Raw genomic sequence first — 57332 nt, forward strand, 5'->3', positions numbered from 1 at the left:
CTCGACGGCGAGCAGCCCGGCGGCGGGCAGCGGCGACGACGGGTCGAGCCGCGCCCGGCCGGCCGCCGACGCCTCGGGCAGCCCGCACAGCCGCAGCGCCAGGCCCGCGGTCGCGCGGCGGCGCGTCACGTCGTCGTTGAGGTAGCCGTAGAACTGCTCGAACCGGCTGTCCACGTCCGGCGCGAGCGCCACCAGCAGCAGCTCCACGTCGAGGCCGGTGAGCCCGGCGGTGTCGGCGAGCCGCCCCAGCCGGCCGGACGCCGCCGTCGCCTGGAACGGCACGAACGGCTCGCGGCGGGTCGCCAGCAGCGCGTCGATCGCCTCGTCGGACAGGTACAGCCCGCGGAACGGGTCGTCGGGGTTGGGGTCGGTGTCGCGGCGCGCGGCGACGGCGTCCCGGATGCGCCGCTCCAGCACGGCGAGCCGGGCGAACAGGTGGGGCAGGCTGTCGGTGTTCACGCGCGCCTGCGCAGCATCGACGGCCGGTGGGCGACGGTGTCGCCGCCCACGGCGAGCCGGACGCCCGCCTCGACGGCCGGGCCGGCGGCGACGACGCGGCCCGCGTCCACGGGTGCGGCGACCACGACGTCCAGCGACGGTTTCAGCTCGCCGCCCAGCGCGGTCCACACGTCGGCGAACGCCCGGTCCTCCGGCGGCGGCAGGGCCACGGTCAGCGGCACGGGCAGCCCGAGGTCCCGCAGCGACCCGGTGAGCAGCCCGGCGGGCACCGCCTCGTGCCCGAGGAAGGAGAACAGCAGCTCCGACAGCAGCCGGTGCTCGTCCTCGGACCGCTGCGTCCACGCCGTCACCAGGTAGGACAGCTTGATGTGCCGGGGCGGCGCGCGGCGGGACACGACCTGACCGGCCTCGTACTCGTTGAGCAGGCCGCGCTGGCGCCGGCGCAGGTCCTCGCGGATGTCGTAGAGGTAGACGTTGACGGTGGGCGCGTTGCGGCGCGCGGCCCAGTCCTTGGTGGGCGCCTCGAACGCCACCTCGACGTCCGTGCCGCGCAACGCCTCGTCGCGCACCATGCGCCGCAGCGCCTCGTCGACCTCGTGGATCACGCTCCCACGATGACCGGGAGGCCCCCGGTCGCGGCACCGGCGGGCCGGCGATCCTGCGGGCAGCGCCGACTGCCCGGAAGGGCAGAACGCGCGCCGCAATAATGCGGTAATTGCGAAATGCCGAATTCGCGGCGATCCGTGCCGATCTTGAATGGTGCGGTGCTATGGTGCCGCGACGCGCACCTGGACCACGTCGCACTGGCGCGAACACCATTCACGTATTTCGCCTGAAAGGGATTGTTCCCGTGGACGGTCAGGACTCACGGACAGCACGCCCGCGCAGGACCGGCACGGTGGTGGGGCTGGCCGCCGCCGGGGTGGCGGTCCTGGTGGTGGGGGTGGTGATCGGCCGGTGGGACCTCTTCCCGCCGTCCCCGCAGGCAGCACTCCCGCCGCCCCCGGTCGTGGAGCCGGTGACCGCGTCGTCCGAGCCGGTCCCGGACCCCGTCGCCGGGCCGGGCACCACCTGGTTGGCCGACCTGACGCCCGTCGGCAGCACGTCCATCGACGAGGCGTACGCGGAAAGCCCGTGGAAGGTCGCGACGGCGCGGGTGAGCGGGGTGGAGCACCGAAAGTCCATTTCCGCGACCGGCGCGTGGTGCTCCTCGGCGCAATTGGAGTTCGCGATCGGCGGTGAATACGAACGACTGACCGCGCGGGTCGCCATCTCGGACGACTCACCGGTCACCAAGGCGCTCGACTTCTACGTGCTGGCCGACGGCCGGCGGGTGGGCGAGGTCCCGGACGTCGGCATGACCCCGCAGCGGGTGGACGTCGTCGTCACCGGGGCGAGCCGGCTGACCATCGGCGTGGAACCGACCGCGGCCGACGGCGGCGGCTGCCCGGGACCGGAGCGCATCGGCGTGTGGGCGGACCCGTCGCTGACGCGCGCCGGCCCGGCGTCGGGGTGACGCCGGGCCGGTCGGGCGACGCGGGGACTACTGGTAGCAGGGCTTGTCGAAGGTGAAGCCCTCCGCGGTGGGGCCGGTGAAGAAGTCCTCGACCAGGCCGACGCCGGTGGCCGCCTGCTCGTCCGGCTTGTAGATCAGCGTCTGCCGGAACGTCGACTCGTCCGGCGTGCCGGTGAACTTGCCCGCGCCCTGCGGCAGCATGCCCTCGTAGTCGACGGAGTCGAGCTGCCGCACGGCGTTCAGCACGCCCGCGCGGGTCAGGTCCTTGTTCTCGGCGGCCTTCTGCAGCGCCGCCTTCAGCGGGTAGGCCCAGACCCAGCCCGCGGTGTAGCCGTCGTTCGGGGTGACCGACGGCAGCGCCTCGCGCAGCGCCCGGTGGCCCGGGGTGTCGGTGGCCCAGGACTTCCACGGCGCGGACTGGAGGTACAGGGCCTTGATGGCGGGCGCGGCGGGGCTCTGCATCAGGCCCATGTTCCAGGTGGGCGAGGTGCCGATGAACTTCCCCTTGAAGCCGCGGGCCGCGGTCTGGCCGATGATCACGGCCGCGTCGGTCGGCCCGGTGGTCAGGACGACCACGTCCGGCTGGTTGGCCAGCACGGCGTCGATCGCGCCGCCCTGGTTGTCCTGGCCGGTCTGGGTGACCGCGTCGGCGAACTGCACGCCTCGCTTCTCAGCGGCGATCTCCACACCCGCCGCGGCGTCGTCGCCGTAGTCGCCGGGCAGGTGCACGGCCATGACCTTCTTCGCGCCCAGCTCGTCGACGGCGTAGTCGACGGCGTTCATCGACTCCACGCAGTAGTTCGCGCCGGACTCCAGCACGACCTCCTCGTGGCCCCACAGCGACGTCCACGACGCGGGCACGCTCACCATCTGCGCGTTCTCCAGGTCGGGCAGGATCGCGGCGGTCGTCGGCGAGCCGAGGGTCTGGGTGATGGCCAGGATCTTGCCCTTCATCTCCTGGTACACCTGGTTCTGGATCTGCGGGTTGTACTTGTTGTCCGCCACGTGGGTGGTGACGTCCACGTCGTAGCCGCCGATGCCGCCCTGGTCGTTGACGCGCTTCCAGAACGCCTTCTGCGACTCGGTGATCGGCACGGCCAGGGTCTTGAACGGCCCTTCGGTGAGGTCGGAGATCGTGCCGAGGTAGATGCAGCCGCGGTCGGGGTGGCCCGTGTCCTCGCAGGGTTCGGACGTCACCCCGAAGTCGACCTTGATGCCGCCCTTGCCCTCGACGGCCTCTCCCCCGTCGCCGCCGCGGCAGGCCACGGCGGCCAGCGCCACCACCGACACCAGCGAGAGCACCGCTCTGTGCCTTGCCATCCCATCTCCACCCTTCAACACGAGGTCAGTACGAGAAAGGCCAGGTGCGCCAGTAGTTGCGGACGCGCACCCAGATGCCGAACAGGCCCCGCGGCTCGACGATCAGGAACACCACGATCAGCAGCCCGTAGAGGACCGCCTCGACCTGGAACACGGTGACCGCGCCGGTCGCGTCGGAGCTGATGAACGGCAGCACCGCGGGCAGCTCCCGGGTGACGCGCGGCAGCAGCGTGATGAACAGGGCGCCCATGATCGCGCCCGAGATGGTGCCCGCGCCGCCGATCAGCACCATGGCGATGTACTGCACGGACAGCAGCAGGCCGAACGAGCCGGGGTCGAAGAACCCGTTGACCACGAACAGCAGCGAGCCCGCCACGCCGGCGTAGAAGGAGGACACGGCGAACGCCAGCGCCTTGTAGCGGGACAGGTCGACGCCGATGACGGCCGCCGCGAGGTCCCGGTCGCGCACCGCGGCGAACGCCCGCCCGATCCGCGACCGCACCAGGTTGCGGGCGAGCACGGCGAAGACCACCAGGAGGACGAACATCAGCAGGTACAGCTGCTGCGGCCCGGTGAAGAACTCCGAGGGCCGGTCCAGCCGCACCCCGAACAGCTCGGGCACCGCCGCCGGCCGCCCCACGCCCGGCCCGCCGGTCAGCGACGTCCACTCGCGGAACACGTGCTCGCCGAGGAACACCAGCCCGAGCGTGACGATCGCCAGGTACAGCCCGCGCAGCCGCACCGCCAGCGGCGCCACGACCAGCCCGGCGAGCCCCGCCACCAACCCGGACGCCAGCAGCCACACGGGCAGCGACGTGACGCCGAACCCGAGGACCCGCCCGTCGGGGTCGCCGGACAGCGCCGCGCCGGTGTAGGCGCCGATGGCGAGGAAGAACGCGTGCCCCAGCGACACCTGCCCGGCGTAGCCGGTGACGATGTTGAGCCCGATCGCCCCGATGGCCGCGACGAACCCGGTGGCGAGCAGCATCAGCAGGTCGTCGGTGATCAGGAACGGCACGAGCAGCGCGAACGCCACCAGCGCCCCCGTCCACGCCCGCTTGGGCCGGGTGTTGAGGAACGCGGTGTCCTGCGCGTAGGACGTGTAGAGCTCCGGACGACCCTTCACAGGCGCTCCACCTCCCGGCTGCCGAACAGCCCGTAGGGCTTCACCAGCAGCACGACCAGCATCAGCACGTACGGCGCGACCAGCGCGAAGTTCGGTCCCAGCCACGGCGCGGCGCCGTCCTGGTAGGTGCCGACGAGCGATTCGACGACGCCGACGGCCAGCCCGCCGACCACCGCGCCGCCCAGCGAGTCGAGGCCGCCGAGGATGATCGCGGGCAGGGCCTTGAGCGCCACGATCCACAGCTGCTGGTCGACGCCCGCGCCGGTGGCGACGAACACCCCGGCCAGCGCCGCCAGGCCGCCCGCGATGGCCCAGGACAGGGCGAACACGGACCCGACCGAGATGCCCTGCGCCAGCGCGACCTCCTGGTCGTGGGCGACGGCGCGCATGGCCAGCCCGACCCGGGAGAAGCGGAAGAACGCGAACAGCACGCCCACCACGAGGACGGTGGTCCCGAACATCACCAGGTACCGCTGCTGGACGTCCACGCCGAGCAGCGTCACCGTGTCCAGGCCCCACGGGTCGCCGACCTGGCGCACGTCGAGCCCGATGAACGCGTTGGTGACCACGCGCACCACCACGTCCACGCCGATGGTGATGATGGCGACCACGAACACCGGCTTGCCGATCATGGGCCGCAGCACGGTCCGCTCCACGCCCAGCGCCAGCACGGCGATGAGCAGCGCGGCGAGCGGCACGGCCACGAAGAACCCGAGGTCCGCCGACAGGTAGCTGACCAGCACGGCGCCCGCGAGCATGAACGCGGGCTGGGCGAAGCTGATCACCCGCGTCGACTTGTAGATGATCACGAACCCGACGGCCAGCAGGGCGTAGATCGACCCCGTGCCCAGGCCCCGGACCAGGGACTGGAGGAACTCGCTCACGAGCGCCCCCCTGCGTCGGCGCGCCCCGCCGCGTCGGTGCGGCCCGCGTCGGTGCGGCCCGCGCCCGTCCCGCCGAGGTACATGTCCTCCACGAGGTCGCCGTAGACCTTGGCCAGCGCCGACCGCTTCACCTTCTGCGTCGCGGTCAGCTCGCCGTCCTCGTGGTCGAGCTCCTTGGGCAGCACCCGGAACTTCTTGACCTGCTCGACGGACGCGAACCGCTCGTTGACCTCCAGCACGATCCCCCGCACCAACTCCCGCACCTCGTCCTTCTCCGCGAGGTCGCGGTAGGTGGTGTAGGCGAGCTTGCGCTGCCTGGCCCAGTGGCCGACGGTGTCGTGCTCGATGCCGATGAGCGCCACGAGGTACGGGCGCTGGTCGCCGAGCACGATCGCCTCCTTGACGTACGGCGAGGTCTTGAGCGCGTTCTCGACCTCGGAGGGGGCGACGTTCTTGCCGCCGGCGGTGATGATGATGTCCTTCATGCGGTCGGTGATGCGCACGTGCGTGCCGTCGACCCACTCGCCGACGTCGCCGGTGCGCAGCCAGCCGTCGTCGGTCGTGGCGCGGCGGGTGGCGTCCTCGTCGCGCCAGTAGCCCGCGAACACGCCGGGGTGCCGGGTCTGGATCTCGCCGTCGTCGGCGATGCGCAGCTCCACGCCGGGCTGCGGTTCGCCGACCGTGCCGACCTTGACCCGGCCGGGCCGGTTGCCGGTGGCGATCGCGCTGTTCTCGGTCATCCCGTACACCTCGTGCACCGGCACGCCGATGCCCATGAAGAACCGCAGCACCTCCGGCGAGATGGGGGCGGCGCCGGACGCGGCGTAGCGGACGTGCCGCATCCCGATGCGCGTCTTGAGCGCCCGGTAGCAGAAGACCCAGCCGACGGCGTACCACGCGCGCGTCGCCGCCGTGTGCCGGCCGCCGTTGCGGACCAGCGCGTCACCGAGCCGGCCGGCCACGCCCAGCCAGAACCGGGTCGTGACCCGCTTGAGCCGGGTGGCGCTCGCCGCGCTGATCGTGATCGACGCCAGCACCTTCTCCCAGATGCGGGGCACCGCGAACAGGATCGTCGGCTGCACCTCGCGCAGGTTCGCCTGCACCGTCTCGATGGACTCGGCGAAGTGCACCTGGATGCCGGCCGAGGCGCTGAACCAGGTGGTGAAGATGCGCTCGGCGACGTGGCACAGCGGCAGGTAGGACAGCGTGAGGTCGCGCGGCGACGGCGGCGGCGAGGTGAACCCGCCGCCCTCGACCAGGGTCTTCACCGCGAACTCGACGTTGGCGACGGTCAGCATCGCGCCCTTGGGCGGCCCGGTGGTGCCGGAGGTGTAGATCAACGTCGTGACGTCGTCCTGCTCCACCTGGCGCATCCGCCGGTCCACCGCGTCCGGGTGCTCCTCGCGGTGCGCCGCGCCGAGGGCCAGGAAGTCGTCCCAGGGCAGCAGCAGCGGGTTGTCGTAGTGCCCCCGGACGCCGCGCGGCTCCAGGTAGACGATGCGCTCCAGGTCGGGCAGCGCGTCGAGCACGGCCAACGCCTTGTCGACCTGCTCCTGGTCCTCGGCGATCAGCACCCGCGCGCCGGAGTGCGACAGCAGGTAGGCGACCTCGCTCGCCGGGTTGGTCGGGTACAGGCCGACGGTCACCGCGCGCACGGCGACCGCGCCGAGGTCGGCGTACAGCCACTCGCGCCGGTTCTCGGCGTGGACCGCGACCCGGTCGCCGGGGTCGACGCCGAGCGCCAGCAGGGCGTGCCCGACCAGCTCCACCCGCTCCCAGTAGGCCGACCAGGTGACCTCCTGCCAGATGCCGAAGTCCTTGGCGCGCAGCGCGACCGCGTCCGGGTGGGTGTGCGCGCGGTCGCGCACGCGGGTGACGACCGTCGTGGGCGCGGTCACGCCGCACCTCCCGCGCTCCGGTGCGCCTCGCCCAGGTAGGCGCGCACCACGTCCGGGTCCCGCTGCACCTCGGCGGGCGTGCCGGTGCGGATGGGCTTGCCGAAGTCGAGCACCATGACCCGGTCGGCGAGGTCCATGACCAGGCCCATGTCGTGCTCGACCATGACCATCGCGATGCCCAGCTCGTCGCGGACGTCGTTGACGAAGCGGGCCATGTCCTCGGTCTCCTCGACGTTCATGCCCGCCACGGGCTCGTCGAGCAGCAGCACCTTCGGCTCCATCGCCAGCGCCCGGCCCAGCTCGACGCGCTTCTGCACGCCGTAGGGCAGCAGGCCGACGGGTAACCGCCGCCACTGCTCCAGTTCGAGGAAGTCGACGACCCGCTCCACCGCGGCCCGGTTCGCCAGCTCCTCGCGCCGGGCCCGGCCGACCCAGGCGAACGCGGCGAGCGCGCCGTAGCGCATGTGGTTGTGCCGGCCGAGCATGAGGTTGTCGACCACGGTCAGGTGGGCGAACAGCTCGATGTTCTGGAACGTCCGGGCGATGCCCAGCGCGGCGATCCGGTGCGGCCGGGTGCCGAGCACCTCGCGGCCCTCGAACCGCACCGAGCCGGACCCCGGCCGGTACACGCCCGACAGCACGTTGAAGATCGACGTCTTGCCCGCGCCGTTCGGGCCGATGATCGCGAACAGCTCGCCCGCGTCGACGTGGAACGACACGCCGTCGACGGCCGTGACGCCGTCGAACGCGAGCGTCACGTCGGTCATCTCCAGGACGGGGTTCACGACAACCACCGCTTCCGCCGCTTGTAGTGCTTCACGTCGCGGAACGACCGCACCGCGCCCTCGGCGCGCAGGCCCAGGTAGAACTCGCGCACGTCCTCGTCGGCCAGCAGCGCGGCGGCGGGCTTGTCCATCACGACCCTGCCGGTCTCCAGCACGTAGCCGTGGTCGGCGATGGACAGCGCCATGGTGGCGTTCTGCTCGACCAGCAGCACGGTCGTGCCGTCGTCGTTGATCTTCACGATGAGGTCGCGGATCTGCTGCACCATGAGCGGGGCGAGGCCCAGGCTGGGCTCGTCCAGCAGCAGGTAGCGCGGCTCGGACATGAGCGCCCGGCCGATCGACAGCATCTGCTGCTCGCCGCCGGACAGGTAGCCCGCGCTCTGCTTGCGCCGCTCCCGCAACCGGGGGAACAGCGCGTACATGCGCTCCAGGTTCCGCTTGACCGCGCGCGGTCTGCTGTGCCCGCCGACGCGGAGGTTCTCCTCCACGGTCAGCTCGGCCAGGATGCGCCTGCCCTCCAGCGCCTGCTTCACGCCCAGGGACGCGATCCGCGCGGGCGGCGCCCGGTGGATCGGCGTGCCGTCCAGCGTGACCTCGCCCCTGGTGACCTTGCCGTCGTGCACGTCGAGCAGGCCGGACAGCGCCCGCAGCAGGGTGGTCTTGCCCGCGCCGTTGGCGCCCAGGAGGGCGACGATCCGCCCTTCCGGGACCCGCAGGCTCACGCCGCGGAGCACCAGCATCACGTCGTCGTAGACCACCTCAAGGTTGTTCGCCTCGAGCACCGGCGCCTCCGTGGCATGCCTCCGTGGGATGACGGGGAGGCGGCCAGTATGGCCCCGATCACAGCGTTAACTACCACCGTTCGCAAACCGTGATGAACCCGACCGCGGCCTGTTCGGCTTTCTCGATTCTGTTGCTCAGTCCTGTGTGGACGGGTGTAGCCCACCTGGTCGCCGGGTATGCCCCCGGCGACGGACCCGGGGGGTCGGGAGGGAGCGCTCGCCATCATGAACGGCTCGGACGTGGAGCTCAGGATGGCGGCGAAGCCGGCCTACCTCTCGACCGTGCGCGCCGTCGCGGGCGCGATGGCCCGGTCGACGCCGTCGCTGGCCATCGACCTGGTGATCGCCGTCGACGAGGCGTGCACGGCGCTCATCGCACGGGCGCAGGCGCACGCGGAGCTGTGGTGCCGGTTCGTCCGCGACGGTGATTCCGTTCGGTTTCACGCAGAGGTCCGGTCATCGGCCGTCACCGTTCCCGATCACCACTCGTTGTACTGGCGGGTCGTCAGCTCCGTGACCGACGCGGTGGCCACCTGGGTGGACGGGGACGGCAGGTTGTTGGTCGAGTTGAGGTGCCGGGCATGAACGCGGTGGACTACCAGCCGATGTTCCAGGAGTTGGCGAAGACCGATGGGAGCAGGCACCAGGAGGTGCGCGACCGGCTCGTCACCGAGCACCTCCCGTTGGCGGAGCACATAGCCGACCGCTTCGCCGAGCGCGGCGAGTCGGTGGAGGACCTCCGCCAGGTCGCGGCCGTCGGGCTGATCAACGCCGTGGATCGGTTCGACGTCACGCGCGGCATCGACTTCCTCGCGTTCGCCGTGCCCACCATCACCGGCGAGGTGCGGCGGTACCTGCGCGACCAGGGGTGGGCGGTGCGCGTGCCGCGGCGGCTCAAGGAGCTGTGCGCCGCCATCGACGGCGCGCGGGTCGAGCTGGCCCGCCGGGTCGGCCGCACCCCCACGCCCAGCGAGGTCGCCCGGCACCTGGGGATCGAGCTGGACGAGGTGTACGAGGGGCTGCACGCGACCTCCGCGTACCACCTGCTGTCGCTCGACGAGCACGACGAGCTGACCACCACCGAGGGCCTGGTGTCCGACGACCCGGCGCTGGAGGTCGTCGAGCTCCAGCACGCGCTCGACCCGATGCTGCGGGGGCTGCCGAAGCGGGAGCGGCGGATCGTCGTGCTGCGGTTCTTCCAGAACATGACGCAGAGCCAGATCGCCGACTCCGTCGGGGTCTCGCAGATGCACGTCTCGCGGTTGTTGAGCCGATCGCTGGCCCGCCTGCGCGATTTGCTCGATGATTAGCGGGCCCCGGCAGCGCTGAGGGGCGTCACCGGAAGGGGTGGTCACCGTGGTGGCTCGCCTGCTGACCCTCGCCTGGCCCCAACGCGCCGCCCTGACCCTGGGCGTGCTCCTCGTCCTGTGGGGCGTGTTCGACCTGCTGACCGGCCGCGTGCCGCTCGGCGTGCTGCACCTGGCGACCGGCGCGCTGGTCGGGGTGGGCGCGCCGAGCACGAGGGCGGTGCGGCCGATCGGGGCGCTGCTGGGCGTGGTGTTCCTGGTGGTGTTCGCGTTCGGGGTGGGGCAGGACGGCGGGGCGGTGGACGCGGGGTTCGCGGGCAACGCCGTGCACCTGCTGGTGGGTTTCGCCGCGGTGGCCGTGGCGGAGAGCTGCGCGTGGTGCGAGCAGCAGGCCCGCCGAGCCGCCCGCGCGCACAAGATCAGCCCTTAGCGTCCCTTCTCCCGCTTCTCCCCTGGCCCCGCCGCCGCGCCCCCGCACCACGACGTCACACATCCGCGGAGGTACCCACCTCCGTGTCCTGAACTGCGACACCTGCGTGTGAGCGATGGTGTCGCAGTGGTTGCCCTGCGCAACTTGGGGGTACCTCCTGGGTGACCACAAGCCAGGAGGGTCAGATGCACACGGAAAGCCTGAACAGCGTCATCGGCGTCGAGGGGCCGTTCGTGTCGGTGTTCCTGGACGTCGGTGAGCACGTGGACCTGCGCTGGCGGGCGATGCGCGACCAGCTCCAGGCACAGGGGGCCGACGCGTACCTGGTCGCCTTGGCGCACAACGCGATCACGTCCGGCGAGACGCCGCGCGGCCTGGCCGGTCGCGGTCTGGTGGTCGGCGGCGGCCGGGTGCTGGTCGACCGGTACGTGCCGGTCCCGCCCACCGGCTACACCGCCCGCTCCGGCCGGCTGCCGTACGTGCTGCCGTTGATCGACCTGTCCGAACCCCTGCTGCCGCACGTGGTGGTGCAGGTGGACGAGCACGGCGCGGACCTGCGCGGCGTCGACGCCACCGGCCGACCGGTGGCGGTGGCCTCGGTCGGCGCCCGCCGCCCGGACCGCTTCCTGGACGCCACCGAGGTGGCCGACGTGACCCAGGAGGCGACCGCCCTGGTCGACCGCCTGGACGCGCAGCTGCTCGTCCTGGCCGGCCCGCTGTCGGGCAGGCGCTCGCTGAGGGTCGCCCTCCCCACCCGCTACCACCACCTGGTGGTCGAGATGGAGGGCCAGGCCGACCAGGCGGTCCTCCACCTGGCGGGCCGCGCCAACCAGGACGCGCGACGGGCGGTGGTCGAGCGCTTCCGCGACGAGTCGAGCCGCCTGACCGGCCGGGCCGTGCACGGCCTGGACGCCGTGGTCGGGGCCCTGGACACGGGCCGCGTCTCGACCCTGCTGGTCACCGACACCCTCGTGGGCTCGCGCGAGGTCGACGGCGGCCGGGCCGACGAGGTCCTCCCGCTGCGGGCCATCGCCGCCGGGGCCGAGATCGTGGTGGTCGGGGGTGCGATCCGCCTGCACGAGGACGTCGGGGCGCTGCTCTCCGAGTAGCCCGGCGCGGCGGTCGGGCTCCTAGCAGCCCGGCCCCGCGAGCACCACCGCTACCTACCCACCGCCACGCGCCACCGCCGCGCACCACGCACCACCGCCACGCACCACGCGCGCACCGCCCGCTCCCACCACCCCGGCACCCGAGCCGGGCGGGGGGCGGGCGGGTCGTCGTCAGCGGGTCGTCGTCAGCGGGTTCGGCGGCTGCGGGGACTGCGGCGGGGCCAGGGGTGCCGGCTCCGGCGGGGTCCGCGGGGCTTGCGCGGGTCGTGTGGTTCGACGGTGGTGTGGTCGGCCGGTTTCCTCATGTTCCAACCGATGACGGTAACGGCGTTTTCGTACATGTTCGGGCCGATGATCACCCGATCGTGTCCCCACACCGCCCGTAACCGCAGCTCACAGCCCCGCAACTCACAGCCCTGAAACTCAGGCCCCGCGCTCACAGCCCTGAAACTCACAGCCCGCCGACCCTACCGCTTCTTCCTCAACAGCCGCAGCACGGCGCGCTCCACCTCCTCGCGCTCCGCCGACCGCGGCCGGATGACCACGCCGTCGTGGAACGCCCGCACGACCCTCGGGTCGATGTACGACTTCCGCGCCACGGCCGGCGTGTTGCCGAGGTGCTCCGACACCTCCCGCGCGACCGCCGCCTCCACCCGCTTGCGCCCGCGCTGCGACTCCGGCCTGCCCTCCCGGGCGAACGCCGCCGCCGCCAGCACGGTCGCGTGCCACGTCCTCATGTCCTTGACGGAGAACTCCGTCCCGACCATCTCCTTGAACCGCTGGTTCACGTCGTCCGACCCGACCTGCCACCCGTTCGCGTCGACCAGCAGCCGCTCCTCGGACCCCTCCCGCCCGCGCAGCAGCGCCCGCACCGCCTTCGCCAGCGCCGCGTCCTCGACGGCGGTGGTGAACTGGATGCCGCCCTTCGCCGGGTAGCAGAAGTCGACGACCCTCCCCCGCACCGACACGTGCGAGCACAGCAGCGTCGCCACGCCGTGCGTGCCGTTGTCCGTGGCGTACGTCTCGCCGCCGACCCGGAACACGCCCTGGTCGAGCACGGCCAGCGCCACCGCCAGCACCCGTTCGCGGGTCCGGCCGCGGCCGTCCAGCGCCTGCCGCACCTCCTGCCGGAACGCGGGCAGCGCGGGCGCCAGCGCCAGCACCCGGTCGTGCTTCTCCTCGTCGCGGTCCTGCCGCCAGCGCTCGTGGTAGAGGTACTGGCGACGCCCCGCCGCGTCGGTGCCGACGGCCTGGATGTGGCCGTTCGGGTGGGGGCACACCCACACGTCGCGCCAGGCGGGCGGGATGACGAGGGCCTCGATCCGCTCGCGGGACTCCGCGTCGACGGGGTTGCCCTCGGCATCGGTGTAGCTGAACCCCCGGCCGCGCGGGCGGCGGCGCCAGCCCGGGGCCGACGGGTCGCTGCGGCGGAGTCTCACCAGGCGCGGTCTCACCCGGCGCGTGTTCCCGGCGGTCACGGCCCGAAACACGAGGGTTGAATTCCCGCCCGATTGGGTATGTGGACCGTCATGACACCGCCGTGGACCGTGGGGGTCGAGCAGGAGTTCCTGCTCGTGGACCCCGAATCGCGCCGACCGGTGCCGCTGGCCGAGTCCGTGGCGCAGCACGCCGGGGCGCGGTTGGACGTGCAGCGGGAGCTGACGCCGTTCCAGATCGAGGTCGCGACGCCGGTGTGCGACACCACCGAGCAGCTCTTCGAGCAGGTGCTGCTGGGCCGCACCCACCTGGCCAAGGCCGCGCACGCCGCGGGGTGCCGGTTGATGGCCTCGTCGGTGCCCCCGATCGGCACGGCCGGGCCCCCGCCGGGCACGGACGACCCGCGCTACCGGTTGATGGAGTACTCGCACCGCAAGATGATCGGCGGCTCCGGGGTGTGCGGGATGCACGTCCACGTGGGCGTGCCGGACGCGGACACGGCGATCCGGGTGGGCAACGCGCTGCGCCCGTGGCTGCCGACGCTGCTGGCGCTGAGCGCCAACTCGCCGATCGAGCAGGCCGAGGACACCGGGTACGCGAGCTGGCGCTCGATCGTGTGGTCGCGCTGGCCGATCAGCGGCCCGCCGCCGCACCTGGGGTCGGCCGCCGAGTACGAGGCGCTGGTCGCCTCGCTGGAGGCGACCGAGGTGCTGCTCGACACGGGGATGGTCTACTGGGACGTCCGGCCGTCCGAGCAGCACCCGACGGTCGAGGTCCGGGTCACCGACGTGCCGATGACGGCCCGCGAGGCGGTGGTGCTCGCCGAGCTGATCAGGGCGTTCGCCCGGACCGCGGCCGAGTCGGCCGACGCGGAGCGGGTGGACGACCTGCTGCTGAAGGCCGCTTACTGGCGCGCGTCGCGCGACGGGGTGGACGGGTTGGCCGTCGACCCGCGCGACGGCAGGCTGCTGCCCGCCCGGGACCTGCTGGCCGAGTTGGTGCGGTGGTGTGACACTGCCCTCGGTGACGCGGGTGCGCGGTCACTGGTCGAGGATCACCTGGAGTGGTTGCGCGCTCACGGGAGCGGTGCCGCGCGGCAACGCCGCGCGTTCGGTGCGTCACCGGACGCCCGTGAACTCGTGGACCTGGTCCTGGCCGCGACGGTCGACGACGGCCGTTGAGTATTACCGTGAAGTACGCGCCGCACCGGCGGCGGGTGAGTGAGAGGAGAACCGGCGTGCCAGATCCCGCGGCGACGCTCGCTTCCGTGCGGGTCGAGAGGCCGGCGGACGGCGTTGTGGTGCTGCACGTGTCCGGCGAGTTGGACACGAGCAGCGCCGACGAGCTGGCCCGACCGCTGAAGGAGCACCTGGTCGAGAACGCCCGAGGAGTGGTGGTGGACCTCGGCGGCGTCCGGTTCCTCGGTTCGGCGGGGTTGGAGTCGCTGGTGGTGGGCAACCAGCGGGCGGACTCGTTGGGAGTCTCGCTGGTGCTCGTCGCCACGACCAGGGCGACCGTGCGGCCGATCCAGGCGACCGGGTTGGACGCGGTGTTCACCGTGGTCGGCTCGGTCGAGGAGGCGTTGGCCCGCTTCTAGGGCGGTTTCCGGGGCGACGTGGACACGGAGGGCGCGGCTCCCGCGAGGGAGCGGCGCCCCTTTGTGGCGCGGTGCTCCGGGTGGTGCCCCGGGACGGTGTCCCGGGGCACCACCCGCGTCCCGTCACAGGGCGCGGCGGACCGTCCTGATGGCGCAGCGCACGGCCCCCTCGGGGGGCAGTGCGCCTTCCGGTGCGACCACCCAGCGGGACTCGACGGCGGGGATGCTGCGCGGGCCGCGCCAGCAGCGCACGTCCGGCGGCAGCACGTGGCCCGGCGCCGGTTCGGGGTCGGGTCTCGCGAGGAAGAGCCAGCGCAGGCGCGGGCCGGGGATCGCGAGGATCGGGCCGAGCGGCCCTGCGGAGCGGAGTTGGTGGCTGACCTCGGCGCCCCAGCTGGCGGGCACCTCCACGGCGACCGCGCCCTCGGTCAGCACCAGCGAGCCTTCGACGTGCCAACGTTCCATGCCCGCTGATGTTTGCGCGGCCCCGTGACGGGATTGTGTCCGCGCGCGGCGCGCTCCGTTAACCCTGCCCGATGTCCTCGAACCACAGCTCGGGACGGGCGGCGATGAAGTCCGCCATCATCCCCGCGCACGCCGGGTCGTCCAGCAGGGTGATGCGCACCCCGTTCGCGGCGAGCCAGTCGTGACCGCCGTGGAACGTTCGGGCCTCGCCGATCACCACGTGGGGGATGCCGAACTGGCGGACGAGCCCGGAGCAGTACCAGCAGGGCGACAGCGTGGTGACCATGACGGTGTCCCGGTAGGACGCCCGGCGGCCGGCGGCGCGGAACGCGGCCGTCTCGGCGTGCGTGGAGGCGTCGCCGTCCTGCACCCGCCGGTTGTGCCCGCGGCCGAGCAGTTCACCCGTCGTGGTGAAGAGCGCCGCGCCGATGGGGATACCGCCCTCGTCCAGCCCGGCGCGGGCTTCCGCCACCGCCACGGCCAGCATCTCGTGCGCGTCCACAGCCACGGCCCCAACCTACGCGGGAAGCCCCCGGCGCGCGCTAGGCGCCGAAGCAGAGGAACCCGGCGCCCGCCGCGTAGGCGGCGTGACCGGTGTCGCGGTGCGCGTCCTGCGCGCCGGCCAGGGCCACCGCCGGCGGGTCGCCCTTGCCGAGCCTGCGGTGCAGGTCGACCATCAGCGGGGTGGTGACCTCGGCCGGCACGGGCACGACCGGGGCCACGAGGGTGCGGGTGCCCAGCCCGAGCAGGGCCGCGGTGAAGCCCATCAGCTCGTCGCCCGGCCGCACGGCCGACAGGCCCGAGTCGCACGCCGACAGCACGACGAGCGCGGGCGGGTGGCGGAGGCGTTCCAGGTCGTGGACGGTGAGCGGCCCGTCGGCCAGCTCCAGGGCGGAGAACAGGGGGTTGTCGGCGCGGAACGAGCCGTGCGCGGCGACGTGCGCCAGGGGCGCGCCGTCCATGGCCGCGGCGACCGCGTCGACCGTCGCGTCCGCGCCCACCAGCACGGTGGCCTCGCCGGCGAGCGGCGCGATGGCGGCGATCTCGGTGGGTGCGGCGGGCAGCCGGGGGCCGGCGGCGAGCACGGCCCGGTCGTGCGGGGCCGCCGACGACAGCGCCGCGCGCAGCCACACGGTCGCCGAGGGCACGACGGTGACGGACCGCCCCCGGCAGCCGGGGAGCGCCGACCAGGGCAGGCCGCCGAGGAGGCCGGTGGGCGCGAGCACGAGGGGCCGGTCGTCGAGGCGGCGGCGCAGCGGCGCGAGCAGGCGGGTGTCGAGCAGCCGGGCGGTGTGGTCGGCGCCGCCGCGCACGGCGGTCTTGTCGAGGTGGTCGGGCAGGGTGACGAGCCGGTGCAGGGCGAACCGCAGCAGCCGCACCTCGCGCAGCGCGCCGTCGAGCGGGCCGAGCCGGTGCAGCGAGGCGCGGCCCCCGGCGACGACGACGGCCAGCAGGTCGCCGTCGTGGTCGACGTACTCGACGAGCGCCCGCTCCCCCAGCGCCTGGGCGAGGTCGCGCACGGCGGGCGGTTTGAACACGGCTCCGCCGCCGCTGGTCTGCCGGGTCAGGTCGCGGACGCGCTGCTCGCCGCGCACCTGGCGCTGGCGCAGCGCGGCGGACGGTTTGCCGGCCAGCAGCGCGGTCTCCAGGTCGGCGGTGATCGCGCGCAGCTCGGCGAGGGCGTCGGCGAGCCCGGAGTCCTCCGGCGGGCGGGCGGGGGTCATCCGCATGGCGCCCGCGCGCCACGCCTCAGCCCACGACAGCACCCGCCCGGCGTGGCCGCCGGCGACGGCCGTGCGCAGCCCCTCGAACGCGAGCGCCTTGCCCTGCGCGCCGCTGGAGGCGCGCAGCTCGACCGCGCCGAGCGACACGCGGTACTCGTCGAGCAGCGCGAGGCCGCGGCGCAGCGCGATCTGCGCGCCCCGGGCGTTGCCGAGCAGGTCGCGGCGCAGCGCCTCGGCGTACCAGCCCTGCACGCGGTGCGCCGCCGTGCCGCCGCGCCGGGCCGCGCCCGCGGTGGTCAGCTCGGCCACGGCCCGGCGGCGGTCGCCGAGGTCGCGGGCGACGAGCGCGGCGTCGACCCGGGCCTCCAGCCCGGCCATCCGCCAGCCGAACGCGTCGAGCCGGGAGGCGACGCGCACGAGCGCGGTCACCAGGCCGCGGGTGCGCTGCCCGCTGAGGTAGGCGGCGCGCAGCTCGACGTGCCGGGCGCCCGCCTCCCACACCTCGCGGCGCTCGCGCCGGAAGCCCCCGCGCGCGGCGGCGGCCATCTCCACGGCGCGCTCCAGGTCGCCCTCCAGCAGGGCGACGCGGGCCCGGTAGAACAGGGCCTCGGAGCGGGCCAGCACGAGGTCGCCGCCGAGTTCGCCGAGCGCCCGGTCGGCCGCCGCGCGGGCCTCCTCCAGCAGCGGCACGGACACCAGCAGCTCCAGCCGGTTGATCAGCAGCGCGGGCCGGGGCACGGCCAGCCGCCGGTACTCGCGCTCGGCCTCGGCGAACATCGTCAGGGCGCGCGGCACGTCACCCGCCCGGGTGGCGGAGATCCCGGCGTTCCACCGCACGTCGGCCACGGCCAGCTCCAGGTCGAGCGACCGGTAGAGCGCGGCGGCGCGGTCGAAGTCCTCGTCGGCCGCCTTGAGGCCGCCGGTGTAGGCGCGCAGCAGGCCGCGGTTGTTGCGGGCGCGGGCCTCGCCGAGCCGGTCGCCGGTGCGGCGGGCGGCGTCGATGGCCGCGTTGTACTCGCGCTGCGCCTCGTCGTAGCGGCACAGGTAGTGCAGCACGAGGCCGCGCTGCATCCGGGCGATGTCGGCGTCGGGGCCGTCGAGGACGTCCAGTGCCTCGTTGACCGCGCGCAGCGCCTGGGCGTGGCGGCCGGTGTTGGACAGCACGAACGCGAGGCTCACCCGGGCCAGCGCGGCGAGCCGGGCGGAACCCGCGCCCTCGGCGACGCGGACCGCGCGGCGCAGGTGCCGCAGCGCCCCCTCGAAGTCGTGCAGTTCGCGCAGGGACAGGCCGATGGCGCGTTCGGCGGTCGACTCCTCCTCGGCGTCGCCGGAAAGGCGCGCGGCCCGCAGCGCCGAACGGCCCATCCCGATCGCCGCGCGCGGGTCCCGCTGCCGGGCCTCCAGTGCCGCTGCGGCGGATTCCCCTCCCACGGAACCCACCTTATTACCAAGTCCCCTGTGGTAGCTTGATCAAGCTCGCACCTCCGTCGACGCTGCTGTGAGGCCGTGGTGTCCCAACCATCGAATCGTGCGGAGCTTTACGGCCAGGCTTTCGACCTGTCGATCAGGGAACACCAGGATTTCCGGCTGCACGCCGAGCGCGGACGCGAGTTCCTGTTCGTCGCCCGTGAGCTGTTGACCATTCCCCAGGACCTCGACCGGGTCGTCCGGAAACTGGCGCAGAACAACATCGTCACCGAACGCGGACGTGATTTCGCCGGTATGAGCCGGTTGGTCCTGCCGCGCAATTCCGACGACATCCCGGCGATCGTGCGCCTGTTGCGCGACCCCCAGCAGTGGCCCGGTGAGCGGACTCCGTTCGTCCAGCCGCACCACGTGCTGGTCGGCCACGGCGGCAACATGCACGGGCACCCCGGCGTGCCGCCCCAGGTGGCCGCGCCGCTGGCGGACCCGGACAAGACCGCGCTGGGCCGCGGCAAGGGCGTCACCGTCGGCGTCGTCGACACGGGCATCTCCGCGAACGCGGGCGTCGACCACCCGCTGTGGCTCAAGGGCGCGTTCACGCCCCGCGCCGACGAGGTGGACGCCGCCTACGCGCACGACGACGTGTTCGCCCCGGAGGGCGGGCACGGCACGTTCGTGGCGGGCGTGGTGCGGCAGGCCGCGCCGGGCGTGCGGATCGACCCGGAGCGGGCGCTGGACCCGTCGGGCCTGGGCACCGAGGAGGACTTCGCCCGGGCGGTGGCGTCGTTCGACGAGCGGGTGCACGTCGTCAACATCTCGATGGGGTGCTTCACGCAGGACGACGTGGCCTCCGAGCCGGTGCGCCGGGCGCTCGCGCAGCTGCCCGCCGACGTCGTGGTGGTGGCGTCGGCCGGCAACCAGGGCACGACCAGGCCGAGCTGGCCCGCCGCGCTGGGCGGGGTCACGGCGGTCGCCGGGGTCGCCCAGGAGCGTGACGGCTCGCGCTCGCCCGCGTGCTACTCCAACCACGGCCACTGGGTGGACGCGTGCGCGGTCGGGAACCGGACCAGCACGTTCCTCAAGGGCCGCTGGGTGCTGTCGGGCCTGCCCGCGGAGGTCTACGACCGGTTCGCCTACTGGCTGGGCACCTCGTTCGCCGCGCCGCACGTGGCGGGCCGCATCGCCGAGACGATGACGACCCGGGGGGTGTCGGCCGCCGCCGCCCGCGACGAGCTGCTCGTCGGGAAGGCCGAGTTCTTCCCCGGATACGGTGTCTTCGTGGACTAGTCGTATCTGGAGACGGCATGGTTGCTCCGTAGTACGTGGCAGCGATGAATCCGATGTCCCGGACCCGGCGCGGGCCCGTCCCGGCGCACGCCGGGGCGCAGGCGCGGCACCCCCTGGACAGGAGGAGGGGACGTGACCCCTGCAGGGCCGATCGGCGCGCTGGTGGGCGCCGCAGCGGACGGGGACCAGCACGCCTGGCACGAGATCATCGACCGGTACACGCCACTGGTGCTGTCGGTGATCTACCGGCACCGGCTGAGACCGGCGGACGCCGCGGACGTCAACCAGACGGTGTGGTTGCGCCTGGTGGAGCAGATCGGCCGGTTGCGGGAGGCCGACGCCCTGCCCGGCTGGATCGCCACGACCACCCGCAACGAGTGCCTGCGCGTGCTGCGGGTGCAGCAGCGCCTCCAGCCGTACGACCCGCTGTCCGAGGACGAGCCGGCGAGCCCGGTGGACGCGGTCGCGGACCTGGACGAGGAGATGGAGGCGTCGCAGCGGCTCCAGGCGCTGCGCGACGGCTTCCGCGCCCTGCCCGAGCAGTGCCGCGTGCTGCTGGCGAAGCTGATGGCGGACCCGCCGCCGAGCTACGCGGCGGTCAGCGAGGAGTTGGCGATGCCGGTGGGCAGCATCGGGCCCACCCGCATCAGGTGCCTGGACAAGCTGCGGAAGACACCCGCGGTGTACCGGCTGTTCAGCCCGAGACCGGGTGGAGGAGGTGTGGTCGGTGTCGATGGTCGATCCGGGGTGGGAAAGCGATGACGCGCTGCTGCGCGACCTGAAGGCGGCGCTCGACGAGCAGGCGGACGTGCCCGAGCACATCCGGGAGGCGGCGCGCGCGGCGTGGAGCTGGCGGACGGTCGACGCCGAGCTGATCGCGCTGACCAGCTACGACTCGGTGCTGGACGGCGAGCTGGCGACCCGGGCGCGGGCGGCGCAGACGGCGCGGCAGCTCGTGTTCGACGCGGTGGGCGTGTCGGTGCAGGTCGAGGTGACCGAGGTGGGTGTCGCCGGCCAGGTGCTGCCCGCGCGGCCGGGTCGGGTGGTGCTGCTGACGGCGACCGGGCCGGTCGAGGAGGCGGAGCTGGACGAGGTGGGCATGTTCCTGCTCGGCCCGCCGCCCGCGGGACCGGTGCGGTTGCGGTGCGAGATCGACGGCACGACCGTGGTCACCGAGTGGGTGACCGTGTAACCCGCGACCACACAGCCGCGACCGCGTGCGGCTAGGGGCGCCGGGCGACGGTGATGATCTCCCGGCTGGTCGCGGTCGGCGGCGTGCGGTCCCACCAGCCGTGGCGCTCGGCCACCTCGAACCCGGCTCCGCCGAGCAGCGCGTCCACCTGCTCGGCGGTGGTGAACCGGAGCGTGGCCCAGTCCACGACGTCCTCGGCCCAGTCCGGGCTGCTGTGCGTCTCGCTGAACCGCACGAGCCCGTCCGCCACGCTCGCCACCCGGTGCTCGACGCGCACCCGCTCGCCGTTCTCGCCGGTGACGTCGACGCCGTTCTCGGGCGTCCACCGCTCCCACGCCCGCGCGCCCGGGTCCCGCGTCTCGAACGCGAACCGCCCGCCCGGCCGCAGCGCCCGGTGGACCGCGGCGAACTGCGCGCGCACCTCGTCGTCGGTGAGGAAGAACTGGAACACGTGCCCCGTCATCACGACGAGGTCGAAGCCACCGTCGAACGCGGTCGTGCGCAGGTCGCCCGCGAGCCACTCCACGCCGTCGTACCGGCGGGCCAGGGCCAGGGAGTCGGGGTCGGGGTCCAGCCCCACGAGGCGGCCGGCGTGCCCGGCGACGCGGGCGGCGTGCAGCAGCGCGCCGGTGCCGCAGCCGACGTCCAGCACGGCGTCGGCTGCGAGCACCAGGTCGAGGTAGAAGTCGTCGGACGCGTCCCACCCGTTGACGGCGTCGTACAGGGCGGCAGTCCTCGCGGGGTCCTCCGTCACCCGGCCGAGTGTGCCCCGACAGCGCGACGGGCCGCGAGCGGTTTTCCGCTCGCGGCCCGTCGGCCGGGTCCGGTCAGGCGAACGTCGGCTGCCGCATGGCGTGCTGCACCAGCGTGATCAGCGTCTGCTTCGTGGACTGCCGGTTGCGCGCGTCGCAGGGGACGATCGGCACCGACTGGTCGATCGTCAGCGCCTCCCGGATGTCCTCGATGCGGTGGTGCAGCAGGCCGTCGAAGCAGTTCACGCCCACCACGTACGGCAGTTCGCGGTCCTCGAAGAAGTCGATCGAGGCGAACGCGTCGGACAGCCTGCGGGTGTCGACCAGCACGACCGCGCCGATGGCGCCCCGCACCAGGTCGTCCCACATGAACCAGAAGCGGTGCTGGCCGGGGGTGCCGAACAGGTAGAGGATCAGGTCGCTGTCGAGCGAGACGCGGCCGAAGTCCATGGCCACCGTGGTGGTCATCTTGTTCGGCGTGCTCGACAGGTCGTCCACGCCGACGCTGGCCTCGGTCATCACCGCCTCGGTGGTCAGCGGCACGATCTCCGACACCGAGCCGACGAAGGTCGTCTTGCCGACACCGAACCCGCCCGCCACCACGATCTTGGTCGACGTGACGGACAGGCTCGCCGCCGGGGGTGACCCCGGCTGCCCGGGAGCGCGACCGCTCATGTTGCTCTGCTTTCCCTAGTAGTAGGACGATCGCCGGGTGGGGCTCAGTTGCGCATCGCGACGTGGAGCTGCGACCGGATCTCCGGGGTCAGCTGGATGCCGACCCGTTCGACCAGTCGCGTCATGGCGTAGCCGATGAGGCCGATGTCGCAGTTGGGGGCGGCCAGCACGGCCAGGCAGGACCCGTCGCTGATGGACATGAGGAACAGGTAGCCCCGTTCCATCTCCACGACGGTCTGCTTGACGTCACCGGCCTCGAAGCAGCGCGCGGCCCCGAGGTTCAGGCTGACCAGCCCCGACGAGACGGCCGCGAGCTGCTCGGCGCGGTCGACCGGGAGGCGGTCCGAGGACGCGAGCAACAGGCCGTCCGCCGAGACGACGATGGCGTGCGCCACGCCCGCGACCCGGCTGACGAAGTCGTCGACCAGCCAACTGAAGTTGTCCAGTTCTTCGGCTGCGGAGGTCACTTCTGCTCCTTGTTGTCTGCGTTGCCGAACGACAAGCCCTCCCAGGGCATCCCGGCTTCGTCGCCGGACTCGCGACCCAGCTGCACACCTCGCTGGTAGGTCGCGAAGCGCTGCCGCAACCGGTCCGCGGACCGGCGCGACAGCGCGGTCGCCACACCGGTGGACGCGGAGCCGTTCGCCGACGGCTGGGCCGCCGGGGACGATGCCCGGGGGGAGGGCGCGGTGAGCGATCCGGGCACCAAACGCGCCTTGGGGACGCGCTTGGGCAGACCCGCGGTGGTGGTGTCGTCCACGGGAGCCTTCAGGGTGTTGGTGGCCGTCGACCACCCGTCGTCCGCCGCGCCCCAGCCCGGGGTGCCCGACGTGGGGATCGCCGACGGCGCGGGCTCGCGCTTGGGCAGACCCGCGGGCGTGGAGCCCTTCGGGGCGGGCGGGACGGGCTTGGCGATGGGCGCGGGGGCGCGGTCGACGTCGGCCGGGTCCACGCGCTGGGCGTAGACGGTCCTCTCCGACGCGCCGCCGTCCCCGTCGCCGACCAGGTCCACCCGGTCGGCGAACATCGTCTTCTCGGCCGCGGTCTCCGGCGGCGCGGCGTGCCCGCCGTCGTGACCGCCGTCGCGGCCACCGCTGTGGCCGCCGTTGAGGTCGCCCTGGACGTGCACGGGCGCGTCGGCGGCCTCGCCGCCCTGGAACCAGCGCGACAGGACGTCCTCGTAGATCGGCAGGCGCTGGGTCGAGGCGTCGTCCTCCTCGATCACCGGCGGCGGGGGCGGGGGCGCGGAGGCGGACCGGGGCGCACCGGGCGGGTAGGAGTAGTCGGGCACGCCCTCGCCGGGCGGCGGGACCGTCTCGGTGACCGTCGCGGTGAACAGGTCGGACGTGGGCGTCCGCTCCACCTCGAAGAAGCCGTTGGGTTCGGCGGTGTGCGTCTGCACCACCGGGAACGGCGCGGGCGTCGCGTCCGGCGGGGCGTACCCGTCGGGTGCGGCGTCCGGCGTCCACTTGGGCACGCCGGCGAGCACGCCGACACCGCTGGTCTCGACGTCCGGGTTGGCCTGGCGCGCGGGCAGTGCCAGCGGCGCGGGCTTCGCGGCGATGGGTTCGGGTCCCCGGTGCAGCAGGCCGACCGGGAGGACGACCTGGGCCGTGACCCCACCCTCTATGTCGTCGTTGTTGCTCAGCGTGACCCGGATCTCGTGGCGCTTGGCCAGCTGGCCGACCACGTACAGGCCCATCTCGCGGGCCACCGACACGTCGACCTCGGGCGGGTCGGCGAGCTTGGTGTTGGCCTCGACGATGTCCTGCTCCTGCATGCCGACGCCGCGGTCGTGGATGCGGATGGACACCTCGCCGCGGCGGGTCTCGATCGCCCGCACCGTGACCTTGGTGGTGGGCTTGGAGAACGCGGTCGCGTTGTCGAGCAGCTCGGCGATGAGGTGCGCGAGGTCGTTGACCACGCGGCCCTGCACGCGCATCTCGGGCGCGGGCGCGATCTGGATGCGGGCGTACTTCTCGACCTCGGACACCGCGGCGCCGAGCACCTCGGAGATCGGCACGGGCCGGGTGACGCGGCGGTTGACCGTGGTGCCGGAGAGCACCAGCAGGTTCTCGCTGTTGCGGCGCATCTGGGTCGCCAGGTGGTCCAGCTCGAAGAGGCTGGCCAGCTGGTCGGGGTCCTGCTCGTCCTGCTCCAGCCGGTCGATCACGGTGATCTGCCGCTCGACGAGCGCCTGCGAGCGCCGCGAGAGGTTGATGAACATGTCGTTGACGTTCGCGCGCAGCGCCACCTGCTCGACGGCGAGGCGGACGGCCTCGCGCTGCACGGCGTCGAACGCGCGGGCCACCTGGCCGACCTCTTCGGTGGTGTGGATCGGCACCGGCACCAGCGCCTCCTCCGCGGCGCGTTCCGGGTCGCGGTGCGTCCGGATGCGCTTGATCGCGTCGGGCAGGCGGTTGCGGGCCACGTCGAGCGCCGTGCGGCGCAGGACGCGCAGCGGCGTCAGCATCGAGCGGGCGACGAAGGCCATGAGGGCGAACGCGATGACCAGGGCGACGGCGACCAGCGCCGCGTCGCGCCAGGCGGCCGCGCGGGCCGTCTCGGTCGCCTCGATCGCGGCCCGGTCGGCCTGGCCCTCGATGTCGCGGGTGACGGTGCGCAGCAGCGCCGCGGTCTCCTCGCCGACGCGCATGACCTCCGCGTCGTTGATCGCGACCTCGTCGGACTCGCTCTGCTGCACCTGCGAGAGCTGCACGAGCCGGTTGCGACCGTCCACCGCGGGGCCGGACACGGTGTCCGACAGCAGCTGGCGGTTGTCCTGGCTCGCGACGCTCGCGAAGTCCGACAGCGCGGCGTCCAACCGGGACTGCGCGGCGCGCAGCGCGTTGAGCTGGCCGGGCGCGAACTCGCCGCGCTGCGCGGCGGACAGCATGATCGAGTTCTGCTGCGACAGCTGCTCCTTCGCGCTGTACAGCGCGAAGTTGGCGCCCGCGAGCGGTGTCAGCGTCCCGTCGCTGAGGCTGCTCGACGTCGCGCGGTGCACCTGCGCCAGCGTGGCCAGCACCTGGTTGTACGCGGTGTGGACCGAGATGTCGGGGTACCTGCTGTTGGACACCGTGTTGCGCAGGGCGAGCAGGCCGTCGAGGGACTGCAGCGCCTTGTCGTACGCCTGGTCCACCGCGGGGTCGACGCCGCTGGTCGTCGCCTGCACCTCGCGGAAGCGACCGACCTCGCTGTCGACCTTGCCGGAACGCGTGACGTACTCCCCGGCGCCTTCGCCGCGCCCGCCCGCCACGAACCACACCGCGGCGTCGCGCTCCAGCTGGAGCGCGTCGGAGACCGCGGCGGCCTGTGCGGACAGCTGGAGCTCCCGCTGGACCTTGCCGAACAGCTCGACGTCGTCGAGCTGTGTGTTCAGCCGCAGCCCCGCGAGGGTCAGCGTGCTCAGCGCGGGTACCAGGAGCACCACGGCGAGCTTGCTGCGCAGGCGCCAGTTCCGCAGGCGCCACCGGGACACACCCCGGTCGGCGGCGGGAACCGCGCCCGTGCTGGGACCCGAGTCGGGTGGCCCGCTCTCCGCGGCACCCGTGTCGAGTTGAATCCGCTCCGGATCTCTCCCGGAGGCGTGGTCGTCGTGACCGCGCACCGTCAGCACACTCCCCAGCCCCCCAGCCAGTGATGAAACAACACTTCTCTGCAAACCCGGGCGATCTTGGTGGAAAAAAGCCCGGAGTCATACCGCCGAACGGACGAGGTGTCCGGTAGTTGGCAAATCAACCATTGTCGCGCGGCCACGGCGGGACGCGCTAAACGATCGCTAACCGGTGTTCACAGCTATTTCACGCCTCGGACCCGAACGGGGAACACCCGAGGGGGAGCCCGACGACCGGGCTCCCCCCGCGGGGGTCAGCCCTCTGAGCTGACCAGCATCGGCTTGACGTCGAAGTCCTTCTCGAGCAGCCCGTAGGTTCGCATCAGGTTCGAGACCCGCTGCAACCGGGTGGCGTCGAGCGTCGTCGGGTACTCACCGAAGTGGACCAGACCAGCGGTTTCCTTGTCCACCTTGGCGTACTCCACCAGCAGCGGCTCGACCGTGGGGCGGTCGGCGGCGTCGCGCTGGCCCTTGGCCATGGCGCGCTGGAACGCCTTCACCGTGTTGGGGTTCTCCTTGGCGAACTTGCCGGTCGTGCCGTAGCCCGCGATCGGGATGCCGTCCGTGGGGCCGGACGCCGCGTCGAGCACGGTGATCTGGCCGCTGACCCGCTGCGCCTTGCTGATGAAGGGCTCCACCATGAAGGCGGCGTCGACGGTGCCGTTCTGCACCGCGGCCTCCATGTCGGGGAACGGGAACTCCTTGAACGTCACCTTGGACACGTCCACGTTGTTGGCTTCCAACGTGGCCTTCGCGGTCAGCTCGGCGATGTTCTTGAAGGTGTTGATCGCGATCGTCTTGCCCTCGAGGTCCTTGGGGGACTTCACGGCCGAGTCCGACTTGGACAGGATCAGGAACATCTCGGGCTTGGCCTGGTAGCCGTCGCTGACCAGCTTGAGGCCGTCGACGCCCTTCGCGGCGCCCTTGGACTCGGCGAGGAAGAACGAGACCCAGTTGCCGAAGGTGATGTCCAGCGAGCCGTCGATCAGGCCCGGGATGGCCGCGGCGCCACCCTGGATGGTCTTGACCTCGACCTCCAGGCCCTCATCCTGGAAGTAGCGCTTCTGGATCGCGACGTGGACGGACGCGACGTCGAGGACGGGGATCAGGCCAAGGGTGATCTTGGCCTTCTCGACCTTGCCCGGAGCTGCGGCCTCGGTGGGCTTGTCCTCGCTGCCGCTGCTGCCGCCGAGCGCGCCACAGGCGGACACGGAGGCGAGCAGGGTGACGGCGGACAGAACACCGAAGATCCTTCGAGCCGAGAGGCCGACTCTTCGAGTCATGGGGGGCATCTCCTGTTGGAGTGACGACTTTGCGGGGGCAGGATGCACGATCGACGGGGACGTCGTTGAACCACTCAAAGTGATCTGAGCGGTTCGGCATGACCCGGTCGACCGACACTCGAAGGCTGATCCACTACCTTCGGTGAGCATCTTTGCACAGGCTGTCCAGAGGTTGGGGAGTGCAGTGAGTGATCTTGACCCGGAATGGGCCGTACAGAGCAACCGGCGTGCCGTGGGCATCGTCGGCGCGGGCCCGGCGGGATTGACCTTGGGGAACCTCCTGCACGAGGCGGGAATTCCCTGCGTTGTGCTGGAAAAAGGCACCCGCGAGTACATCGAGGCCAGGCCCCGCGCCGGGGTCCTGGAGCACCGCGCGGTGCAGATGTTGACCGAGCACGGGCTGGCCGACCGGTTGCTCCGAGAGGCCGATCGGCACGGCGCCTGCGAATTCCGCGTGAACGGGCATGCGCACGAGGTGGACTACTCCACCCTGTACGACGGCCAGACGCACTACATCTACCCGCAGCAGGAAGTCGTGCGGGACCTCGTCCGGCATTACGCGGACGAGCGCGGCGGCGAGGTCCGCTGGTCGGTCCGGGACGTCGAACTGCACGACGTCGAGAGCCCGGAACCGTCCCTGACCTGGACGAACGCCGACGGGACGCGGGAGCGGCTCGACTGCTCGTTCATCGCCGGCGCGGACGGGTTCCACGGCGTGAGCAGGCGGAGCATCCCGGCCGGGGCGGTCCAGGAGTTCAGCCACCAGCACGGCATCGAGTGGCTGAGCGTCCTGGCCGAGGCCCCGCCGTCCACCCACAAGGTGATTTACGCGCTTCACCCGGACGGATTCGCGGGGCACATGCTCCGCAGTTCCACCGTTTCGCGCTACTACCTCCAGGTCCCGGTGGACGACACCGTGGACAACTGGCCGGACGAGCGGGTGTGGGCGGAGCTGCACAAGCGGTTGGCGCTCAAGGACTCCGACTGGAAGCTGACCGAGGGCCCCATCGTCGAGAAGCGCATCCTGGACATGCGCAGCCACGTGGTGGAACCGATGAACCACGGCAACCTCTACCTGCTGGGGGACGCCGCGCACATCATCACGCCGGTGGGCGCCAAGGGGATGAACCTCGCCCTGCACGACGCCGAGGTGCTGGCGGGCGCCATCGCCTCCTACCACCGAACGGGGGACGACAGCGGCCTCCGTTCGTACTCCGAGGTGTGCCTGCGCAGGGTCTGGCGTGCGCAGGAGTTCTCCCAGTGGATGGTCTTCATGATCCACCGCTCGCCGGAGCCGTTCCTGAGCCGTTTGGGGCAGGCCCGGCTGGAGCACCTGATCGGCTCCAGGTCCTCCGCGGGGTACTTCGCGCAAAACTACGTGGGGCCCTGAGAAGAACGACCGTCGATTAGCGGCAGCGTCGCCGCACGATTCCGGAAAACCCGGCGGCGATAGCACCGCCCGTTCTCCGGGAGCACACCGGGAAGAGTCACCGACCGGAGTGCGGGAGGATCGCGAAAACTATTTCGCGACCGTTTCCCCGTCGCCCCGGCTGTTATTTCGCCCGCCCGGCGCCGACCCGCGCCGGATGTATTCGTCGCCTATTTTCGCCGTTCCGGCGGAAGCGACCGCCCCGCGCCCACCCGGCGCGGGCGCGCACCGCGGGTCGTCATGCACGAAACAATGGGTGGAACCCCACGCACAAACCACCCTGCGTGATCGCCGGGCCGTCGGCCGGCCAAACCGAATGATGTCGAATCGTTGTGAACGACCTCCGTCGAAATACCTCCGCCGGCTCGGCCGGAAATGACCGCCGAACCGCGCGGGAAAGCCGCGCACGACAACGGGCGACCCCCGGCGCGGCCTCTGAGAGGCCCTGTGCGCCGCGGATCGCCCGCCGCTGTGTGTCCCTACGCTACGCGAAGACTTTTCACGTCGTAGCGCGCTCCTCGGCCTCGACGCGCGACGCCTCGGCCCGCTCCGCCTCGGCCCACCTGGCGGCCTGCCCGTCGTCGGCGGTGCGGCGCGAGCGGATCACCCGCGAGGTCTTGCCGACGTTCAGCAGGCGCGCCACCTCCGCCCGCAGGGCGACGAACTCGTCGGACTCGCGGGTGGTGATCTGGTCGCGCTGCGCGGGCAGGTCGACCTTGAGGTCCGCCACCACCGACGCGGGCGAGGTCGACAGCACCAGGATGCGGTCGCCCAGGTAGACGCTCTCGTCGATGTCGTGCGTCACCACGAGGACCGTGGTGTCGTGCTCGGTGCGGACCTTGAGCAGCAGGTCCTCCAGCTCGAACCGGGTCTGCGCGTCCACCGAGGCGAACGGCTCGTCCATCAGCAGCAGGGCCGGCCGGTAGGCCAGGGCGCGGGCGATGGCCACGCGCTGCTGCATGCCGCCGGACAGCTGCCACGGGTACTTGCGCTGGGCGCCGGACAGGCCGACCCACTCCAGGGCCTCGGCCGCGCGGGCCTTGCGCTCGGCCCGGCCGAGGGTGCGGCGCAGCGGGAACTCCACGTTCTTCTGCACCGTCAGCCACGGGAACAGCGAGCGGCTGTAGTCCTGGAACACCACGGCGAGGTCGTCGGGCACGCCCTTGACCTGGTTGCCGTGCAGGCTGATGTCGCCCTTGGTGGGGCGGATCAGGCCCGAGATGGTGCGCAGCAGCGTGGACTTGCCGCAGCCGGACGGGCCGACGACGCAGACCAGCTCGCCTGCGCCGACGGTGAACGTGAGGCCGGCGATCGCGGTGTGCGCGCCGTCCTTGGCCTGGTAGGTGTGGCCGAGGTCGGCCACTTCGAGCATCGCGGTCATACTTTTTCCTCCACCGTCGCGGGGGTGCGCTCCTGCTTCGGTTGCCACGCAAGGGCCTTGCGCTCGAACGCGAGGAGCACGGTGTTGAGGGCGTAGCCGAGGACACCCAGGAGGATGATCCCGGCCCACATGTCGGGGAAGTCGAACTCCCGCTGTGCGACGAGGAGTTGCGACCCGATCCCGTTGTCGGTGCCGACCAGTTCGGACACCACCATGAGCACCAAGGACAGCGACAGGGAAACCCGCAGCCCGGCGAAGATCTTCGGCGCCGCGGAGGGCAGGACCACGCCGAGGACCCACTGGGGCTTGGGGATGCGGAACACCGCCGAGGTTTCGAACTTCGTCGCGTCGACGGAGCGGGCGCCGTCGATGCTGTTGAGCAGGATCGGCCACAGCACGCCGAAGACGATCGTGGCGAGCTGCATCTGGGTGCCGACGCTGAACACGAGCAGGAACACCGGCACCAGCGCCGGCGGCGGGATCGAGCGCATGAACGTCAGCAGGGGACCCGCGTACTGCATGCCCCGGTCCGACCGGCCCAGGGCGACGCCGAGCGAGATGCCGATGACGGCGGCCATCGCCCACCCGGCCAGGAGCCGCCCGATGCTCGGCAGCACGTGCTCGAACACCGTGTCGGTGAGGAACAGCGTGTCCGCCGTGCCGGAGAGCCACAGCTCCCACATGGACTCCGCGATGACCGTGGGACGCGGGAAGAACGGGTCGTCCGCGTACCAGGTGGCGAGCTCCCAGACCACGACGAGGCCCACGAACACGCCCCAGCGCTGCACGAACCGGTTCACGACCGACCTCCGACCGCGCTCCAGCCGACCCAGCGGCGCTGCGCCCGCTCCAGCCCCTCGTTGACGAGGTAGCCGATCACACCCGCGACCACGGTCCCGGCGAGGACCAGGTCCATCCGGCCCGCGCCGCTGCGGGCGTTCATGATGAACTCGCCCAGGCCCCCGGACCCGCCCGCGAGCAGCTCCACGCTCACCAGCACCACCAGGCCGGTGGTGGCGGCGAGCCGGATGCCCGTCAGGACGAACGGCAGGGCGCTGGGCAGCGCCACGGAGAACAGCACCCGGACCCGGCCGGAGCCGAACACCCTGGCCGTCTCCACGAGCAGGGGGTCCAGCTCGTCGAGCGCGTAGATCGTGTTGAACAGGATGGGCCAGATCGCCGCGTACACGGCGAGGGAGATCTTGGTCTCCGGCCCGATCCCCAGCAGCACGATCGCCAGCGGGATCAGCGCGACCGACGGGATCGGCCGCAGGAACTCGACCACCGCGCGGGTGGCGTGGCGCACCGAGGGGACGGAGCCCAGCACCAGCCCGAGCGGGACGGCTATGCCGACCGACAGCGCCACGGCGATGAGGAGCGCGAGGACCGTCGCGAGGACGTCCCGCAGGAAGGACTCATCACCCAACAACTCCACGAGTTCCACCGCTACTACCGACGGCGGCGGAAGGTACTCCGGGGGAACCAGCCTCGACCGGCCGAACAGCTCCCAGACGACGAGGAACCCGGCCACACCGAGCAGTCCTCGGGTGAGCGCACGCACGCGCAACGCCTCTTCCCAGTTGATCAACCCCAGCCAACCCGGCTCAATCTAGAGAGTGAATCGGTTCGCCACAATGAGTGGCGGGAAAACTTCACGATGTGATCTTGCGATTCGCGTCAGGGACCGCCGCAGGGCGGTCTGTGGTCGAGGTCCTGGAAGTGCTCGCGCCACCGCGCCTCGGTGATCCGCGGGTGGGCCACGGCGCAGATCCGCCGCTCCACCTCCGCCAGGTCGATCCCCCACGATCGGACGACCCGCCCACCGGCGCTGACGAGCGAGCGCCCGTCCGCGCCGAACACCGCCGCCGTCACCGGCTGCTCGTGCCCGGCGAGCACGGTCACCTGGGTCGGCGAGCCGCCCGCGCCCCACTCGAACAGCCGCACCCCGCCGTCGGTCCCGGTGACCGCGAGGCCCCGCTCCCCCAGCGCGAACCCGGTCGCCCCGCCGCCGACGAGCCGCAGGGGCGCCGCGGAGCGGGCCGGCCGGTCGGCCTCCCACCACGACGCCGTGCCGTCGTCGAGCACCGCGACGAGGTCCTCGGCCGGGGTGAACCCGACGGACACGACCCGCGCCCCGAACACCGGACCCTCGCCGACCTGCTCCGGCTGCCCGCCCGCCACGTCCCACACCTCGGCCGGCCAGTCCTCTTTGGACACCAGGAGCCGGTCGCCGGAGGCGTCGAAGGCGAGCGCGTCCACCGGGTCGTCCCGGCCGGAGCGGCCCGAGAACGACGCCGTGCGGAGCATCGACACGGGGTCCCACAAGTAGGTGCCGCCACCGGCGGAGCCGACCGCGAAGTACCGGCCGCGCGGGTCGTAGGCCACCGCCGACCCGACACCCGCCTCGCCGGCCAGTTCGGGCTCGCCGTCGTCGCGCAGCCGCCACACCCGCACCGGCCCCCCGACCCCCGCGGTGACGAGCACCCGGCCGTCCGGGCTGAGCACCGCCGAGCCCACCGGCTCCGGGTGGGCGGCGAGCACGCGGCCACCGCCGAACCCGCGCCAGTCGTCGACCCCCGCCAGCCGCAGCACGCCCCGCTCGTCCACCGTCGCCGCCGTGCGGCGCCCCCGGTCGAGCGCGATCGACGCGATCGCCGCCGGTGACGCTTGCGGCAGGTCGCGCAACGACACCAGCCGCGCCACCCGGTCCCCGCCGACGACCAGGGTCGCGCCGTCCGCGGTGAACCCCACCTGCCCGACCCCGCCGAGCTGCCCGCCGATCGTGGTCAGCGCCACGGGGCCCGCCGCGTCGGTCACGTCCCACACGCCGACCGCGCGGCCCGCCGTGCCCACGGCGAGCGTGCGCCCGTCCGGGCTGAACGCCACCGACAGCGGCACGTCGCCCGCCTGGATCGTCGAGACCACGCGCGGTCGCGCCCGGTCGGCGAAGTCCCACAGCCGCACGACGCGGTCCGCGCCCGCCGTGGCCACCAGCGCCCGCGAGGGCAGGGCCGCCACCGCCAGGACCGAGTCGCCGTGGGCGGTGTGCACGCGCCGCACGCCAGGGTCCGCCACGTCCCACACCTGGATCTCGCCCCCCGGCCCGCCCGCCGCGACCAGCGTGCCGCCGTCGACGAACACCGCGGCCCCCGTCGTCTGCGCCGATCCGTCCGCCAGCCACGGCCCGCGCCCCGGCTCGTCACCGGCCCGGAACAGCAGCGGGTACCCGTCCTGCCGCCCCACGGCGAACCACTCGCCATCCGGGCTGAACACGAGCCGCGACGGCGTCCCGACCGGGCTCGGCAGCTCCGCCACCTGCTCCGGACCACCGCTCGCGGTGACGTCCCACAGCCGCAGCGTCGCGTCCTCGCCGCCGGTGACGGCGATCCGCCCGTCCGGTCCGAACGCCAGCGACAGCACCCGCCCCCGGTGCCCCTCGAACGTCCCGGCCCGCACCGGGCGCGCGGGGTCGGTCAGGTCCCACAGCACGGGGCCGCCGGGCGCGTCGGGGTCGAGCGTGCCCAGCCGCGCGTCAACCGGGCTGACCGCCACCTCCCCCTCCGACGGCACCGCCGCGGAGAAGGGCTCGGTGAACGCGTTGTGCAGGGCGTCCCGCGTCTCCGCCGACGGCGACGTCCGGTGCGCGGCCAGCACGAGCTGGAGGGCGAGCGCCGGGTCGGCGTCCCGCAGCGCGTCCGCCTCGCCGACGACCTGCCGGGCCAGCACGGCGACGCGGGCGTCCGTCGCCCGCCGCTCCGCCTGGATCGCGTAGCCCAGGGCGCCCAGGGTGATCAGCAGCAGCACCGACACCAGCCCCACCGCCTGCCGCAACCGCTGCGTGCGCCGGTGCTCCACCGCGCGCGACGCGTCCTCCGCGGCGGCGCTCGCGGCGAGGAACCGCACCTCGGCGGCCGTCAGCGACGCCCCGTTGCCCGCCGCCCACTCCCGCGCGAGCGCCAGCCGCGTCCCCCGGTACAGCGCGCCCGGGTCCCGGTCGACCGCCTCCCACTCCCGCACCGCCCCGGCGAGCAGCCGCTGCACCCGCAGCCCCGCCCGGTCCTCCACGATCCAGTCCCGCAGCCGGGGCCAGCGGTGGATCAGCGCCTCGTGCGCCAGCTCCACCGTGCCGCTGTCCAGGACCACCAGCCGGGCGTCGGCCAGCGCGGACAGCACCCCGGGGTGGTCGACCTCGTCGCGCGGCACCCGGCGCTTCGTGTCCTCCGTCCCCTCCCCCACCGCGATGAGCCGCAGGAACACCCGCTTCGCGACCTCCCGGTCCGCCTCCGGCAACGCCTGGTAGACGGCCTCCGCGCTGCGCGCGATGGAGTGCTCCAGCCCGCCGACCTCCTCGTAGGAGGCCAACGTCAACGCCACCCCGCGCCGGCGGTGCCACGTCTCCAGCAGCGCGTGCGACACCAGCGGCAGCACCGCGGGCAACCCGGCCGCGTCCGCGACCAGGCGGGCGACCAGCGCGCTCTCCACCTTCGCCCCCACCGCGACCGCGGGCTGCACGATCGCGTCCCGCAGCTCGTCGGTGGACATCGGCCCCACCAGCACCTGGCCCCCGCGCAACGCCTCCACCAGCGCCGGGTGGCTGCCGCAGTGCCCGAGGAAGTCGGCGCGCACCCCCAGCACCACCCGCGTGCGGCTGGTGGGCGCGGTGGCGGCGACGACCAGGGCGGTGATGAACAGGTCCCGCTTCCGGGCGTCCCGGCACAGCGTGAAGACCTCCTCGAACTGGTCGACCACCAGCAGCAGGTCGTGCTCGGAACCGACGAGGGCCTGCCGGACCCGCAGGTGAGGGTTCTCCGGGAACGCGGCGAACTCGGCGGCCAGCGCGGTCGCGGACTTCCCGGTGAACGCCGCCACCTGCACGGCCAGCTCCTCGATCGGCCGGGGACCGGGCGTGAGCACCACGGCGGGCCGCGTCGAGCGGGCCACCACCCCGGCCCGCAGCACCGACGACTTCCCCGCCCCCGACGCGCCGAACACCCCGGTGAACCGCCGCTCGTCGACCAGCTCCAGCAGCTCGTCGACGAGCCGGTCACGCCCGAAGAAGCGGTCGGCGTCCCCCGTCTGGAACGCCCGCAACCCCGCGTAGGGCGCGGCACCCACCGGCGCCGGCGCCTCGGCCCGGGAAGCCAGCGCCCGCCACCGCTCCTCCCACTCGCCGGCGTCCCCACCGCACGCCCGCACGTAGGCCAACGTCACGGCCAGGCTGGGCAACTTGCGCCCGTTGGCGGCCTCCGACAGGGCCGCCGCCGAGTAGTGCGCCCGGCGCCCCAACTCGCGGTACGTGAGACCGCCACCCGTCACCCGGAGCCTGCGCAGCGCCCCCGCGAACTCCGCCAACTCCCCCGAGTCCTCGCGGAGCGGACTCTCCCGTCGTGCCATCGCCGGTCCCCCTTCGACCGGAGCGATTGTTCAGAAGACGCTGTTCAGCGTCCACGTCCTGACACTGAACAACCCGACTGACGCAGGATGGGCACCGGAGCAGGGGGGCTCCGCCGCGGCACCGGGGGGAACGGGGGGACCGCGGCGTCGGGGAAGGGGCGTCCGGTGGCCGCGGGGGAGGCGACCACCGGACGCCGACCCGACACAGACCCACCACGCACCCACCAGCAGCGTGTCGAGCATCGACACACCGAGTGCCTCGTGGTCTCCCCCTGGGGGCCTGCCCGTCCGGCGAGGACGCCCTTGATCTTCCCGAAGCCCCTACAGCCCGACGGCCTTGTAGAGCGACCCGACTTCCTGCCGGTTCAGCACCCGCATGGACCCGGGCCGCTGGTTCCCCAACCGGACCTCGCCCACAGCGGTGCGCACCAGGTGCTCCACCGGGTGCCCGACGTGCTCCAGCAACCGGCGCACGATGTGCTTGCGCCCCTCGTGCAGGACCACCTCCACCAGCGCCTTCCCCGGCATGGCGGAGATCAGCTTGAACGAGTCGACCTTGATCGGCCCGTCCTCCAGCTCGATCCCGGCGCGCAGGGTGCGCCCGAGGTCCCTGGGGATGGGTCCGGGCACCTCGGCCAGGTAGGTCTTCGACACCCCGTACGAGGGGTGCATGAGCCGGTGCGCGAGGTCGCCGTCGTTGGTCAGCAGCAGCAGACCCTCGGTGTCGGCGTCCAGCCGGCCGACGTGGAACAGGCGCTCCTTGCGGTTGGCCAGGTAGTCGCCGACGCACGGCCGGTGCGCGTCGTCGTGCATGGTCGACAGGACACCGCGCGGCTTGTTCAGCACGAGCGTGATCACGTCTTCCTTGAGCACGACGCGCACGCCGTCGACGTGGACGACGGCCGTCTCCGGGTCGATCCGGCGGCCCTGCTCGCGCACGACCTCGCCGTCGACCTGGACGCGGCCGAGCTCGATCAGCTCCTCGGCGACCCGCCGCGAGGCGATGCCCGCCTTGGCGAGCACCTTCTGGAGCCGAATCCCCTCGGGGTGAGCCGAGGAACCGGGCGCTTGGTCAGACATCGTCGATCGCATCCACTTCGGGCAGCAGGGGAGCGATCGGCGGCAGGTCGCCCAACGACGACAGGCCCAACCGCTCCAGGAACAGTTCGGTCGTGCGGTAAAGGATGCCACCCGTGTCGGAGTCCGTGCCCGTCTCGGCGATCAGGCCGCGCGCGACGAGCGTGCGGATGACGCCGTCGACGTTGACCCCGCGCACCGCCGCGATCCGGGCCCTGGTCACGGGCTGCCGGTAGGCGATGACCGCGAGCGTCTCCAGGGCGGCCCGGGTGAGCTTGGCGCGCTGCCCGTCGAGCAGCAGCTTCTCCACGAATGGCGCGAAGCGGTCCCGCGTGTAGAACCGCCAGCCGTCGCCGATTCTACGCAGGTCGATACCGCTGCCCTGTTCGGTGTAGCGGGCGGCCATCCGGTGCAGCGCCGCGGTGACCCGCTTCACGGGCTGCTCGAACACGCCGGCGAGCTGCTCTTCGGCGATCGGGCTGTCCACGACGAGCAGCACGGACTCCAGGGCACCCTCGAACTCGACGTCACCCGTCAGGTCCGGCAGGCCGCCGACCTCCTCGTCAACAACAGGGGCGGCCAGGTCGGTCTCGCTCACCCGTACTCCTCCTCGTCGTCGCCACCGGCCACCTGAGCCTGCTCCTCGGTGCCCACCCACGTGATGCGCAGCTCACCCAGGGGGTCGGGCTGCTCGAACGCCAGTGCCTTCTCCCGGTACAGCTCCAGCAGCGCCAGGAACCGGGCCACGACCTCCATGGTCTCGGTGCACCCGGCGATCAGCTCGGCGAACGTCGTCGTGCCCAGCTCGATGAGCCGCTCGCGCAGCAGGTTCGCGTGCTCGCGGACCGACACCCGGTGCTGGTGCACGTGGGCCGTGGACACGGTGGGCGGCGGCTTGGGGCGGAACGCGACGGCGGCGATCTCGGAGAACCGCCGCGCGTCGACGCCCAGCATCACCTCGGGCAGCAGCCCCTCGTACCGCTGCTCCAGCGCCACCGACCTGGGGTAACGCCGGTGGGCACCCTGCTCCAGCTCCGCGAACAGGGCCGCCACCTGCTTGTACGCCCGGTACTGGAGCAGTCGGGCGAACAGCAGGTCACGGGCCTCCAGCAGGGCCAGGTCCTCCTCGTCCTCCACGTCGCCGGCGGGCAGCAGGCGGGCCGCCTTGAGGTCGAGCAGGGTCGCCGCGATGACCAGGAACTCGGTCGTCTCGTCGAGGTCCCACTGGTCGCCCAGCGCCCGGATGTGGACGATGAAGTCGTCGGTGACCTGGTGCAGCGCCACCTCGGTCACGTCCAGCGTGTGCTGCGAGATGAGCTGGAGCAGCAGGTCGAACGGACCCTCGAAGTTCGTCAGCTTGACCTTGAAGCGACCGTCGTCAGGTGGCGTGACCTGCTCGGCGGGAGGCGCGTCCCCGCTCACCGCTCGCGCAACCTGCGCACCAGCAGCGAGTCCTCGCCGTGCCCTTCGAGGTCGTCCAGGACGATCGCGATGGCCTCGCGCACCACCCGACCCCGGTCGACCGCCAACCCGTGCTCGCCGCGCAGCTCCAACCGGGCGTGCTCCAGCGCCAGCAGCTCCTCGTCGGACACGTACACCGTGATCTTCGTGGAGTGCTTCTCGCGCCCGGTCCCGCGCCGACCGCCGCCACCGCCGCTGTTGTTGGCCCCACCGGTCTCCTGGGAGGGCAGGTCGGGCGTGGAACCGGTGAGGCGGAACAGCTCGGACGCGCCCGGCAGCGATGGGCGTCGGGTCACCGGGCGATCACCTCGCGCGCCAACGCGCGGTACGCCTTGGCCCCCGCCGAGCGCGGTGCCCAGCGGGTGATGGGCTCACCGGCGACGGTCGTCTCCGGGAACCGGACGGTGCGGTTGATCACCGTGTCGAACACGACGTCGCCGAACGCCTCGACCACGCGCGCCATCACCTCGCGGGAGTGCAGGGTGCGCGGGTCGTACATGGTGGCGAGGATGCCGGTGATCTCCAGCTTCGGGTTCAACCGCTCCCTGACCTTCTCGATGGTGTCTATCAGCAGCGCGACCCCGCGCAGGCTGAAGAACTCGCACTCCAGCGGGATGAGGACGCCGTCGGCCGCCGCGAGGGCGTTGACCGTGAGCAGGCCCAGCGACGGCTGGCAGTCGACCAGCACGTAGTCGTAGTGCTCGATCACCGGCCGCAGGGTGCGCACGAGCGTGTGCTCCCGGCCCACCTCGGACACCAACTGGATCTCCGCGGCGGACAGGTCGATGTTGCTGGGCAGCAGGTCCATGCCCTCGACCGGGGTGCGCATGATCACGTCGCCCACGCCGACGTCGCGTTCCATTATCACGTTGTAGATCGTCTGGTCGAGCTGGTGCGGGTGCACCCCGAGCCCGACCGACAGCGCGCCCTGGGGGTCGAAGTCGACCAGCAGCACGCGGCGGCCGTACTCGGCGAGCGACGCGCCGAGGTTGATGGTGGACGTGGTCTTGCCGACCCCGCCCTTCTGGTTGCAGACCGCGAGGATGCGCGCCGGGCCGTGCCGGGCCACCAGCGGCGGGTCGGGCACGAAGCGCAGCGGGCGGCCCGTCGGGCCCATCTCGCCGGCGACCTGCTCGGTGGCGTCCTCGTCGGGCGGCGCGGCGTGCGGGGCGAGGCTCAGTTCGACCGATGCTCGCGGCACACCGGACGATGGCGGCGGTGGCGGGGCCGGTGCCCCCCACGGTCCGCCGGCGTGCTCCGGTGTCGACATCGCCTTCCCGATCCTTAGTCCTCTGCCTGGGCGCAGCCTAGGCGCGTGCAGGCCCACCAGCAACGCGCCTCGCCGTAGCGCGGAGGGGTCACCTCAACGCGCCGGTCCGGTCGGCAGGGGTGTGATCGGTTGAAGCGCGATCGGTCGGAGTGCGCTCGGTCGAGCCCCGATCGGCCGAGCCCCGGTCGGCAGCCCTCAGCACCACGTCGAGCAGGCCGGGGAACAGCTGGTCCAGGTCGTCCCGACGCAGCGACACCCACCGCTGGTTGCCGCAGGCCCTGGTCCGGGTGATGCCGGCCTCCCGGAGCACCCGCAGGTGCTGCGACAGGGTGGACTTGGCGACCTCCACCATGAGGGCGCCGCAGAGGCGTTCCCCGTCGGCTTCGATCTGCCGCACCACGGCCAGCCGCGTGGGGTCGCTCAAGGCGTGCAGCACCGCGCTCAGCTCGATGTCGGTGGGTTCTGGCTCGTCCAAGTTCGGCACCTGGTCGGCACCTCCGGCTCGTTCGGCTTCTGTCGGCTTCGTGGGCTTCTGTCGGCTCTTCGGTCAGCGTGTCCGGGCGTACGCGAAGTGCGCCCACGACGGTACCCGCGACGCGTTCACGTTCCCCCCACAGCGCGAGGATGGGCCGTCGCGTAGACCTCGCGCAAGGTCGTGACCGTGACCAGCGTGTACACCTGGGTCGTCGTGACGGACGCGTGGCCCAGCAGCTCCTGCACGACGCGCACGTCCGCGCCGCCCTCCAGCAGGTGCGTGGCGAACGAGTGCCTCAACGTGTGCGGCGACACCTCGGCCTGGACACCGGCGCGCTCGGCGGCCTTCTTGAGCACGGCCCACGCGGTCTGCCGCGACAGCCGCCCACCGCGGGCGTTGAGGAACACCGCCGGGTTGGCGCGCTTGGCCAGCACCGGCCGGGCCCGGACCAGGTACGCCTCCAGCGCGGCCAGCGCGGGCCGCCCCACGGGCACGATCCGCTGCTTGCCGCCCTTGCCGTCCAGCAGCACGGTCCGCTCCTCGGCGTCCACGTCGTCCACGTCCAGGCCGACGACCTCGGAGATCCGCGCGCCGGTCGAGTACAGCAGCTCCAGCAGCGCCCGGTCGCGCAGGTCGGCGGGCCGGTCGCCGGGGGTGTCGAGCAGCCGGAGCACGTCGTCCACGGGCAGCGCCTTCGGCAGCCGCTTGGGCGGTTGCGGCGGGCGGACCTCGCGCGCCGGGTCGTGCGCGGTGATCCCCTCCAGGTGGGCGAACCGGTGCAGGCCGCGCACGGCGACCAGGGTGCGGGCGGCGGAGGACGCGGCCAGCCCGGACTCGCGCAGCGAGGCCAGGAACTCCCCGACCGCCGTCCCGGTGACGGCGTCGAGGTCGTCGATGCCGTGCTCGGCCAGGTGCGCGGTGTAGCGGCGCAGGTCGCGGCGGTAGGAGTCGAGCGTGTTGCGGGCCGTGCCGCGTTCGACGGCCAGGTGGTCGAGGAACGCGCCGACGACGGCTCCCGGCCCACCCGCTCTCGGCTTGCCCGCTTTCGGCTCGTCCGCTTTCGGCTCTTCCGCTGCTTCCGACACCACGTCCCGCAGTCTGGCCTGTGCGACCAGCGAGGTCTAACCGAGGAGCGGACCGAGGAGCCGTCGAAGCGGCGGACCAGCGGGTTCCGGCTCCCGGGGCGGACATGGGCTGTTAGCGTTTGCCGCGTGTCGGAACCCCACTCGGTGCGCATCGGCGACCAGCAGCGCGAGGAAGCGATCAGCGCGCTGAACGACCACTTCGCGGCCGGTCGCCTGGAGATCGGCGAGTACGAGCAGCGCGTCGGGTACGCCTCGGGCGCGCAGACGGCCCAGGAGCTGGCCGCGCTGTTCCAGGACCTGCCGCACCCGCACCCGGTGTTCCTGCCGCCGCCGCCCTCGTACCTGCCGCCGACCTCCGGGTACCAGCAGCCCGGTTACCAGCAGCCGGGGTACCAGCAGCCCGGCTACGGGGCACCGTACGGCCAGCCCTACTCCACCGCGGGCCACCCGCCCCCCGGCTACTACCCGCCCGGTTACAGCCCGAACGCCCCGTACGGCGTCGACCCGCTGACCGGGCAGCCGCTGTCGGACAAGTCGCGCGTCGCGGCGGGCGTGCTCCAGCTCCTGCTGCCGTTCGGCATCGGCCGGTTCTACACGGGTGACACGGCGATCGGCGTGGCACAGCTGCTGACCTGCGGCGGCTGCGGCATCTGGTCGCTGGTCGACGGCATCGTCCTGCTGGTCAACGGCGGCACCGACAGCCAGGGCCGCAAGCTGCGCGACTGAAGCGACTGGCGCGACTGGCGCGACTAGAAAGCCAGGTTGCGCCCCACCGCCCACAAAACTGCGACGACCACCACCGGCACCCCGACCTTCCGCGACAGCGGCGGAACGGGCCGCCCGGCGCGGTCGGCGCGGAACCAGCGCAGCCACAGCCACGCCAGCAGCGGCAGCCCGGCGACGAGCATCACCGCGTTGAACTGCCAGGCTGCGACGACGTCGCCGTGCAGCAGCGCGTGCACCATCCGCGTGGACCCGCAGGCGGGGCACTGGATGCCGGTCAACGCGTACAGCGGGCAGGGCGGGAGCAGCGACCCGGGCTGGTTCGGGTCGACGAACAGCAGCACGCCGCACCCGGCCACCGCCGCCGCGACCACCGCCCAGGGACTCCGCACCCGCCCATTATGTGCGGGAGGGGCGCCCCGCAGGACGCCCCTCCCAGCACGGACCTCGCCTCAGCCCTTCCCGCGAGGACCGAGCCTCAGTTCTTGACTCAGCCCTCCCGCAAGGACCGGGCTTCACCCCTCCGAACGACGGGCGAACCGCGTCGGCCGGTCGCGGAACGGCGCGTCGGCCGGACGCCCCGACGCGCCGCCGCTCACCACCGCGTGCGCGGCCAGCAGCCCGGCCACCGCGGGCCCGTTGACGATGTCCCCGGCCAGCGCCATGGCCACCGCCTCGTCGAGCGGGAAGGTCCGCGCCTCCAGGTCGGCCTCCTCCTCGCCCTGCACGTCGCGGTCCACGGTCGACAGGCCGCGGGCCAGGTAGACGCGCACCACCTCGTCGGTGAAGCCCGGCGACACGGCGACGTCCACCAGCGTCACCCACTCGGCCGCCGCCAGCCCGACCTCCTCGGCCAGCTCGCGCGCGGCGGCGTCCAGGGGCGGCTCGCTGCCCGCGTCGAGCAGGCCGGCGGGCAGCTCCCACAGCCGCCGCCCGATCGGGTGCCGGTACTGGTGGATGAGCGTGACGCCGCCGTCCTCGTCCAGCGCGACAACGGCCACGGCACCGAGGTGCTCGACCACCTCGCGCTTGGCCGTGCCGCCGCCGGGCATGGCGACCTCGTCCACGCGCAGCGCGACCACGCGGCCCACGTGCACGTCACGCGACGAGACGGTCGAGAACTCGTGCCGGGTCACTGCGCGACCACCGCCTCGACCGGCTCGGGGGACGAGGAGGTCAGCGGCAGCCGGTCCGCGAGCCGGTAGCCCAGGGCGGCCTTCACGAACGCCGCGAACAGCGGGTGCGGGCGGGTCGGCCGGGACTTCAGCTCGGGGTGCGCCTGGGTGGCCACGAAGAACGGGTGCACGTCGGCGGGCAGCTCGACGAACTCCACCAGCCGCCCGTCGGGCGAGGTGCCGGAGAACACCAGGCCCGCCTCCGCCAGCCGCTCGCGGTAGGCGTTGTTGACCTCGTAGCGGTGGCGGTGCCGCTCGGAGACCTCGGTCGACCCGTACGCGAGGGCCACCTGCGACCCGGGCACGAGCTTCGCCGGGTAGGCGCCCAGGCGCATGGTGCCGCCCATGTCGCGCTCGCCGGCGACCACGTCCTCCTGGTCGGCCATGGTGCTGATGACCGGCGCCCCGGTGTCCTCGAACTCGGACGAGTTGGCGTCCTCGATGCCCGCGAGGTTGCGCGCCGCCTCGATGACCAGGCACTGGAGACCCAGGCACAGGCCGAGCAGCGGGACGCCGCGGGTGCGGGCGTGCGTGATGGCACCGATCTTGCCCTCGATGCCGCGCACCCCGAACCCGCCGGGGATCAGGATCGCGTCGAGCCCGGCCAGCGCGTGCGAGGCGCCCGACGGCGTCCGGCACTCGTCGGACGGCACCCACACCACCTCGACCTTGGCGCGGTGCGCGAACCCGCCCGCGCGCAGCGCCTCGGTCACCGACAGGTAGGCGTCGGGCAGGTCGACGTACTTGCCGACCAGGCCGACGCGGACCGTCTCGGACGGGTTGTGGACGCGGTCGAGCAGGTCGCCCCACACCGTCCAGTCGACGTCGCGGAACGGCAGGTCGAGGCGGCGCACCACGTAGGCGTCGAGGCCCTCGCCGTGCAGCACCTTGGGGATGTCGTAGATCGACGGCGCGTCCACCGCGGCCACGACGGCGTCGGTGTCCACGTCGCACATGAGGGCGATCTTGCGCTTGAGCGCGTCCGGGATCTCCCGGTCGGCCCGGCACACGATGGCGTCGGGCTGGATGCCGATGTTGCGCAGCGCGGCCACCGAGTGCTGCGTCGGCTTGGTCTTCAGCTCGCCGGACGGCGCGAGGTAGGGCACGAGCGAGACGTGCAGGAAGAACACGTTGTCGCGGCCGACGTCGTGGCGCACCTGGCGGGCGGCCTCCAGGAACGGCAGCGACTCGATGTCGCCGACCGTGCCGCCCACCTCGGTGATCACCACGTCGGGCGTGACGCCGTCGGGGCCCGGCTCGGCCATGGCGCGGATGCGCCGCTTGATCTCGTCGGTGATGTGCGGGATGACCTGGACGGTGTCGCCCAGGTACTCGCCGCGCCGCTCCTTGGCGATGACCTCGGAGTACACCTGACCGGTGGTCACGTTCGCGTCGCCGGACAGGTCGCGCGCCAGGAACCGCTCGTAGTGGCCGATGTCCAGGTCGGTCTCGGCCCCGTCGTCGGTGACGAACACCTCACCGTGCTGGAAGGGGTTCATCGTGCCCGGGTCGACGTTGAGGTACGGGTCGAGCTTCTGCATGGTGACCCGCAGACCGCGGGAGGTGAGCAGCTGACCGAGGCTCGACGCGGTGAGACCCTTGCCGAGGGAGGAGGCGACGCCTCCGGTGACGAAAACGTGCTTGGTCGTACGTGCCTGCTGCACCAAGGAGGCTCCCGTGGTCAAGATTTACGCAGGGCTGACAGCCCTGTCCACGGGCCCTAACGCTAACACGCCGCCGGTCACCCAGCGCGCTGGTGGGTGCGGCGGGCCATCACTCGTCTGGCCCAAGAGCGTGGCGGGAAGATCGAGGACTGAGGGATGAAGGGCGTCCTCGCCGGACGGGCAGGCCCCGGGGGAGGGACGTGCGTCGATGCTCGACGGGCCGGTGGTGGGTGCGTGAGTACGTGGGTGCGTGGTAGCGGAGGTGCTGTTCACCGGCCTTCGAGGTGGCGTTCGACCCGCTGCGCGTTCTCGACCAGCCGCAGGCACAGGTGGCGGGTCCGAGCCAGGTCCTCGTCGGTGAAGCCGGCGAACACCGCCGCCATGGCGCGGGCGGTCGGTTCGCGGAACGCGGTCAGCCACTCGCGACCGGCGTCGGTGGCCTGCACGCGGACCGAGCGGCGGTCGTCCGGGTCCGGGACGCGGCGCACGAGCGCGTCGCGCTCCAGGGTGTCCACGAGGCCCGTGACGTTGCGCGAGGTGACGCCGGCGGCCTGCGCCAGCTCGCCGACGCTGAGGCCGTCGTCGGGTGCGGTGGACAGCCGGGCGAGGACGTCGAGCGCGCCCGCGCTGAGCCCCCGCCCGCCCGCGCCGCGCGACCGCAGCTTGTCCACGGCCTGGGCCGCGGAGCGGATCGCCGCCGCGGCCTCCAGGGCGAGGGTGTCGTCGCCGCCGGTGAACGTGGTCATCGAGGCGCGCACGCCCGAGTCGTACAGGAAGTCCTCGTCGTCAACGGCCAGGGTCGATTTATGTACGTCCTTCACAATGAAGTAGTACCACAAATCGGGTTGGAGGTCGGCGTCGTCAGCCGGAGGCGCCCGGCGCGGGGCTCTCGGCGTTGCCCGCCGCCCCGTAGCGGCCGGATTTGCCGTCCAGCTGTTCGCGCAGCGCCAGGACCGTCACCACCCGACCCGCGGCCAGGTCCAGGTTGTCCACCGTCGACAGCACGGACGTCGCCGCCGTGTCCGCGCGCACCACGCCCACCGGACCCGTCCCGTCCGCCGAGCCCCGCCCGCCGGCCAGCACGGCGCCCGCGCCCGAGCGGTCCAGCTGGGTGGCGAACCTGGCGACCACCGCCGCGCGGTCGCCCGCCGAGTCGCCCCCGACCGAACCGCCGGTCAGCACCACGGCCAGCTGCGCGGGGCGCATGCCCTGCCCCGGCTTGACGAACCCGGCGCCCGACAGGCCGCCCAGGGCCGCCGCGACCTCGTCGTCCGTGGCCTGCTGCCGGTTGTCGTCCTTGTTGACCAGCAGCACCGAGCCCAGCAGGCCGCCGGCGCGCGTGCCCGGGTCCGAGCCGGTGGGCAGCTTGGTGCCGGCGGGCTGGAGGCGGGCGACCATGCCCAGCAGCTGGTCGGCCTTGTCCGGGTCGGCGAACGCCTCGGTGAGCTGGAGCTCCCCGGTCACGGTCGCGCCGGCCGCGCGCAGCAGCTCGGCGAGCGCGTCGCGGTCGTTGGGGCGGGCGTCGGCGGTGGTCACCAGCACCACGCTGCGGCCGGCGAGCTGGTCCTTCACCGCCAGCGGGCCGATCGAGCCGGCGAACCGGTCGGCCTCGGTGAGCCGGGCGTCCAGCGCGTTGCGCTGCTCCTGCAACGACGCGACCTCGCGGCCCAGCTGGCTGTTGTCGTCGGTCAGCCCCGACAGCAGCCGCCCGCTGATCGCGGTCGAGCCGAGCACGACGCCCACGGCCAGCGCCAGGAACACCGCGGTGACGGAGACGATGTGGTAGCGCAGCGAGATCACGCGGACAACCCCTTCACCCACTCGACGACGGACCGGAACGCGTCGACCACGACGTCGACGTAGACCTGCCCGACCCCGGACACGAACAGCGCGGCGGCCATCGCGACCACCGCGGCCAGCACCAGCAGGACGATCGCGCCCAGCGACACCCGGCTGCGGTGCAGGGCGGCCACGGCGTGGCCGTCGACGAGCTTGTCGCCGAGCTTGAGCCGGGTGAGGAACGTCGACGGGTTCGACCCGGAGTTGCCGCGGTCGAGGAACTCGCGCAGGCCGGCCCGCAGGCCGACCGTGACGACGAGGCTCGCGCCGTGCGACTCGGCCAGCAGCAGCGCCAGGTCCTCGGCGTTGCCGGACGCGGGGAACGTCACCGCGCCGATGCCCAGGTCCTGGATGCGCTCCAGGCCGGGCGCGTGGCCGTCGGTCTGCGCGGGCACCACCACCTCCGAGGCCGCCCTCAGCGTCTCGGTGCCGATGCCGCCGGGGTCGCCGACGACGACGTCCGGCGTGAACCCGGCGGTGTGCAGCGTGTCCGCGCCCGCCTCGACGCCGAACAGGACGGGCCGGTGCTCGCGGACGTACTTGCGCAGTGCGCGCAGCTCCTCGGCGTGCCGGGGACCGCCGCACACGACCAGCACCTGGCGGTCGCGGATCGGCACGAACAGCTCGGGCACGCCCACCCCGTCGAGGATCAGCGCCCGTTCGCGGCGCAGGAACTCGATGGTGTTCGCGGAGAACGCCTCCAGCTGGGCCGCCATGCCCGCCTTGGCCTCGACCATGGCGTCGGCGACGGACTCGGCGGTCTGCTCGACGCCGCGCGCCACCTCCTTCTCGCCGACGAACACGCCGCCCTCGTGCAGCCGCAGCCGCGTGCCGTCCCCCACGTCCCGCAGCACGGCGGTGCCGACGCCGTCGATCAGCGGCACGCCGGCCTCGACCAGCAGCTCCGGGCCGAGGTTGGGGAACCGGCCGGAGATCGACGGCGAGGCGTTGACCACGCCGGCCACCCCGGCGGCGACGAGGGCCTCGGCGGTGCGGCGGTCGATGTCGACGTGGTCGAGCACCGCGACGTCACCGGGGACCAGCCGGCGCAGCAGGTCGCCCGTGCGTCGGTCGACCCGCGCGACTCCGGTGGCGCCCGGCAGTTCGTGGTGCGTGCGGTGGAGCAACCCGGAGAGCTTCATGCCCCCGATGGTGACCACGTCCCGGGCCGTTCGGCGGGCAACACGCCGAGTGGTCGGGGCTGGTCAACGGCGTTATAGCTCCACAGTGGACGAATTACCCCCGGTCGGGTGACGCCGGTCGTCGACCTCGTCCCGGTTGACCGGGCGCACCTCGATCACGGGCAGCGGGATGCCGAACGGCGGGGTGTCGACGTCGTCGTCCAGCGGGCCGGCGGTCGGGTCGCCGGCCACCGCCGCGTTCGACGGCCAGTCGTGCGCCAGCACGACCCCCGCGAGCACCGCCGCGGCCGCGACGGCGATCAGCCACGTGCCGGAGCCGACGAACTCGGGGTCCACCGGCCCGCTCCCCGACGCGTCGCCCGCCCCGTCGGCCGTGCCGAACAGCTTCGACGTGGTCTCCAGCGCCGCCCACAGCGTGCCGAGGAGCAGCCCGAGGCCGAGCACGGCGACGACCCGGCCGATCGCGGCGGACAGCGGTCGCCGGAGCTGGAGCACCGCGCCGAGCGCGACGAGCGCGGCGGCCACGACGAACGCGTAGCCGTAGACCGGGATGCGGAACCCGCCCTCCCCGGCGCTCACCTCGGACGTGGGGCCGAGGACCGGCTCCCAGGCGGTCCAGGCGTACATGACGGGTTCCTGGTCGGGGCCGAGGCCGCCGGCGGCGGTGAACCGGTTCATCACCCCGTACAGCGGGAACAGCGAGCCGAGGACGGTCAGCAGCGCCCCCGCGCACAGGGCGACGACCGCGGTGCCGCGTCGGGTCATGGTGGGGTCTCCTCGCCGGTCACCCGTCGGTGCAGTCGGTGCGGTCGGTGGCACCGCTCTCACCAGCAAAGCGGCCCGGGGGCGTCCGCGCACCCCTCCGAACGGGTGTGGGCACCACTGCGGATGCGGACACGGATGCGGACACGGGTGCGGACACGGGTGCGGGTGCGGGCACCGCTACCGGGGCAGACCGCGGCCGGAAGGAGGTCGGGGGTGTTCCGCCGGGGGGCGGTAGTCGGACTCCGGGAGGTGCGCCACCACGATCGCCTCCGGCGGGATGTCGTGGGGGCGGGTGTCGTCGTCCGCGTCGTCCGTGGTGGTCATGGCGGCAGTGGTCGTGACGTGGGAGGTGGGGCGGTGAGGTGCGGTGGGGTGCTGCGCGGGGGTGGGGTGCGGGGTGGCGGGGCGGCGGGTGTGCACCAGGGTCGCGCCCGCCGCGGCGACCACCGCGGACAGGACCAGCAGCCAGGTGCCCTCGCGGACCTCCTGGGCGTAGCCCTCGAAGTTGTGCGCGCTCGGCTCCACCGCCGCCGCCACGCCCATGCCCGTCGTCCAGACCGCGCCCGCCAGCAGGGCCGCGCCGGCCACCGCCGCGTACGTCGCCACCGGGGCGCGGCGGCCGGGCAGCAGGGAGCCGCCCGCCGCCACCAGCAGCACCGCCGCGGCCACCGTGATCGGCACGCCGTAGCGGGTGGCGCGGACGCCCAGCATCAGCTCCACGTCCACCTCGGCCGCGCCGGTCGTGGTCCGCCACGCGGTCGTGACGAAGCCCAGGTCCGGGTCCGCGGCGCTGCCCTCCCAGAACAGCGGCAGGAACGTCCCCGCCACCGCCGCGACGGCGGCCACCACGAGCAGCACGGCGCCCCAGGGGCGTCGGCTCACCTGCCGCGTCCCTTGCGGCGCACCACCGGCGCGCTGTCCTTGTCGGCCTTCGCCGCCGCCAGCAGCTCCTCGGCGTGCGCGCGGCCGGTGTCGGTGGAGTCCATGCCCGCCAGCATCCGGGCCAGCTCCACCACCCGCTGCGCCTCGTCGAGCCGCCGCACGCCGGAACGCGTGAGGATGCCGTCCGCGGTCTTGTCGACCACCAGGTGCCGGTCGGCGAACGCCGCCACCTGCGGCAGGTGCGTCACCACGATCACCTGGTGGCTGCGCGCCAGCCTGGCCAGCCTGCGGCCGACCTCGACCGCCGCCCGACCGCCGACACCCGCGTCGACCTCGTCGAACACCAGCGTCGGCACCGGGTCGGAGTGCGACAGCACCACCTCCAGCGCCAGCATCACCCGGGACAGCTCACCGCCCGACGCGCCCTTGTGCACGGGCAGCGCGGGCGCGCCGGGGTGCGCGATCAGCCTCAGCTCCACGTCGTCCACGCCCGAGGCGCCGGCGTGCAGCAGCCTGCCGTCGACCTCCACGGCTTGCGCGTCGCCCTTCTCCGCCACCCGGGGCCGCACCGCGACCTCGACGGTGGCGTGCGGCATCGCCAGGCCGGTCAGCTCGTCGGACACCGCCTTGCCCAGCTCCTCGGCCGCGCCCGTGCGGGCCACCGTCACCTGCCGCGCGTACACCGCCAGCTCACCGGCCAGCTCGTCGCGCCGCGCGGCCAGCGCCGCCAGCGCCTCGTCGGAGGTGTCCAGCCCGGCCAGCCGCGACGACGCGTCCTGCGCCCACGCGATGACGCCGTCGACGTCCGCCGCGTACTTGCGGGTCAGCGACTTCAGCTCGGACTGGCGGGCGAGCACCTGCTCCAGCCGCGCCGGGTCCGCGTCCAGGTGCTCCAGGTACGAGTTGATCTCCGCGCCCACGTCGGCGAGCAGCGTCTCCGCCTCCACCAGCCGGGGCTCCAGGTCGCGCAGCTTCGGGTCGTCCGAGGCGACCAGCCGCCGGCGCGCCTCGCCGATCAGGCCCAGCGCGCCGGGCACGTCCGGGTCGCCGTCCGGGGACCCGGCGACGGCGTACTGCGCGCCCGACGCGGCCTCGCGCAGCTGGTCGGCGTCGGCCAACCGGCGCGCCTCGTCGACCAGCTCCTGGTCCTCGCCCGGCTTCGGGTCGACCGCGTTGATCTCGGCCAGGCCGTGCCTGAGCAGCTCGGACTCGCGGGCCAGCTCCCGCGCCCGCTCGGTGCGCTCGGTCAGCTCGGTCGCCACGCGCAGCCACTCGTCGCGGATCTTCCGGTAGGCGCGCAGCGGTTCGGCGACCTCGTCACCGGCGAACCGGTCGAGCACCGCCCGCTGCTCGGCGGGCCGCAGCAGCCGCAGCTGGTCGTTCTGCCCGTGCACGGCCAGCAGCTGCTCGGCCAGCTCGGACAGCACGCCCACCGGCACGGACCGCCCGCCCAGGTGGGCGCGGGACCGGCCGTCGGCGCCCACCGTGCGCACGGCGATCACGCTGCCGTCGTCGTCGGGCTCGCCGCCGACCTCCTCGGCGACCTTCGCCGCCGGGCTGCCCGCGGGGGCCTGGAAGCGGCCTTCGACCACCGCCTTCTCCGCACCGTTGCGCACGCGCGACGCCTCCGCCCGGCCGCCACCCAGCAGGTGGAGGCCGGTGACGACCATCGTCTTGCCCGCGCCGGTCTCGCCCGTCACCACGGTGAAACCGGGGTCGAGCTCAAGGGTGGCCTCGTCGATCACACCGAGGCCCTGGATGCGCATCTCGGCCAGCACGACTCGAACACTACTGGGCGATACCGACGGACCGCGTGCTCGGGGGCGGGTGTCCCGCTGTTGATCTCCGCCGGTCACCCGCCCGGTGGCGCTACGGGGCGGACGGTCCGCGCCACCCCTGCACCGGCAGTTCGAACTTCTCCACCAGCCGGTCCGTGAACGGCCCCTGCCGCAGCTTGATCAGCCGCAACGGGGTGCTGCCCTCCACCACCTCGACCCGCGCGCCCGGCGGCAGGTCGATCGTGCGGCGGCCGTCCGCGGTCAGCACCGCCGGGTAGCTCTCCGGGTCCACCTCCAGCGCCACCACCGACGACGGCGACACCACGAACGGCCGGGCGAACAGCGCGTGCGCGTTGCTCGGCACCACCAGCAGCGCCTGCACGTCCGGCCACACCACCGGCCCGCCCGCCGAGAACGCGTACGCCGTCGACCCGGTCGGGGTCGCCACCAGCACGCCGTCGCAGCCGAACGCCGACACCGGCCGCCCGTCCACCTCGACCACCACGTCCAGGATGCGCTCCCGCGTGGACTTCTCCACGCTGGCCTCGTTCAGCGCCCACGTCGTGCCCAGCACCTCGTCGCCGGCGAACGCGGTCACGTCGAGCGTCATCCGCTCCTCGACCTCGTAGTCGCGGTCCACGACGTGCCGGATCGCCTCGTACAGCGCGTCCGAGTCGGCCTCCGCGAGGAACCCGACCCGCCCCAGGTTCACGCCCAGCACCGGCACCCCGGCCGCGCGCGCCAGCTCCGCCGCCCGCAGCAGCGTGCCGTCACCGCCCAGCACGAACACCAGCTCGGCGCCCTCGGCGGACTTCTCGTCGGCCACCACGACCTCGGCGTAGCAGGACGGGTCCAGCTCGGGCGCCTCGTCCTCCAGCACCCGCAGCCTCACGCCGCCCGCCGAGAAGCGGGACGCGACCTCCTGGGCGACCAGGACGTTGCTCCGCCGGCCGGTGTGCACGACCAGCAGGATCTCCCGGGCCATGCCGTTCCCCTCCGTTGGGGTCCTCACTGGGGACCTTCCGTCACGGCCGCGCGCACGAGCGCGGCGGCGGTGTCCTCGTCCAGGGGGTCGCCCCGGCGCAGCCAGGCGAAGAACTCGACGTTGCCCGACGGCCCCGGCAGCGGGCTCGCGGTGACCCCGTGCAGGCGCAGCCCGAGACCGGCCGCGGACGCCACGACGTCCAGCACCGCCTCGGCGCGCAACCCCGGGTCCCGCACCACACCGCCCGACCCCAGGCGTTCCTTGCCGACCTCGAACTGCGGTTTCACCATCGGCAGCAGGTCGCCCCCCTCGTCGAGGCACCCGGCGAGCGCCGGGAGCACGAGCCTCAACGAGATGAACGAGAGATCGGCCACCACCAGTTCAACGGGACCGCCGATGTCCTCCGGCGTCAACGCCCGCACGTTCGTCCGGTCCTTGACCACGACCCGGTCGTCCGTCCGGAGCCGCCAGTCCAGCAGGCCCCGCCCGACGTCGGCCGCCACGACCTGCCGGGCTCCCGCGCGCAGCAGCACGTCGGTGAACCCGCCGGTCGACGCGCCCGCGTCCAGGCAGCGCCTGCCCGCGACGGCGACCCCCGGGAACGCCTCCAGCGCGCCGACGAGCTTGTGCGCGCCCCGCGAGGCGTAGTTCGGGTCGTCGTTGTCGCGCACCAGCAGCGCGGTGTCCAGCCCCACGGCGGTCGCCGGTTTCGTGGCCACGGTGCCCTGGACGGTCACCTTGCCCTCGGCGACGAGCTGGCTCGCGTGCTCCCGGGACCTGGCCAGTCCGCGGCGGACCAGTTCGGCGTCGAGCCGAGCCCTGCGCGGCACCGGCTCAGACCTTGTCGATGCTGGACAACGCGACGGTCAGCGCCGTGTGCGCGTCGTCGAAGCGGGCCACGTGCTCGACCACGTCCAACTGCTCCAGCCCGTCGAGGCCCGCCAGGGCGTCGTCGATCCCGGCCACGGGGTCGCGCGGCGGGCCGGGGAGGGGAACCTCGAAGCTCACGGTTTCACGGTAGCCGATGCAGGATCGACAGGTCGGCCGCGACGTGCGTCGGGCGGCGGTCCTCGGGCAGTGCCTTCGCCTCCGCTTCGGTGGACACGCCGGTGAGCACCAGCAGCGAGTCCATGCCCGCGTTCACCGCGCCCGCGATGTCGGTGTCCAGCCGGTCGCCCACCACCAGCGGGCGCTGCGCGCCGGCCGACTTCGCCGCCTGCTCCAGCAGCGGCGTCGCGGGCTTGCCCGCCACCAGCGGTTCGACGCCGGTGGCCGTGCGCAGGGCCGCGACCAGCGCCCCGTTGCCGGGCAGCAGGCCGCGTTCGGTGGGCAGCGTCGCGTCCACGTTGCAGGCCACCCACTTCGCGCCCGCCCGGACCGCCACGCACGCCTCGGCGAGTTCGCGCCACCCCAGGTCCTGCGACAGGCCCTGCACGACCGCCGCCGCGCCCGCCGCGTCCCGGGTGGGCTCGAAGCCGCGCACCCGCACCTGCTCGGCCAGCGCGTCCGTGCCGAGGACCAGCACCCGCTCGCCCTGCGGCACGAGGTCCAGCAGCATCGCCGCGCCCGCCTGGGCGCTCGTGCTCACCTCGTCCACGTTCGTGCGGAAACCCAACTCGTTCAGGTGCTCGGCGACGTCCTCGGGCGACCGGGACGCGTTGTTGGTGACGAACCGGATCGCGGAGCCGTGCTCCCGTGCCGCGGCCACCGCCTCCACCGCGCCGGGCACGACCTCGCGCCCCCGGTACACGGTGCCGTCGAGGTCCAGCAGCAGAGCGTCGTAGCGGGCCAGCAGCACGGGCGCCTCCATCCGTTCGGTCACCACAGGTGCCACAAGTGTGGAGGCCCGGCACCTATCGGTGCCGGGCCTCCGGGTGTGACTTCGCTCCCGCGTCGTCAGTGCTGCGGGATCGCGTTCACCCCTGCGTCCAGTCCTGTTTCCAGTTCTGCGTTGTTCAGTCCTGCGTTCAGTCCTGCGGGCTGAGGTCGAACGCGCGCTCGGCGGCGTCCGTCTCGTTGTCGTCGTCGGCCTGCGCGGCGTTGAGGAACCACTTGACGGCCTCCTCGTTGCGCCCGGCCGCCTCCAGGTTGTCCGCGTAGGCGTAGAACAGGCGCGCGCTCCACGGGAAGCGCTTCTTCTCGTCCAGGTCGTCGCCCTGCAGCGCCACCACGGCCGCGTCCAGCTGCCCCATGTCGCGCCGGGCGCCGGCGGCCACGATCCGCAGCTCCACCGCCTCCTCCGCCGACAGCGGCAGCCCCTGGGCCTCCTGGGCCAGGTCGATCGCCCGCTCGGGACGCCCCAGCGCCCGCTCGCAGTCGGCCATGACCGCGATGTGCCCGGCACCGCGCGACATGCGCCGCGCCGCCCGCAGCTCCGACAGCGCCTCGGCCCACTCGCCGGCGTGGTAGGCGGTCAACCCGGCCGCCTCGCGCACCACCGCCACCCGAGCCGCCTTCGACCGCGCGTACCGGGCGTGCTCCAACGCCTGCTCCGGCTCGCTGTCGATCAGCAGACCGGCGGCGGCGAGGTGCCGTCCCACGATCTCGGCCAGGCCCTTGGGCAGGCCGCGCAGCTCCTGCTTCACCTCGGGGTCGAGCACGGAGATGTCCGCGTCCTGCGGCAGCTCGGGCGTGCGGGAACGGGTGAACACCCGGTCCTGCGACTCCTCGGCACCGTCAGCGTCAACGCCATTCTCAGCGTCAGCGCCATCCTCAGCGTCGGCATCGACGTCGGGGTCGGCGGCGCCGGTGGCCTCCGCATCCTCCGCACCCTCACCACGGGGCTCGTCCTCGACAGCCTCGTCGGTCTCGTCCGCCTCGCCCGTCACCGACTTCTCGGTGACCTCGGCGACCTCGGTGGCCACGGGCTCGACGTTCCCGACCTCGGGAGCCTCGCCCCGGGTGGCCTCGACGTCGGCGGCGGTCGCCTCGGAGCCCTGCTCGTCGGTCTGGGTGAGCCGGTCCTGGAACCGCGCGGCGCGATCACGGCTGCGCTCGTCCCGACGATCGTCACGCCGGTCATCGCGGCGGTCGTCACGCCGATCGTCCCGCCGGTCGTCACGCGGCTTGTCGTACGGACGCCGGTCGTCCCGACGCGGGTAACCGCCCCGGTCGCTCCCCCGGTCAGTGCCGCGGTCGCTGCCGCGGTCGTCACGCTTGAAGCCGCCAGGCCGGTCGTCACGCTTGAACCCGCCACCAGGCCGGTCGTCGCGCGGCCGGAACTCGCGCCGCTCGCCACCGCCGGAGCGGTCATCACGCCTGAAGCCACCGGGCCGGTCGTCCCGACGCTGGTAACCACCACGATCACCGGAGCGGTCACCAGAACGCTCGGTGGACCGGTCGGTGGAGCGGTCGTCCCGGCGCGGGTAACCGCCCCGGTCCCCACTCGGACGGTCATCCCGGCGCTGGTAGCCACCGCGGTCGCTCGACCGGTCGTCACGGCGGAACCCGCCGCGGTCGTCCGACCGGTCGTCCCGACGCTGGTAGCCACCACGGTCACTGCCCCGGTCGTCACGCTTGAAGCCGCCAGGCCGGTCATCGCGCTTGAACCCGCCGCCAGGCCGGTCGTCACGCTTGAACCCACCACCAGGCCGGTCGTCGCGCGGCCGGAACTCGCGCCGCTCGCCACCGCCGGAGCGGTCGTCACGCCTGAAGCCACCGGGCCGGTCGTCCCGACGCTGGTAACCACCGCGATCACCGGAACGCTCGCCACCGCGGTCATCACGCCGCTGGTAACCGCCGCGGTCGTCCCCACGAGACCCGGAACGGTCGTCGCGCGGCCCGGAGCGGTCGTCACGCGGCCGGAACTCGCGGCGCTCGCCACCACCGGAGCGGTCGTCACGCTTGAAGCCACCCGGCCGGTCATCCCGGCGCTGGTAACCGCCACGGTCATCACGGGACTGGTAGCCACCGCGGTTGTCGCGGGACTGGTAGCCACCGCGGTCGTCGCGCGGCTTGTCGTAGCGGGGGCGCTCGCCCCTGTTGTCATCGCGCCGGAACCCGCCCCGGTCACCGGAGCGGTCGTCGCGTCGCTGGTAACCGCCGCGGTCGTCGCTACCGCGATCGGTACGCGGCCGGTCGCTGTGCGGCCGGTCGGTACGCGGCCGATCCGTGTGCGGCCGGTCGGCCGAGTCACGGCGGTAGCCGCCTCGGTCGTCATCCCGGCGCTGGTAACCACCGCGATCGTCGCGCGGCTTGTCCTTGTCGAAGCGGGGGCGCTCGCCCCTGCTGTCATCGCGGCGGAACCCGCCGCGGTCATCCCGTCGTTCGCCACCACGAGGCTTGTCGTAGCGCGGCCGGTCGTCCCGACGCTGGAAACCGCTGGAACGCTCGCCCCCACGAGCGTCACGGTCACCGGTGCTCGGCTTGCCACTTCCCTGGGAACGGCCACCATCGTCGGATCGGCGCGGTCGGTCTCCCTGGCCACGCTGACGGTCGCCGGGTCGATCCCCGAACCTGGACACTAACTCCTCCTACTGTGGACACGCCGAAAGGGCTTGCGGTTAGAAGCACATCTGACTGTGCCCCCACCGCAAGCCCTTTCGGGGAAGAATGTTCGGCGGCGTCCTACTCTCCCACACCCTCACGAGTGCAGTACCATCGGCGCTGGAAGGCTTAACTACCGGGTTCGGAATGGGACCGGGTGTTCCCCAACCGCAATGACCACCGAAACACTATGAAATTACCAACCCGTAGGCACCACACCCACACACATGGGGCGATGGTCCGGTTCGGTTCTTTCAGAACCGCACAGTGGATGCGTAGCATGTTTGTGAGCAAGTCCTCGGCCTATTAGTACCGGTCAACTCCAGCCGTTACCGACCTTCCATCTCCGGCCTATCAACCCAATGGTCTCTTGGGGGCCTTAACCCACGAAGGGTGGGATACCTCATCTAGGAACGAGCTTCCCGCTTAGATGCTTTCAGCGGTTATCCCTTCCGAACGTAGCCAACCAGCAATGCCCTTGGCAGGACAACTGGCACACCAGAGGTCCGTCCGTCCCGGTCCTCTCGTACTAGGGACAGCCTTCCGCAAGTATCCTACGCGCGCGGCGGATAGGGACCGAACTGTCTCACGACGTTCTAAACCCAGCTCGCGTACCGCTTTAATGGGCGAACAGCCCAACCCTTGGGACCTACTCCAGCCCCAGGATGCGACGAGCCGACATCGAGGTGCCAAACCATGCCGTCGATATGGACTCTTGGGCAAGATCAGCCTGTTATCCCCGGGGTACCTTTTATCCGTTGAGCGACCACGCTTCCACAAGCCATGGCCGGATCACTAGTTCCGACTTTCGTCCCTGCTCGACCTGTCGGTCTCACAGTCAAGCCCCCTTGTGCACTTGCACTCGACACCTGATTGCCAACCAGGCTGAGGGAACCTTTGAGCGCCTCCGTTACTCTTTGGGAGGCAACCGCCCCAGTTAAACTACCCACCAGGCACTGTCCCTGATCCGGATCACGGACCGAGGTTAGACATCCAGTACGACCAGAGTGGTATTTCAACGATGACTCCACACTGACTGGCGTCAGCGCTTCACAGTCTCCCACCTATCCTACACAAGCCGAACCGAACACCAATACCAAGCTATAGTAAAGGTCCCGGGGTCTTTCCGTCCTGCCGCGCGTAACGAGCATCTTTACTCGTAGTGCAATTTCGCCGGGCCTGTGGTTGAGACAGTCGAGAAGTCGTTACGCCATTCGTGCAGGTCGGAACTTACCCGACAAGGAATTTCGCTA

Annotated in this window: 55 protein-coding genes and 2 rRNA genes (2 of these 57 running past the window's edge); 13 read left to right on the forward strand and 44 right to left on the reverse strand. The window is 72.8% G+C overall.

What is annotated here, in order from left to right; genetic code table 11:
• Nucleotides 1-459, reverse strand: the 5' portion of a protein-coding gene (locus tag ACRAKJ_RS32880; protein ID WP_438922576.1) for an AAA family ATPase. 1545 nt of this gene lie to the left of the window's left edge; 459 of the gene's 2004 nt are visible here — the first part of the coding sequence; its start codon is at nucleotides 457-459; its stop codon lies off the left edge, out of view.
• A complete protein-coding gene (locus ACRAKJ_RS32885) occupies nucleotides 456-1064 on the reverse strand; it encodes a DUF4255 domain-containing protein (RefSeq protein ID WP_438922575.1) in 609 nt (202 codons plus the stop codon). The genes ACRAKJ_RS32880 and ACRAKJ_RS32885 overlap by 4 nt, the downstream gene beginning before the upstream one ends.
• Before the next feature lie 245 nt (nucleotides 1065-1309).
• On the opposite strand from ACRAKJ_RS32885, the gene ACRAKJ_RS32890 reads away from it, so the two are divergent.
• The gene (locus ACRAKJ_RS32890; RefSeq protein ID WP_438922574.1) at nucleotides 1310-1975 is read left to right on the forward strand and encodes an NPCBM/NEW2 domain-containing protein; all 666 of its coding nucleotides are present in this window, start codon (nucleotides 1310-1312) and stop codon (nucleotides 1973-1975) included.
• Nucleotides 1976-2002: 27 nt separating this feature from the next.
• Here the strand turns inward: ACRAKJ_RS32890 and ACRAKJ_RS32895 are convergent, their stop codons facing one another.
• Genes ACRAKJ_RS32895 through ACRAKJ_RS32920 form a run of 6 tightly spaced genes read right to left on the reverse strand, consistent with a single transcriptional unit; the run spans nucleotide 2003 to nucleotide 8770 of the window.
• Nucleotides 2003-3295, reverse strand: a complete 1293-nt coding sequence (locus ACRAKJ_RS32895; protein WP_438922573.1) for an ABC transporter substrate-binding protein — start codon at nucleotides 3293-3295, stop codon at nucleotides 2003-2005.
• Nucleotides 3296-3320: 25 nt separating this feature from the next.
• A complete protein-coding gene (locus ACRAKJ_RS32900; RefSeq protein ID WP_438922572.1) occupies nucleotides 3321-4421 on the reverse strand; it encodes an ABC transporter permease subunit in 1101 nt (366 codons plus the stop codon).
• Entirely contained in the window at nucleotides 4418-5305 is an 888-nt protein-coding gene (locus ACRAKJ_RS32905; protein WP_438922571.1) for an ABC transporter permease subunit, read from the reverse strand. The genes ACRAKJ_RS32900 and ACRAKJ_RS32905 overlap by 4 nt, the downstream gene beginning before the upstream one ends.
• A complete protein-coding gene (locus ACRAKJ_RS32910) occupies nucleotides 5302-7203 on the reverse strand; it encodes an AMP-binding protein (protein ID WP_438922570.1) in 1902 nt (633 codons plus the stop codon). Before ACRAKJ_RS32910 ends, ACRAKJ_RS32905 begins: the two co-directional genes overlap by 4 nt.
• A complete protein-coding gene (locus ACRAKJ_RS32915; protein ID WP_438922569.1) occupies nucleotides 7200-7988 on the reverse strand; it encodes an ATP-binding cassette domain-containing protein in 789 nt (262 codons plus the stop codon). The genes ACRAKJ_RS32910 and ACRAKJ_RS32915 overlap by 4 nt, the downstream gene beginning before the upstream one ends.
• On the reverse strand, nucleotides 7985-8770 hold the full coding sequence (locus ACRAKJ_RS32920) for an ATP-binding cassette domain-containing protein (RefSeq protein WP_438922568.1): 786 nt from the start codon (nucleotides 8768-8770) through the stop codon (nucleotides 7985-7987). Before ACRAKJ_RS32920 ends, ACRAKJ_RS32915 begins: the two co-directional genes overlap by 4 nt.
• 225 nt (nucleotides 8771-8995) lie before the next feature.
• On the opposite strand from ACRAKJ_RS32920, the gene ACRAKJ_RS32925 reads away from it, so the two are divergent.
• The 4 genes from ACRAKJ_RS32925 to ACRAKJ_RS32940 all read left to right on the forward strand — a co-directional run bounded on the left by ACRAKJ_RS32925 (nucleotide 8996) and on the right by ACRAKJ_RS32940 (nucleotide 11616).
• Nucleotides 8996-9355 (forward strand): ATP-binding protein, encoded by a 360-nt coding sequence (locus tag ACRAKJ_RS32925; RefSeq protein ID WP_438922567.1) that lies wholly within the window; start codon nucleotides 8996-8998, stop codon nucleotides 9353-9355.
• Nucleotides 9352-10080, forward strand: a complete 729-nt coding sequence (locus ACRAKJ_RS32930; protein ID WP_438922566.1) for a SigB/SigF/SigG family RNA polymerase sigma factor — start codon at nucleotides 9352-9354, stop codon at nucleotides 10078-10080. The genes ACRAKJ_RS32925 and ACRAKJ_RS32930 overlap by 4 nt, the downstream gene beginning before the upstream one ends.
• 46 nt (nucleotides 10081-10126) lie before the next feature.
• Entirely contained in the window at nucleotides 10127-10507 is a 381-nt protein-coding gene (locus ACRAKJ_RS32935) for a hypothetical protein (protein ID WP_438922565.1), read from the forward strand.
• A 185-nt stretch (nucleotides 10508-10692) separates the two neighbouring features.
• Entirely contained in the window at nucleotides 10693-11616 is a 924-nt protein-coding gene (locus ACRAKJ_RS32940) for a baeRF2 domain-containing protein (RefSeq protein WP_438922564.1), read from the forward strand.
• Nucleotides 11617-12083: 467 nt separating this feature from the next.
• Here ACRAKJ_RS32940 and ACRAKJ_RS32945 read toward each other — a convergent pair whose 3' ends face one another.
• Nucleotides 12084-13055 carry a DNA topoisomerase IB gene (locus ACRAKJ_RS32945; RefSeq protein WP_438922563.1) on the reverse strand — a complete coding sequence of 324 codons (972 nt, stop codon included), beginning with the start codon at nucleotides 13053-13055 and terminating at the stop codon, nucleotides 12084-12086.
• A gap of 90 nt (nucleotides 13056-13145) precedes the next feature.
• On the opposite strand from ACRAKJ_RS32945, the gene ACRAKJ_RS32950 reads away from it, so the two are divergent.
• Nucleotides 13146-14234, forward strand: a complete 1089-nt coding sequence (locus ACRAKJ_RS32950) for a glutamate--cysteine ligase (RefSeq protein ID WP_438922562.1) — start codon at nucleotides 13146-13148, stop codon at nucleotides 14232-14234.
• Between the two features lie 56 nt (nucleotides 14235-14290).
• The gene (locus tag ACRAKJ_RS32955) at nucleotides 14291-14650 is read left to right on the forward strand and encodes an anti-sigma factor antagonist (RefSeq protein ID WP_438922561.1); all 360 of its coding nucleotides are present in this window, start codon (nucleotides 14291-14293) and stop codon (nucleotides 14648-14650) included.
• Nucleotides 14651-14773: 123 nt separating this feature from the next.
• On the opposite strand, the gene ACRAKJ_RS32960 is transcribed toward ACRAKJ_RS32955, so the two are convergent.
• The 3 genes from ACRAKJ_RS32960 to ACRAKJ_RS32970 are packed head-to-tail and all read right to left on the reverse strand — an operon-like array spanning nucleotide 14774 to nucleotide 18270.
• A complete protein-coding gene (locus tag ACRAKJ_RS32960; RefSeq protein WP_447008777.1) occupies nucleotides 14774-15115 on the reverse strand; it encodes a hypothetical protein in 342 nt (113 codons plus the stop codon).
• 58 nt (nucleotides 15116-15173) lie between these two features.
• Nucleotides 15174-15602, reverse strand: coding sequence for a deaminase (locus tag ACRAKJ_RS32965; protein ID WP_438926850.1), 429 nt, complete (start codon nucleotides 15600-15602; stop codon nucleotides 15174-15176).
• A gap of 55 nt (nucleotides 15603-15657) precedes the next feature.
• The gene (locus ACRAKJ_RS32970; RefSeq protein ID WP_438926846.1) at nucleotides 15658-18270 is read right to left on the reverse strand and encodes a CHAT domain-containing protein; all 2613 of its coding nucleotides are present in this window, start codon (nucleotides 18268-18270) and stop codon (nucleotides 15658-15660) included.
• A 78-nt stretch (nucleotides 18271-18348) separates the two neighbouring features.
• On the opposite strand from ACRAKJ_RS32970, the gene ACRAKJ_RS32975 reads away from it, so the two are divergent.
• The 3 genes from ACRAKJ_RS32975 to ACRAKJ_RS32985 all read left to right on the forward strand — a co-directional run bounded on the left by ACRAKJ_RS32975 (nucleotide 18349) and on the right by ACRAKJ_RS32985 (nucleotide 20743).
• A complete protein-coding gene (locus ACRAKJ_RS32975) occupies nucleotides 18349-19551 on the forward strand; it encodes a S8 family serine peptidase (protein ID WP_438926847.1) in 1203 nt (400 codons plus the stop codon).
• Between the two features lie 132 nt (nucleotides 19552-19683).
• Nucleotides 19684-20313, forward strand: coding sequence for a sigma-70 family RNA polymerase sigma factor (locus ACRAKJ_RS32980; protein ID WP_438926848.1), 630 nt, complete (start codon nucleotides 19684-19686; stop codon nucleotides 20311-20313).
• Nucleotides 20285-20743, forward strand: coding sequence for a hypothetical protein (locus ACRAKJ_RS32985; RefSeq protein ID WP_438926851.1), 459 nt, complete (start codon nucleotides 20285-20287; stop codon nucleotides 20741-20743). Before ACRAKJ_RS32980 ends, ACRAKJ_RS32985 begins: the two co-directional genes overlap by 29 nt.
• A gap of 31 nt (nucleotides 20744-20774) precedes the next feature.
• Here ACRAKJ_RS32985 and ACRAKJ_RS32990 read toward each other — a convergent pair whose 3' ends face one another.
• The 5 genes from ACRAKJ_RS32990 to ACRAKJ_RS33010 all read right to left on the reverse strand — a co-directional run bounded on the left by ACRAKJ_RS32990 (nucleotide 20775) and on the right by ACRAKJ_RS33010 (nucleotide 27069).
• Nucleotides 20775-21497 carry a class I SAM-dependent methyltransferase gene (locus ACRAKJ_RS32990; RefSeq protein WP_447008778.1) on the reverse strand — a complete coding sequence of 241 codons (723 nt, stop codon included), beginning with the start codon at nucleotides 21495-21497 and terminating at the stop codon, nucleotides 20775-20777.
• Nucleotides 21498-21570: 73 nt separating this feature from the next.
• A complete protein-coding gene (locus ACRAKJ_RS32995) occupies nucleotides 21571-22170 on the reverse strand; it encodes a GTP-binding protein (RefSeq protein ID WP_447008779.1) in 600 nt (199 codons plus the stop codon).
• A 44-nt stretch (nucleotides 22171-22214) separates the two neighbouring features.
• Entirely contained in the window at nucleotides 22215-22637 is a 423-nt protein-coding gene (locus tag ACRAKJ_RS33000; protein WP_438924323.1) for a roadblock/LC7 domain-containing protein, read from the reverse strand.
• Entirely contained in the window at nucleotides 22634-25780 is a 3147-nt protein-coding gene (locus ACRAKJ_RS33005; protein WP_438924322.1) for a nitrate- and nitrite sensing domain-containing protein, read from the reverse strand. The genes ACRAKJ_RS33000 and ACRAKJ_RS33005 overlap by 4 nt, the downstream gene beginning before the upstream one ends.
• 260 nt (nucleotides 25781-26040) lie before the next feature.
• Nucleotides 26041-27069 (reverse strand): ABC transporter substrate-binding protein, encoded by a 1029-nt coding sequence (locus tag ACRAKJ_RS33010; protein WP_438924321.1) that lies wholly within the window; start codon nucleotides 27067-27069, stop codon nucleotides 26041-26043.
• A 232-nt stretch (nucleotides 27070-27301) separates the two neighbouring features.
• Here ACRAKJ_RS33010 and ACRAKJ_RS33015 point away from each other — a divergent pair, with 232 nt between their 5' ends.
• Nucleotides 27302-28459, forward strand: coding sequence for a 4-hydroxybenzoate 3-monooxygenase (locus tag ACRAKJ_RS33015; RefSeq protein WP_447009110.1), 1158 nt, complete (start codon nucleotides 27302-27304; stop codon nucleotides 28457-28459).
• Between the two features lie 538 nt (nucleotides 28460-28997).
• Here the strand turns inward: ACRAKJ_RS33015 and ACRAKJ_RS33020 are convergent.
• The 11 genes from ACRAKJ_RS33020 to xerD all read right to left on the reverse strand — a co-directional run bounded on the left by ACRAKJ_RS33020 (nucleotide 28998) and on the right by xerD (nucleotide 40644).
• Nucleotides 28998-29879, reverse strand: a complete 882-nt coding sequence (locus tag ACRAKJ_RS33020; RefSeq protein ID WP_438924319.1) for an ATP-binding cassette domain-containing protein — start codon at nucleotides 29877-29879, stop codon at nucleotides 28998-29000.
• The gene (locus ACRAKJ_RS33025) at nucleotides 29876-30679 is read right to left on the reverse strand and encodes an ABC transporter permease subunit (protein ID WP_438924318.1); all 804 of its coding nucleotides are present in this window, start codon (nucleotides 30677-30679) and stop codon (nucleotides 29876-29878) included. Before ACRAKJ_RS33025 ends, ACRAKJ_RS33020 begins: the two co-directional genes overlap by 4 nt.
• Nucleotides 30676-31440 (reverse strand): ABC transporter permease subunit, encoded by a 765-nt coding sequence (locus ACRAKJ_RS33030; RefSeq protein ID WP_438924326.1) that lies wholly within the window; start codon nucleotides 31438-31440, stop codon nucleotides 30676-30678. The genes ACRAKJ_RS33025 and ACRAKJ_RS33030 overlap by 4 nt, the downstream gene beginning before the upstream one ends.
• A 116-nt stretch (nucleotides 31441-31556) precedes the next feature.
• On the reverse strand, nucleotides 31557-35273 hold the full coding sequence (locus tag ACRAKJ_RS33035; protein ID WP_438924317.1) for an nSTAND1 domain-containing NTPase: 3717 nt from the start codon (nucleotides 35271-35273) through the stop codon (nucleotides 31557-31559).
• Between the two features lie 321 nt (nucleotides 35274-35594).
• Nucleotides 35595-36353 carry a pseudouridine synthase gene (locus tag ACRAKJ_RS33040; RefSeq protein ID WP_438924316.1) on the reverse strand — a complete coding sequence of 253 codons (759 nt, stop codon included), beginning with the start codon at nucleotides 36351-36353 and terminating at the stop codon, nucleotides 35595-35597.
• Nucleotides 36346-37008, reverse strand: coding sequence for an SMC-Scp complex subunit ScpB (scpB, locus tag ACRAKJ_RS33045; RefSeq protein WP_438924315.1), 663 nt, complete (start codon nucleotides 37006-37008; stop codon nucleotides 36346-36348). Before scpB ends, ACRAKJ_RS33040 begins: the two co-directional genes overlap by 8 nt.
• The gene (locus ACRAKJ_RS33050) at nucleotides 36945-37772 is read right to left on the reverse strand and encodes a segregation/condensation protein A (RefSeq protein WP_438924314.1); all 828 of its coding nucleotides are present in this window, start codon (nucleotides 37770-37772) and stop codon (nucleotides 36945-36947) included. The genes scpB and ACRAKJ_RS33050 overlap by 64 nt, the downstream gene beginning before the upstream one ends.
• Nucleotides 37769-38107 carry a hypothetical protein gene (locus tag ACRAKJ_RS33055; protein WP_438924313.1) on the reverse strand — a complete coding sequence of 113 codons (339 nt, stop codon included), beginning with the start codon at nucleotides 38105-38107 and terminating at the stop codon, nucleotides 37769-37771. The genes ACRAKJ_RS33050 and ACRAKJ_RS33055 overlap by 4 nt, the downstream gene beginning before the upstream one ends.
• Nucleotides 38104-39081, reverse strand: coding sequence for an AAA family ATPase (locus ACRAKJ_RS33060; protein WP_438924312.1), 978 nt, complete (start codon nucleotides 39079-39081; stop codon nucleotides 38104-38106). Before ACRAKJ_RS33060 ends, ACRAKJ_RS33055 begins: the two co-directional genes overlap by 4 nt.
• Nucleotides 39082-39169: 88 nt before the next feature.
• Entirely contained in the window at nucleotides 39170-39556 is a 387-nt protein-coding gene (locus ACRAKJ_RS33065) for a metalloregulator ArsR/SmtB family transcription factor (RefSeq protein WP_438924311.1), read from the reverse strand.
• Nucleotides 39557-39681: 125 nt separating this feature from the next.
• Entirely contained in the window at nucleotides 39682-40644 is a 963-nt protein-coding gene (xerD, locus tag ACRAKJ_RS33070; protein WP_438924310.1) for a site-specific tyrosine recombinase XerD, read from the reverse strand.
• A gap of 123 nt (nucleotides 40645-40767) precedes the next feature.
• Here xerD and ACRAKJ_RS33075 point away from each other — a divergent pair, with 123 nt between their 5' ends.
• Nucleotides 40768-41367, forward strand: a complete 600-nt coding sequence (locus ACRAKJ_RS33075; protein WP_438924309.1) for a DUF1707 domain-containing protein — start codon at nucleotides 40768-40770, stop codon at nucleotides 41365-41367.
• A gap of 23 nt (nucleotides 41368-41390) precedes the next feature.
• Here the strand turns inward: ACRAKJ_RS33075 and ACRAKJ_RS33080 are convergent, their stop codons facing one another.
• From ACRAKJ_RS33080 to ACRAKJ_RS33145, 14 genes are all read right to left on the reverse strand, one after another.
• Nucleotides 41391-41756: a DUF2752 domain-containing protein gene (locus ACRAKJ_RS33080; RefSeq protein WP_438924308.1), complete on the reverse strand. Its 366-nt coding sequence runs from the start codon at nucleotides 41754-41756 to the stop codon at nucleotides 41391-41393.
• A gap of 123 nt (nucleotides 41757-41879) precedes the next feature.
• Nucleotides 41880-42500: an NUDIX domain-containing protein gene (locus ACRAKJ_RS33085; RefSeq protein ID WP_438924307.1), complete on the reverse strand. Its 621-nt coding sequence runs from the start codon at nucleotides 42498-42500 to the stop codon at nucleotides 41880-41882.
• Nucleotides 42497-44203 carry a CTP synthase gene (locus ACRAKJ_RS33090; protein ID WP_438924306.1) on the reverse strand — a complete coding sequence of 569 codons (1707 nt, stop codon included), beginning with the start codon at nucleotides 44201-44203 and terminating at the stop codon, nucleotides 42497-42499. Before ACRAKJ_RS33090 ends, ACRAKJ_RS33085 begins: the two co-directional genes overlap by 4 nt.
• Before the next feature lie 269 nt (nucleotides 44204-44472).
• The gene (locus ACRAKJ_RS33095) at nucleotides 44473-45024 is read right to left on the reverse strand and encodes a MarR family transcriptional regulator (RefSeq protein WP_438924305.1); all 552 of its coding nucleotides are present in this window, start codon (nucleotides 45022-45024) and stop codon (nucleotides 44473-44475) included.
• Between the two features lie 40 nt (nucleotides 45025-45064).
• On the reverse strand, nucleotides 45065-46003 hold the full coding sequence (locus ACRAKJ_RS33100) for a copper transporter (protein ID WP_438924304.1): 939 nt from the start codon (nucleotides 46001-46003) through the stop codon (nucleotides 45065-45067).
• Nucleotides 46000-47184 (reverse strand): putative cytokinetic ring protein SteA, encoded by a 1185-nt coding sequence (gene steA / locus ACRAKJ_RS33105; protein WP_438924303.1) that lies wholly within the window; start codon nucleotides 47182-47184, stop codon nucleotides 46000-46002. Before steA ends, ACRAKJ_RS33100 begins: the two co-directional genes overlap by 4 nt.
• A 72-nt stretch (nucleotides 47185-47256) precedes the next feature.
• Nucleotides 47257-47949, reverse strand: a complete 693-nt coding sequence (locus tag ACRAKJ_RS33110) for a hypothetical protein (protein WP_438924302.1) — start codon at nucleotides 47947-47949, stop codon at nucleotides 47257-47259.
• A 177-nt stretch (nucleotides 47950-48126) separates the two neighbouring features.
• Nucleotides 48127-48831 carry a hypothetical protein gene (locus tag ACRAKJ_RS33115; protein WP_438924301.1) on the reverse strand — a complete coding sequence of 235 codons (705 nt, stop codon included), beginning with the start codon at nucleotides 48829-48831 and terminating at the stop codon, nucleotides 48127-48129.
• Nucleotides 48828-50609, reverse strand: a complete 1782-nt coding sequence (gene recN, locus ACRAKJ_RS33120) for a DNA repair protein RecN (RefSeq protein ID WP_438924300.1) — start codon at nucleotides 50607-50609, stop codon at nucleotides 48828-48830. The genes ACRAKJ_RS33115 and recN overlap by 4 nt, the downstream gene beginning before the upstream one ends.
• Nucleotides 50610-50700: 91 nt before the next feature.
• Complete coding sequence (locus ACRAKJ_RS33125; RefSeq protein WP_438924299.1) at nucleotides 50701-51594, reverse strand: NAD kinase; 894 nt, start codon at nucleotides 51592-51594, stop codon at nucleotides 50701-50703.
• A 23-nt stretch (nucleotides 51595-51617) separates the two neighbouring features.
• On the reverse strand, nucleotides 51618-52424 hold the full coding sequence (locus tag ACRAKJ_RS33130) for a TlyA family rRNA (cytidine-2'-O)-methyltransferase (protein ID WP_438924298.1): 807 nt from the start codon (nucleotides 52422-52424) through the stop codon (nucleotides 51618-51620).
• A 4-nt stretch (nucleotides 52425-52428) separates the two neighbouring features.
• A complete protein-coding gene (locus tag ACRAKJ_RS33135) occupies nucleotides 52429-52602 on the reverse strand; it encodes a hypothetical protein (protein WP_438924297.1) in 174 nt (57 codons plus the stop codon).
• Nucleotides 52603-52606: 4 nt separating this feature from the next.
• Nucleotides 52607-53416 (reverse strand): HAD-IIA family hydrolase, encoded by an 810-nt coding sequence (locus ACRAKJ_RS33140; RefSeq protein ID WP_447008780.1) that lies wholly within the window; start codon nucleotides 53414-53416, stop codon nucleotides 52607-52609.
• Nucleotides 53417-53561: 145 nt separating this feature from the next.
• Entirely contained in the window at nucleotides 53562-54194 is a 633-nt protein-coding gene (locus ACRAKJ_RS33145) for a hypothetical protein (protein WP_438927065.1), read from the reverse strand.
• Between ACRAKJ_RS33145 and ACRAKJ_RS33150 the strand changes: the two genes are divergently transcribed.
• Entirely contained in the window at nucleotides 54123-56060 is a 1938-nt protein-coding gene (locus ACRAKJ_RS33150) for a hypothetical protein (protein WP_438927066.1), read from the forward strand. The two genes, ACRAKJ_RS33145 and ACRAKJ_RS33150, sit on opposite strands and share 72 nt — an antisense overlap.
• 87 nt (nucleotides 56061-56147) lie before the next feature.
• On the opposite strand, the gene rrf is transcribed toward ACRAKJ_RS33150, so the two are convergent.
• Nucleotides 56148-56264: ribosomal RNA gene (gene rrf / locus ACRAKJ_RS33155) — 5S ribosomal RNA — on the reverse strand.
• A 101-nt stretch (nucleotides 56265-56365) separates the two neighbouring features.
• Nucleotides 56366-57332, reverse strand: a 23S ribosomal RNA gene (locus ACRAKJ_RS33160) (it continues 2119 nt past the right edge of the window).

This window comes from Saccharothrix sp. DSM 118769 (assembly GCF_052936295.1).

Bases quoted from the DNA above. Each gene is read 5' to 3' on its own strand.
- ACRAKJ_RS32895 (WP_438922573.1), bottom strand. From the start codon at position 3,295: ATGGCAAGGCACAGAGCGGTGCTCTCGCTGGTGTCGGTGGTGGCGCTG.
- ACRAKJ_RS32925 (WP_438922567.1), top strand. From the start codon at position 8,996: ATGAACGGCTCGGACGTGGAGCTCAGGATGGCGGCGAAGCCGGCCTAC.
- ACRAKJ_RS32930 (WP_438922566.1), top strand. From the start codon at position 9,352: ATGAACGCGGTGGACTACCAGCCGATGTTCCAGGAGTTGGCGAAGACC.
- ACRAKJ_RS32940 (WP_438922564.1), top strand. From the start codon at position 10,693: ATGCACACGGAAAGCCTGAACAGCGTCATCGGCGTCGAGGGGCCGTTC.
- ACRAKJ_RS32950 (WP_438922562.1), top strand. From the start codon at position 13,146: ATGACACCGCCGTGGACCGTGGGGGTCGAGCAGGAGTTCCTGCTCGTG.
- ACRAKJ_RS32960 (WP_447008777.1), bottom strand. From the start codon at position 15,115: ATGGAACGTTGGCACGTCGAAGGCTCGCTGGTGCTGACCGAGGGCGCG.
- ACRAKJ_RS32965 (WP_438926850.1), bottom strand. From the start codon at position 15,602: ATGCTGGCCGTGGCGGTGGCGGAAGCCCGCGCCGGGCTGGACGAGGGC.
- ACRAKJ_RS32985 (WP_438926851.1), top strand. From the start codon at position 20,285: ATGGTCGATCCGGGGTGGGAAAGCGATGACGCGCTGCTGCGCGACCTG.
- ACRAKJ_RS32995 (WP_447008779.1), bottom strand. From the start codon at position 22,170: ATGAGCGGTCGCGCTCCCGGGCAGCCGGGGTCACCCCCGGCGGCGAGC.
- ACRAKJ_RS33010 (WP_438924321.1), bottom strand. From the start codon at position 27,069: ATGACTCGAAGAGTCGGCCTCTCGGCTCGAAGGATCTTCGGTGTTCTG.
- ACRAKJ_RS33020 (WP_438924319.1), bottom strand. From the start codon at position 29,879: ATGACCGCGATGCTCGAAGTGGCCGACCTCGGCCACACCTACCAGGCC.
- ACRAKJ_RS33035 (WP_438924317.1), bottom strand. From the start codon at position 35,273: ATGGCACGACGGGAGAGTCCGCTCCGCGAGGACTCGGGGGAGTTGGCG.
- ACRAKJ_RS33040 (WP_438924316.1), bottom strand. From the start codon at position 36,353: ATGTCTGACCAAGCGCCCGGTTCCTCGGCTCACCCCGAGGGGATTCGG.
- ACRAKJ_RS33060 (WP_438924312.1), bottom strand. From the start codon at position 39,081: ATGTCGACACCGGAGCACGCCGGCGGACCGTGGGGGGCACCGGCCCCG.
- steA (WP_438924303.1), bottom strand. From the start codon at position 47,184: ATGAAGCTCTCCGGGTTGCTCCACCGCACGCACCACGAACTGCCGGGC.
- ACRAKJ_RS33110 (WP_438924302.1), bottom strand. From the start codon at position 47,949: ATGACCCGACGCGGCACCGCGGTCGTCGCCCTGTGCGCGGGGGCGCTG.
- ACRAKJ_RS33125 (WP_438924299.1), bottom strand. From the start codon at position 51,594: ATGGCCCGGGAGATCCTGCTGGTCGTGCACACCGGCCGGCGGAGCAAC.